Annotated in this window: 43 protein-coding genes and 6 tRNA genes (2 of these 49 only partly in view); 37 read left to right on the top strand and 12 right to left on the bottom strand. The window is 43.2% G+C overall.

Going from position 1 to position 57,671, the window contains the following annotated elements:
- The 13 genes from tssC (J4N37_RS24460) to J4N37_RS24520 form a co-directional block, all read left to right on the top strand.
- On the top strand, window positions 1–1,041 hold the 3' portion of the coding sequence (gene tssC / locus J4N37_RS24460) for a type VI secretion system contractile sheath large subunit (RefSeq protein ID WP_171357244.1). 453 nt of this gene lie to the left of the window's left edge; the window shows 1,041 of its 1,494 coding nt (coding positions 454–1,494); the start codon falls outside the window, past its left edge; its stop codon occupies window positions 1,039–1,041.
- Window positions 1,042–1,093: 52 nt separating this feature from the next.
- Window positions 1,094–2,599 (top strand): type VI secretion system contractile sheath large subunit, encoded by a 1,506-nt coding sequence (tssC, locus tag J4N37_RS24465; protein ID WP_252042665.1) that lies wholly within the window; start codon window positions 1,094–1,096, stop codon window positions 2,597–2,599.
- Between the two features lie 10 nt (window positions 2,600–2,609).
- Window positions 2,610–3,404 carry a type VI secretion system accessory protein TagJ gene (locus tag J4N37_RS24470; protein ID WP_071235938.1) on the top strand — a complete coding sequence of 265 codons (795 nt, stop codon included), beginning with the start codon at window positions 2,610–2,612 and terminating at the stop codon, window positions 3,402–3,404.
- Window positions 3,405–3,407: 3 nt separating this feature from the next.
- Complete coding sequence (gene tssE, locus J4N37_RS24475) at window positions 3,408–3,869, top strand: type VI secretion system baseplate subunit TssE (protein WP_010452256.1); 462 nt, start codon at window positions 3,408–3,410, stop codon at window positions 3,867–3,869.
- Window positions 3,866–5,689 (top strand): type VI secretion system baseplate subunit TssF, encoded by a 1,824-nt coding sequence (gene tssF, locus J4N37_RS24480; RefSeq protein WP_252042666.1) that lies wholly within the window; start codon window positions 3,866–3,868, stop codon window positions 5,687–5,689. The genes tssE and tssF overlap by 4 nt, the downstream gene beginning before the upstream one ends.
- Window positions 5,686–6,651, top strand: a complete 966-nt coding sequence (gene tssG, locus J4N37_RS24485) for a type VI secretion system baseplate subunit TssG (protein WP_252042667.1) — start codon at window positions 5,686–5,688, stop codon at window positions 6,649–6,651. Before tssF ends, tssG begins: the two co-directional genes overlap by 4 nt.
- Window positions 6,652–6,662: 11 nt before the next feature.
- Window positions 6,663–9,218, top strand: a complete 2,556-nt coding sequence (gene tssH / locus J4N37_RS24490) for a type VI secretion system ATPase TssH (RefSeq protein ID WP_252042668.1) — start codon at window positions 6,663–6,665, stop codon at window positions 9,216–9,218.
- 207 nt (window positions 9,219–9,425) lie between these two features.
- Window positions 9,426–9,905, top strand: coding sequence for an Hcp family type VI secretion system effector (locus J4N37_RS24495; protein WP_038886696.1), 480 nt, complete (start codon window positions 9,426–9,428; stop codon window positions 9,903–9,905).
- A 47-nt stretch (window positions 9,906–9,952) separates the two neighbouring features.
- Window positions 9,953–11,788: a type VI secretion system tip protein TssI/VgrG gene (gene tssI, locus J4N37_RS24500; RefSeq protein ID WP_045388924.1), complete on the top strand. Its 1,836-nt coding sequence runs from the start codon at window positions 9,953–9,955 to the stop codon at window positions 11,786–11,788.
- Window positions 11,789–11,797: 9 nt separating this feature from the next.
- Window positions 11,798–12,088: a PAAR domain-containing protein gene (locus tag J4N37_RS24505; RefSeq protein ID WP_010452246.1), complete on the top strand. Its 291-nt coding sequence runs from the start codon at window positions 11,798–11,800 to the stop codon at window positions 12,086–12,088.
- Between the two features lies 1 nt (window position 12,089).
- Complete coding sequence (locus J4N37_RS24510) at window positions 12,090–12,920, top strand: hypothetical protein (protein WP_252042669.1); 831 nt, start codon at window positions 12,090–12,092, stop codon at window positions 12,918–12,920.
- Window positions 12,921–13,045: 125 nt separating this feature from the next.
- A complete protein-coding gene (locus J4N37_RS24515; protein ID WP_252042671.1) occupies window positions 13,046–14,185 on the top strand; it encodes an exonuclease SbcCD subunit D in 1,140 nt (379 codons plus the stop codon).
- A 9-nt stretch (window positions 14,186–14,194) separates the two neighbouring features.
- A complete protein-coding gene (locus J4N37_RS24520) occupies window positions 14,195–17,251 on the top strand; it encodes an AAA family ATPase (protein WP_252042672.1) in 3,057 nt (1,018 codons plus the stop codon).
- A gap of 88 nt (window positions 17,252–17,339) precedes the next feature.
- On the opposite strand, the gene J4N37_RS24525 is transcribed toward J4N37_RS24520, so the two are convergent.
- A complete protein-coding gene (locus J4N37_RS24525; protein WP_252042673.1) occupies window positions 17,340–17,720 on the bottom strand; it encodes a cystatin domain-containing protein in 381 nt (126 codons plus the stop codon).
- 375 nt (window positions 17,721–18,095) lie between these two features.
- Between J4N37_RS24525 and J4N37_RS24530 the strand changes: the two genes are divergently transcribed.
- The 7 genes from J4N37_RS24530 to J4N37_RS24560 all read left to right on the top strand — a co-directional run bounded on the left by J4N37_RS24530 (window position 18,096) and on the right by J4N37_RS24560 (window position 23,143).
- Complete coding sequence (locus J4N37_RS24530) at window positions 18,096–19,781, top strand: immunoglobulin-like domain-containing protein (RefSeq protein ID WP_252042674.1); 1,686 nt, start codon at window positions 18,096–18,098, stop codon at window positions 19,779–19,781.
- Between the two features lie 184 nt (window positions 19,782–19,965).
- On the top strand, window positions 19,966–20,508 hold the full coding sequence (locus tag J4N37_RS24535) for a P-loop NTPase family protein (protein WP_252042676.1): 543 nt from the start codon (window positions 19,966–19,968) through the stop codon (window positions 20,506–20,508).
- Between the two features lie 117 nt (window positions 20,509–20,625).
- Complete coding sequence (locus tag J4N37_RS24540) at window positions 20,626–20,871, top strand: hypothetical protein (RefSeq protein WP_005444063.1); 246 nt, start codon at window positions 20,626–20,628, stop codon at window positions 20,869–20,871.
- Between the two features lie 70 nt (window positions 20,872–20,941).
- A complete protein-coding gene (locus J4N37_RS24545; RefSeq protein ID WP_017190816.1) occupies window positions 20,942–21,595 on the top strand; it encodes an aspartate/glutamate racemase family protein in 654 nt (217 codons plus the stop codon).
- On the top strand, window positions 21,582–22,010 hold the full coding sequence (locus tag J4N37_RS24550) for a hypothetical protein (protein WP_252042677.1): 429 nt from the start codon (window positions 21,582–21,584) through the stop codon (window positions 22,008–22,010). Before J4N37_RS24545 ends, J4N37_RS24550 begins: the two co-directional genes overlap by 14 nt.
- Window positions 22,011–22,037: 27 nt before the next feature.
- Window positions 22,038–22,565 carry a histidine phosphatase family protein gene (locus J4N37_RS24555; RefSeq protein WP_252042678.1) on the top strand — a complete coding sequence of 176 codons (528 nt, stop codon included), beginning with the start codon at window positions 22,038–22,040 and terminating at the stop codon, window positions 22,563–22,565.
- Between the two features lie 56 nt (window positions 22,566–22,621).
- Window positions 22,622–23,143, top strand: a complete 522-nt coding sequence (locus J4N37_RS24560; protein ID WP_252042680.1) for a lipocalin family protein — start codon at window positions 22,622–22,624, stop codon at window positions 23,141–23,143.
- Between the two features lie 17 nt (window positions 23,144–23,160).
- Here the strand turns inward: J4N37_RS24560 and J4N37_RS24565 are convergent, their stop codons facing one another.
- A complete protein-coding gene (locus J4N37_RS24565) occupies window positions 23,161–23,940 on the bottom strand; it encodes an AraC family transcriptional regulator (RefSeq protein ID WP_244663155.1) in 780 nt (259 codons plus the stop codon).
- Between the two features lie 128 nt (window positions 23,941–24,068).
- On the opposite strand from J4N37_RS24565, the gene J4N37_RS24570 reads away from it, so the two are divergent.
- Complete coding sequence (locus J4N37_RS24570; protein WP_252042681.1) at window positions 24,069–25,190, top strand: multidrug effflux MFS transporter; 1,122 nt, start codon at window positions 24,069–24,071, stop codon at window positions 25,188–25,190.
- Between the two features lie 112 nt (window positions 25,191–25,302).
- Here J4N37_RS24570 and J4N37_RS24575 read toward each other — a convergent pair whose 3' ends face one another.
- The 5 genes from J4N37_RS24575 to J4N37_RS24595 form a co-directional block, all read right to left on the bottom strand.
- A complete protein-coding gene (locus J4N37_RS24575) occupies window positions 25,303–26,298 on the bottom strand; it encodes a succinylglutamate desuccinylase/aspartoacylase family protein (RefSeq protein WP_252042682.1) in 996 nt (331 codons plus the stop codon).
- A 145-nt stretch (window positions 26,299–26,443) separates the two neighbouring features.
- Complete coding sequence (gene yfcC / locus J4N37_RS24580; protein ID WP_005443800.1) at window positions 26,444–27,976, bottom strand: putative basic amino acid antiporter YfcC; 1,533 nt, start codon at window positions 27,974–27,976, stop codon at window positions 26,444–26,446.
- Between the two features lie 218 nt (window positions 27,977–28,194).
- Window positions 28,195–28,521, bottom strand: coding sequence for a c-type cytochrome (locus J4N37_RS24585; RefSeq protein ID WP_017190809.1), 327 nt, complete (start codon window positions 28,519–28,521; stop codon window positions 28,195–28,197).
- A gap of 78 nt (window positions 28,522–28,599) precedes the next feature.
- Window positions 28,600–29,604, bottom strand: a complete 1,005-nt coding sequence (ltaE, locus tag J4N37_RS24590) for a low-specificity L-threonine aldolase (RefSeq protein ID WP_252042683.1) — start codon at window positions 29,602–29,604, stop codon at window positions 28,600–28,602.
- A gap of 24 nt (window positions 29,605–29,628) precedes the next feature.
- Window positions 29,629–30,144, bottom strand: a complete 516-nt coding sequence (locus tag J4N37_RS24595; protein ID WP_017818795.1) for an NUDIX hydrolase — start codon at window positions 30,142–30,144, stop codon at window positions 29,629–29,631.
- Between the two features lie 271 nt (window positions 30,145–30,415).
- Here J4N37_RS24595 and J4N37_RS24600 point away from each other — a divergent pair, with 271 nt between their 5' ends.
- From J4N37_RS24600 to J4N37_RS24630, 7 genes are all read left to right on the top strand, one after another.
- Window positions 30,416–32,077: an ATPase RavA domain-containing protein gene (locus J4N37_RS24600; RefSeq protein ID WP_009696114.1), complete on the top strand. Its 1,662-nt coding sequence runs from the start codon at window positions 30,416–30,418 to the stop codon at window positions 32,075–32,077.
- A 9-nt stretch (window positions 32,078–32,086) separates the two neighbouring features.
- The gene (viaA, locus tag J4N37_RS24605; RefSeq protein WP_005443815.1) at window positions 32,087–33,541 is read left to right on the top strand and encodes an ATPase RavA stimulator ViaA; all 1,455 of its coding nucleotides are present in this window, start codon (window positions 32,087–32,089) and stop codon (window positions 33,539–33,541) included.
- A gap of 234 nt (window positions 33,542–33,775) precedes the next feature.
- Window positions 33,776–33,849: transfer RNA gene (locus tag J4N37_RS24610), tRNA-Cys, on the top strand.
- 4 nt (window positions 33,850–33,853) lie between these two features.
- Window positions 33,854–33,929 (top strand) — tRNA-Gly (locus tag J4N37_RS24615).
- 210 nt (window positions 33,930–34,139) lie between these two features.
- Window positions 34,140–35,042: a LysR family transcriptional regulator gene (locus J4N37_RS24620; RefSeq protein ID WP_045388880.1), complete on the top strand. Its 903-nt coding sequence runs from the start codon at window positions 34,140–34,142 to the stop codon at window positions 35,040–35,042.
- A 446-nt stretch (window positions 35,043–35,488) separates the two neighbouring features.
- Complete coding sequence (dld, locus tag J4N37_RS24625) at window positions 35,489–37,195, top strand: D-lactate dehydrogenase (protein ID WP_045388877.1); 1,707 nt, start codon at window positions 35,489–35,491, stop codon at window positions 37,193–37,195.
- 982 nt (window positions 37,196–38,177) lie between these two features.
- Window positions 38,178–40,934 carry an NEW3 domain-containing protein gene (locus tag J4N37_RS24630; RefSeq protein WP_231571998.1) on the top strand — a complete coding sequence of 919 codons (2,757 nt, stop codon included), beginning with the start codon at window positions 38,178–38,180 and terminating at the stop codon, window positions 40,932–40,934.
- Window positions 40,935–41,015: 81 nt separating this feature from the next.
- Here the strand turns inward: J4N37_RS24630 and J4N37_RS24635 are convergent, their stop codons facing one another.
- Window positions 41,016–41,798, bottom strand: a complete 783-nt coding sequence (locus J4N37_RS24635; RefSeq protein ID WP_045388874.1) for a DsbA family protein — start codon at window positions 41,796–41,798, stop codon at window positions 41,016–41,018.
- 76 nt (window positions 41,799–41,874) lie between these two features.
- Window positions 41,875–44,238: a CLIPPER-2 domain-containing protein gene (locus tag J4N37_RS24640; protein WP_252042684.1), complete on the bottom strand. Its 2,364-nt coding sequence runs from the start codon at window positions 44,236–44,238 to the stop codon at window positions 41,875–41,877.
- A gap of 596 nt (window positions 44,239–44,834) precedes the next feature.
- Between J4N37_RS24640 and J4N37_RS24645 the strand changes: the two genes are divergently transcribed.
- The 4 genes from J4N37_RS24645 to J4N37_RS24660 all read left to right on the top strand — a co-directional run bounded on the left by J4N37_RS24645 (window position 44,835) and on the right by J4N37_RS24660 (window position 47,340).
- Window positions 44,835–44,921: transfer RNA gene (locus J4N37_RS24645), tRNA-Leu, on the top strand.
- Window positions 44,922–45,042: 121 nt separating this feature from the next.
- Window positions 45,043–45,116 (top strand) — tRNA-Cys (locus J4N37_RS24650).
- Window positions 45,117–45,433: 317 nt separating this feature from the next.
- Window positions 45,434–46,957: an alpha-amylase gene (amyS, locus tag J4N37_RS24655; RefSeq protein WP_252042685.1), complete on the top strand. Its 1,524-nt coding sequence runs from the start codon at window positions 45,434–45,436 to the stop codon at window positions 46,955–46,957.
- A 137-nt stretch (window positions 46,958–47,094) separates the two neighbouring features.
- A complete protein-coding gene (locus tag J4N37_RS24660) occupies window positions 47,095–47,340 on the top strand; it encodes a hypothetical protein (RefSeq protein WP_010451657.1) in 246 nt (81 codons plus the stop codon).
- 81 nt (window positions 47,341–47,421) lie between these two features.
- On the opposite strand, the gene J4N37_RS24665 is transcribed toward J4N37_RS24660, so the two are convergent.
- Window positions 47,422–48,210 (bottom strand): lipase family protein, encoded by a 789-nt coding sequence (locus J4N37_RS24665; RefSeq protein WP_252042687.1) that lies wholly within the window; start codon window positions 48,208–48,210, stop codon window positions 47,422–47,424.
- Between the two features lie 270 nt (window positions 48,211–48,480).
- Here J4N37_RS24665 and J4N37_RS24670 point away from each other — a divergent pair, with 270 nt between their 5' ends.
- Window positions 48,481–50,370, top strand: a complete 1,890-nt coding sequence (locus tag J4N37_RS24670; RefSeq protein ID WP_503048373.1) for a methyl-accepting chemotaxis protein — start codon at window positions 48,481–48,483, stop codon at window positions 50,368–50,370.
- 41 nt (window positions 50,371–50,411) lie between these two features.
- Here J4N37_RS24670 and J4N37_RS24675 read toward each other — a convergent pair whose 3' ends face one another.
- The gene (locus tag J4N37_RS24675; protein WP_252042688.1) at window positions 50,412–51,350 is read right to left on the bottom strand and encodes a CHAD domain-containing protein; all 939 of its coding nucleotides are present in this window, start codon (window positions 51,348–51,350) and stop codon (window positions 50,412–50,414) included.
- Window positions 51,351–52,197: 847 nt separating this feature from the next.
- On the opposite strand from J4N37_RS24675, the gene J4N37_RS24680 reads away from it, so the two are divergent.
- Window positions 52,198–54,039, top strand: coding sequence for an Ig-like domain-containing protein (locus tag J4N37_RS24680; protein WP_252042689.1), 1,842 nt, complete (start codon window positions 52,198–52,200; stop codon window positions 54,037–54,039).
- A 66-nt stretch (window positions 54,040–54,105) separates the two neighbouring features.
- Here J4N37_RS24680 and J4N37_RS24685 read toward each other — a convergent pair whose 3' ends face one another.
- On the bottom strand, window positions 54,106–55,359 hold the full coding sequence (locus J4N37_RS24685) for a hypothetical protein (RefSeq protein WP_252042690.1): 1,254 nt from the start codon (window positions 55,357–55,359) through the stop codon (window positions 54,106–54,108).
- Between the two features lie 498 nt (window positions 55,360–55,857).
- On the opposite strand from J4N37_RS24685, the gene J4N37_RS24690 reads away from it, so the two are divergent.
- The 3 genes from J4N37_RS24690 to J4N37_RS24700 all read left to right on the top strand — a co-directional run.
- A tRNA-Leu gene (locus J4N37_RS24690) sits at window positions 55,858–55,944 on the top strand.
- Between the two features lie 119 nt (window positions 55,945–56,063).
- Window positions 56,064–56,137: transfer RNA gene (locus J4N37_RS24695), tRNA-Cys, on the top strand.
- Window positions 56,138–56,391: 254 nt separating this feature from the next.
- Window positions 56,392–57,671 carry the 5' portion of a nucleotidyl transferase family protein gene (locus J4N37_RS24700; RefSeq protein ID WP_252042691.1) on the top strand. The gene runs 502 nt beyond the window's last position, so the window shows 1,280 of its 1,782 coding nt (coding positions 1–1,280); its start codon is at window positions 56,392–56,394; the stop codon falls past the right edge of the window.

Genomic DNA, 57,671 nt, shown 5'->3' on the forward strand with positions numbered 1-57,671 from the left:
CCATATGGCGCTCTAATCGGTGACTATGAGTTTACAAATCATCCGGAAGATATCGAAACACTTCGTCTAATGTCGAACGTCGCGGCTTCTGGCTTTTCTCCGTTCCTTTCCGCAGCATCACCTGCTTTATTTGGTTTCGATGAATGGACTGAGCTCTCTAAGCCTCGTGATCTTGAGAAAGTCTTCGAATCACTTGAATATACTCAGTGGCGTTCTTTTAGAGAAAGTGCGGATTCACGCTTTGTAAGTTTGACCATGCCAAAAGTACTTGCTCGATTACCATATGGCGAAGCGACATCACCCGTTGAAGAGTTTGGGTTTGAAGAGTTTGATGTAGATGCGGTTTCAGGCGTCGCCGTCAATGCGGACCACAATGATTACTGTTGGATGAACTCTTCATATGTGTTGGGTGCAAAATTGACAGATGCATTTTCAAAATACGGTTTCTGCACCGCGATTCGAGGCGCTGAAGGCGGTGGGCGTGTTGAAAATCTACCAACTCACTTCTTTATGAGTGACGATGGTGATCCGGACATGAAGTGTCCAACTGAAATTGGTATTACTGATAGGCGCGAAGCGGAGCTAGGTAAGCTTGGGTTTTTACCACTGTGTCACTACAAGAATACCAATTATGCTGTTTTCTTTGGCGCTCAAACCTGTCAAAAACCTGCTAAGTATGACTCACCAGATGCAACAGCAAATGCTGCTATCTCAGCTCGACTACCTTATATGATGGCAACTTCACGTTTTGCACATTACTTAAAAGTGATGGCGCGAGACAAGATAGGTAGTTTCATGGAAGCTGAAGATGTTGAATCATGGCTAAATCGATGGATCCTCAGTTATGTCAATGCGTCCGAAGGCGGTGGGCAGGAGATCCGTGCGAAATACCCTCTGGCGGATGCTCGTGTACAAGTGAAAGAGATTCCTGGAGCTCCAGGTTCATACAACGCGGTCGCTTGGTTAAAGCCATGGCTACAAATGGAAGAGCTAACGACCTCTTTACGTTTAGTCGCTAAAATTCCCCAATCAGGTGGATAACAGCCTAGTGCGCTACAAGCTCTGTTAATAATCGAAGAGTACTTATTAGGTCATGAATACGAAATCTGGATTGAATTTTGTTGAACCCACTCAGTTAAAACATGAGTTTATCGACAGTGGTCATGCAGAACTAGATAGCTATTGGTTTTCTAATTTTTTAGATTTATCTGATTCAATACTCTCGGCACGAATGTGGCTGGAAGGATCAAAGTCTGAGAATTTGGAAATGTTTCGTCACAGCCTAATGAGTACTATCAATCATATCGATGAGCTATTACAAAATCAGTTGAATGAAATTATTCATCATCCAACATTTCAAAAACTGGAGCGCACTTGGATTGGCACGCAATATCTTTGCGAGCAGATAGACAAGCAATCTGTAGATACGGTGAAGATAAAGGTAATGACTGCGACTTGGGAGGAGATTAGCAAAGATTCACTGAAAGCAATTGAGTTCGATCAATCTGCACTTTTCAAATTGATTTACCAAAATGAATACTCCATGCCGGGAGGTGAGCCTTTTGGTGTTGTGATCGGGGACTATGAGCTTGGAAACAATGCCAGTAAACTCGATAAAGATATCTCGGTGGTTCGTAAGATCTCTCAAAGTGCGGCTGCCGCGTTTAGCCCATTCATTTTCTCGGCTTCGCCAGAGATATTTGGTGTAGACAGGTTTTGTGATTTATCGTCGATAAAAGAGTTTTCATCTCAGTTTGATCAAATTGAATATTTAAAGTGGCGAGAACTTAGAAATTCTGATGACTCTAAGTTCATAGGGATGACAGCTCCCAATGTTTTGTTCCGTTTACCCTATCAGTCGGATGGTTCGAGAGGTGAGCATTTCGTCTTCGAAGAACGTGTAAAGCTTTCAGACAACGAGCTTTTATGGGGAAGTGGGGCGTATTGCTTTGCTGCAGTTGCGATCCGAGCATACCAAGAGCATGGCTGGTTTACTCATATTAGGGGAGTCAAGCAAGGGGACTATAGCCAGGGTCTGGTTGTTGCTCCAGCACGTTCGAAGCTGAAGTTAGACGCCAAAAACTACCGCGAGCGTTGTCCGTTAAATTTAAAGTTATCTGAAAAGAAAGAGCAAGCGCTTTCAGATTGTGGCTTTATTCCAATTTCTCCCGTAGCTGAAACCGATATGGTTGGGTTGATGTCCAATGTCTCCATTTATCAATCTACAAAATACCAAGACAAAACAGTTGAAGCGAACGACAAGTTAACTTCCATGCTCCAGTATACCTTGTGTGTATCACGAATTGCTCATTACATTAAAGTGATGGGGAGAGATAAAGTTGGTAGTTACCAAGATGCGAGTGCGATTGAGAGAGATTTTCAAAAGTGGTTGCATCAATACACAACAGCCTCTGATGAAGCATCAGATGAATTGAGGGCAAAGTACCCTTTAAATGAAGCTCAAATAAGAGTGCGTGAAAAACGAGATAGCCCGGGACACTACTATTCAACTGTCCATCTAAGACCGCATTTTCAGTTAGACCAAATGGTCTCAAGTATTAAATTAATAACAGAGTTATCACCAGAACGCTCTGCATAAGGAAAAAAAGATGCAATGGAAAGATCTATTAGCACAATCAGAACTAGACTCTGCTTTGAATGTGATCACCGATAATATTAAAGGTGAACCAAAAGATGCAAACCTTCGCAGCGTGTTTATCGAGTTATTGTGCATCAAGGGCGATTATGAGCGCGCAGATGAGCAGTTGATGCAGTCGATAAAGCTATTTCCAGAATACTTAGCTGGCGCTAGCCAACTAAGACATCTTGTGAAAGCCGCGCAGGCTCGTGCGGATTTTGCTTTCGGAGCCGCGTCGGCGCAAATCCTTGGAAAAAATGAGCAAATGACTAAGTCTCAGGTTGATTTAAACCTTGCTTTTACTAGCTCCAATTTTGAACAAGCCCTAGCACTATCTCGGAAGCTTGAATCAGACAGAACCATTGAACCATTTTTGGTCAATGGTACTGAAACATTAGATGTTAGAGATATTGATGACCGACTAGGTGGCTATCTAGAACTTTTCTCAAGTAAAGGGAATTACTTCCTAGTTCCCCTTAGTAGTGTTGTGTATTTAGAGTTGAAACCCGCCCAAACAATCCTAGAAAACATTTGGCGACCAATAGAATTTGATATTGAAGGATTAGGTGAAGGGGAAGCTCATATGCCTTTAACCTATATTGACTCTGAGAGTAATGCTCAGAAACTCGGACGGGAAACAGATTGGAAACCGTTTGGGGAAAAAGTTTTTCTTGGTCAGGGGCAAAAATGTTGGCTAGTCGGTGATGATTCGTTACCAATCTGCAATCTAACTACTCTGGAGCGTCAGGTTGAGGTACCACAGTAGAATATGGTCGGTGCATCAATAATCGATAAGCTAATAGATAGTGAGCCTTCATCTCGAATCGAAAAAGACTTTCCGATCACACAGCAATGTGTTCTTGATAACTTATTGAGGGATTTAGAAGCAATGCTTAACAGCCGTATTGGTTGGGCGGCATTACCTGATGATTTGTTGGAATTGCGTTATTCGATACTGAACTATGGTTTACCTGATTTTTCATCAATGCCATACAGTAGCCAAGATGGTCAAAAGCAGTTGTGTGACATTGTAAGCACTGCAATTAAAGAGTTCGAACCTCGTTTGAAAGAGGTATCTGTATCCATTGCAAATGAAAATAACTCAATTGACCGCTCTCTAAGTTTAAGAATTGGTGCGGTGTGCTTGATCGACAAAAGCATGCACAAAGTTACGTTTAATTCTGCAATTGAACCAGTCAGCCTAGGAATGAAACTGAGTAAAGCAAAATGAGCGAAGATTTTCTAAAGTATTATAATCGTGAACTGGCTTATTTACGCCATAAGGGACAGGAGTTTGGGGAACAGTACCCTAAAATTGCCTCTAGGCTACGAATTAGTGAAGAACGAGTAGATGACCCTCATGTTGAACGTTTACTCGAAGGCTGTGCTTTTTTAACCGCTAGAATCAGGCAGAATTTAGACAACAGTTATCCTCAGTTTACTGAAGCCTTAGCTGGGCAGCTATTTCCGGATTTTCATGCTCCAATTCCATCAATGTCGATCATAAAAATGCGTTGCTCTGACTCTACCACAGATCATTTTGAAGTACCGGTAGGGGAAAAGGTAGTAATAGGAGCCCCTGGTTTTAAAGAATGCGAGTTTAGAACGTGTTATCTCACTAAGATGTACCCAGTTGAAGTGGTGAATAGCTCGTTCGAAAACGCACCTGTAAAGCCGGTAGGATCGAGATGGGAATCGAAAGCGCAATCTATGCTAAAGGTCTGTCTTTCATCAAATGATGAGGAAAGTTCATTAGCCGATTTAGGTGTTGAATCTCTAAAGTTCTATCTAAATGGCCAACCTCAACTATCTTTGCGACTTTATCAGATGGTATTTCAACACTTGATTGGGATTTCATTCGTTATTAATGGCAAGGAAGTTCATTCCGTTTCGAAAAGATGTATTAAAGAGGTTGGATTCTCCGATTCAGATCGAGTTGTACCATATAGTAAAAGAAGCTTTTCAGGATCGCGTTTGCTTGTTGAGTACTTACATTTTCCTCAAAAATTTATGTTTTTTGAGCTAGATAAACTCCAATCCGACTTGATTGGTAGCACTCATGAGTTGGAGATCAATTTCTATTTTGATGTAAGTGACGATTGGCTACCTAAACAAGTGGGTGAGGATAGCCTCATGCTTGGTTGTACACCAATCATCAATTTGTTCCAAAGTACGATGGAGCCCCATCGATTAACACCTTCGGATTATGACTATCATTTGGTTCCTCAATACCAAGATGCAGAGAGCACAGAAGTTGTTTCTATCTCTGATGTGACCTTAAGAAACTGGAATAAAGCATATAAAAACCTCCCTAGTTATTACTCTGGTGAGCATACCCATTACCTAGGAAGCGGTGAAATATACTGGCTGATGAGGAGAGAAGATAAGAACTGGGCAGGGGGATATGATGAACCTGGGCGAGAAACCTATTTGTCTTTCGTTGACAAAAAGCATCAAATCTTCGCTCCCGAAAGTAGAGAAAATTGGTTGATGTATGTCCAAGCTAAATGTTGCAATCGAAACCTTCCTCAAAAGTTGCCATTTGGTGGTGGGCTTCCCGAAGTGGCCTTACCCGACGTAAATGACAATTTCTCTAGTGTGAAGTGCCTCACTTCTTTATCTGCAACCATTAGACCAGAAATGGATGAAAGCACCCGTTGGCAGTTAACCAAGCTTTTGACTCTGAATCATTTTTCTGGCGAAGATGGGTTATCTACATTAAAGCAGACACTAAACCTCTTCGCTTTCAATGGTACAGCAGAAACAAAGGCGCTGGTTGATTCATTAGTTCATCTTGAATATGAGCAGACCACGGGACGTATAAGCGCTGGAGGCAAAGTGGGCTTTGCGCATGGAATCAGAATTACGCTGATGATTTCCGACCAAATCCTACCGCCAGAGCAGATTTTTCTATTAGGAAGTGTGTTGTCTATTTACTTTTCTCAATACGCTGAAGTCAACATTTTTACCCAGCTAGAGGTAAAACTTAAGTCGACCGGTAAGCGCTTTCATTTATGGCCAGCGATGACAGGAGAGAAGCCACTCCTATGAATGCAGAACCGTTCTTGGACGAAATAACTAAGCATCCCTTGTTTGAGGCTCTTCACCTTCTCGAGTTTGAAGTCTTAAAGCGTGAGGCTCAAATAGGGACCGATGCTCTTCCAAAAAATGAACGCATTAATCTGAAAGTCAATGCAAAACTAGGGTATGAGAACAACCAAGTTTGTCGTGTTGAACAGGGAGGCAACGACCGTTTAGAAGTCAAAACAAACTTGATTGGGCTGATAGGAGAGCAGGGCGTTCTACCGCAACACTATAGTGAGCTTGCACTAGCGAGGCTGCGAGAGAGCGATTCTGCAATGGTCGACTTTTACGACATTTTTAACCATCGCCTGCTCTCTTTGTATTATCGAAGTTGGCAGTTAAGTCAGGTAACGGTCCAAGTACGAGCTCACTCTAGAATGGAAAGGTCACCTTATGCAGACTGCTTGAATTCAATCTCCGGCGATAATAGTCATTTAGCGCAACACTTTGGCGGTTATCATTCTTCACCAGTTAAAAGTAAATATGCGTTGAAGAGCATTATCGAATCCTTAGCAAGTTGCGACGCAAAGGTGCATGAATTTACAGGGCAATGGCTGTATCTGAAGCCGAAAGAGCAGACTCGCTTAACATCTAAGTCAAATCCAGAGGGGCAGTTTTCTCAATTAGGAAATGGCGCGTCAATTGGAAAACGAGCATGGGATATTAATGCTAGTGCAACAATAGAACTACTTCCAGAAACGTCAGAACAAGTAAGCGAGCTCCTTCCATTTCATGCTCGGCTAAAAACAGTTAAGCGTGCTGCATCAGCATTCATAGGCGAACACAAACAGCTTCACTGGAAGCTAACAACACAACATAGCATGCTTCCTAAAGCGCGTCTGTCTAAGCAACAAGGGCAGCTAGGTTTTGGCTCTGTTTTAAAAAAACATGATCGTACAGGAGATCGTGAAATAACAATTAATATTTAAAGGGAAATAAAATGGCTTCGTTATCATTATCAGCGTTAGTTGAGCGGTTGTCACCTCATGCTAAAGAAACATTGGAACAAGCAGCGGCATTGGCAAGCTCGCGGACTCACCATAGTATTGAATTATCCCATTGGCTTACAGCAATAATTCAGCACCCAGAAGATCTGTATTTAGATGTGTTCGACAAGTTAGATTTAGATAAGCAAACGGTACTGAATGAATTACTCACTCAGTTGGAAAAATATAAGACAGGATGTGAAACAGTCCCTGGTTTATCTGCACATACAGTGACCGTTATGCAAAATGCATTTATGGCTGCAACTATTGAGTTCAAGCAAGATAAGCTGACTTGTATTCATGTGCTATACGCATATTTGTCTGATGATACGCTGATTAATATGTTGAGTGCGGTGAGCCCTGAATTAAGTCAAATCGATCCAAATAAGTTGTTAAATCTTGGAGAGCATACCGAAAGCAAAACACATGTGAGCCAAACCGCTGGTGGAGCTTTAGAGCAGTTTACCATTGACCTGACTGAGCAAGCACGACTGGGACTTATTGACCCTGTGATAGGTCGAGATGATGAAATCAGGTTAATGATAGATATTCTTCTAAGGCGTAGGCAGAACAATCCCATTTTAACTGGTGAGGCTGGTGTAGGTAAAACTGCAGTGGTCGAAGGTTTAGCGCAGAGAATAGTCGATAAAGATGTTCCCCCTGCTTTGCAAAATGTATCGGTCAAGTCTCTTGACCTAGCCCTTTTGCAAGCTGGTGCGGGTATGAAAGGGGAGTTTGAAAATCGTTTAAAAAATCTAATTAAGGAAGTTAATCAATCAGTTGATCCTGTCATTCTGTTTATTGATGAGGCTCATGGACTTATTGGTAGCGGTGGACAAGCTGGTCAAGGTGATGCAGCCAATATACTCAAACCCGCTTTAGCTCGAGGGGAACTCCGAACGATTGCTGCAACAACTTGGGCAGAATACAAGAAATACTTTGAAAAAGATGCAGCCTTAACTCGGAGATTTCAAGTTGTCAAAGTTGACGAACCATCCACTGAGTTAGCGATTGATATGTTACGAGGTTTACTGACGGTTATGGCAGACCATCATGACGTATATATTACTAGCCAGGCTTTGGCCTCTGCTGTTCAACTTTCTGCTAGGTACATTAATGGTCGCCAACTCCCGGACAAGGCAGTCTCTGTTCTTGATACGGCTTGTTCTAGGGTTGCGTTGAGTCAGTCATCAACGCCAGGATTGCTCGATTCTAAACGCAAGAAATTAACCTTGAAAGAAGAAGAACTCACCCAGTTATCTAAGGAAGCTTTATTTGGTTCAGATCTCGGGCATAACGTTGGCCAAGTCGGTAACGAAATTGAGGTGTTAAAGGGAGAAATAATAGCGCTAGAAGAACGTTGGCGTGAAGAAGTTGAGTGGGTCTCTCAAGCAAAAGCATTACGTCTAAAGATAGCCGAAGATGGTTTAGATGAAGATAGACGAGAGCTAGTGGAAATAGAAGAAAAACTGTCTCTTAGTGCAGACCCGCTTGTATTCTCGCATGTGAATGAAACCTTAGTTGCGGAAGTTATATCAGACTGGACTGGTATTCCACTTGGTAAACTTCAAAATGATGAAATTGAAGCGGTATTGAACCTGAAAGACAGTTTGTGTGAAAGAGTCGTTGGGCAAGATCATGCTTTAGAGGTTATGGCAGAAGTAATAAAGACTGCCCGAGCTCAACTTATGGATGAGACTAAACCTAATGGTGTCTTTTTACTAGTCGGGCCAAGTGGTGTAGGCAAAACAGAGTCTGCACTAGCTATCGCGGAGAAGGTCTATGGGAGTGAAGATAGTGTCACGACAATCAACATGTCTGAATTTAAAGAAGAGCACAAAGTTTCCTTACTATTGGGTGCTCCACCTGGGTATGTCGGCTATGGTGAGGGAGGAGTTCTTACTGAAGCCGTAAGGAGAAAACCATATAGTGTAATTTTGCTTGATGAGATGGAAAAAGCTCATCCTGGAGTACAAGATATTTTTTATCAAATCTTTGATAAGGGAATCATTAAAGATGGCGAAGGACGTGATATTGATTTTAAGAACACGATTATAATCATGACTGCTAATACAGGTTCTGATACGACTACCACTTTGTTTAGTGATCCAGAACTTGCGCCAGATCCTCAATCACTAAAAGAAGCGCTACGTGAAGACTTACTTAAGGATTTCAAACCAGCGTTTTTAGGGCGAGTCAATATTTTACCATACGTACCACTTAGAAAATCAGTATTGATTAATATTAGTCAGCTAAAGATTAATAAGATAAAAGCGCGTGTTTTGGATCATTATGGTGCAACTCTTACAGTTACAGATGATTACATCTTACATCTAGTAGAAAGTAGCAATGAATCTGAAAGTGGTGCGAGGGCCATTCAAACTATGATGGAAAACCTTCTTCTTCCTCGAATTTCTAATGAAATATTGTCGTCAGTTCTCAGTAATAAGAAAATTAAAGATATTTTTGTGGATTATACCAATGATGATTTAATTGTCTCAGTTTCTTAACATCTGTTTCATTGGGAAAGTAAACTGAGAAGAGAATCGAATTAAATTAAATTTAAGTAATTCAGTGCTTAAAAATATAACAAAATAAAGTTATAAAAGTTTGTATTTAAAACTAACCTTTTGATACATGAATCAATAATCATTTCACTTAGCTGATATGATTTTAATATAGTTAAATGTCAATTATTAATGCTATAGGAGATTAGCATGCAGTCTAATACGTATCTTAAATACGCAGATATTAAAGGTGAGGCAACCGCTGAGCAATACAAGGATTTAATCACACTGCTATCTGTTGACTGGAGTGTGGGTCGTGAGATTTCGTCATACACTGGTACAGCAATGGATCGTGAAGCCAGCGCGACTCGTTTGTATGACCTTACTATCACTAAACTTCAAGATCGTGCTTCACCAGATTTGTTTAAAGAAGCAACGATCGGTAAAGGTAAACCTGCTGTTTTCCACATCACGAAGCAGGGTGAGAAAGTAGAAGAAATCATGAAGATCGAACTTACAGATGCAATGATTTCAAACTACTCAGTATCAATTCAAGATGACCGTCCAATGGAAACAATCACTATTTCCTACACAGAAATGATGATGACAGTGACACCGACGGATGATAAGAACAACACTTCTGCGCCACTTGTATATGGCTATAGTGGTGTTAAAGGTCAACAAATGTAATTTGGCTGCGGGGGCAAATGCCCCCGCTATTTTTAAAGAAGTATGTAATGAAAAAAGCAACACAAGATAATAACTTTATAAGCATCTCTACTCCTTTTGGCAAAGATGCCGTTATTTTGAATTCCTTTGAATACAGAGAAAAGGCTTCAGAGCTTTTCTCATTGCGTGCCAATGCCTACTTTAATGGTCAAAAAGGTGAACTAAATAGTATTATTGGCCATGAGGTTGTCATCACACTAGAGAATAATGAAGATGTTTCTTCTCAACCAAGATATTTTCATGGTGTTGTTTCAAGAGCAAAACTAACTGGAACAAGAATAAGTAAAGAAAATGATGGCGAGAACTATAAGAACATAGAGATTTTTATTGAACCTAAATTTAGATTTTGTCAATACCGTGTTAATTGCAGAGTTTTCCAAAACAAAGACTTGAAAGAAATTATTTCTGAAGTTTTGTCGGAGCATGGAGTTTTGTTCAGCTTCAAGTTAAATAAAAGTTACCCCAAATATACTTATAGAGTTCAATACGAAGAGTCTGACTTAAGCTTTGTAAAGAGAATATTGGCTGAAGAGGGTCTATCATTCTGCTTTGTGCATTCGAAATCTTCTCATACTATTGAAATATTTGATGATGTAAGCTACTACAAGCCAGGGGTGGAATTTATGGTAGACCATGACAGTGGTACTGCCAGCGCAAGTCACATATCTGCCTGGAGTGAAAGCCAAGCTATTGCTACGAAAGCAAGCCATAAAACGGGTTTTAACATGTTAAAGCCAGCGGCTTTCCCGAAAAACAGTGTAAATGGGGCTTCGGCGTTATTTACCATTCCCTCCAGTGAGCACTTTGAATATATGGGAGAGTCCGAGACTGCCGACCATTATGCTTCTAGGAATATGCATGCAATTGAGTCAATTCAACAAAACATATACTTGTGTGGTGGAGAAGCGACATGTCGAACCTTTACAGTTGGTAAGTGCTTTAAATTCAAAAAACATGAAGATAAATCTCGAATAGGCAAAGAGTACGTTTTAGAGTCTGTTGTCTTATCAGCTTCTGTTTTCAACCAGACTGGCCAAGGCGGTACCGCCTCTCAAGGGGTAAGGGTTGCATTTACTTGCGTTGATTCGACAACGATTTTGCGTCCGGCAGTAAACTATGTGAAACCGGAAATAAAAGGGCTACAAACCGCAATTGTGACTGGTAATAAAGATGGTGAGATATACATTGATAAACATGGTCGAATTAAGGTCCAGTTTCACTGGGATAGGAAAGGCAAGTACGATGTAAACAGCTCTTGTTGGATTAGGGTCGCTCAGAATATCGCTGGCAATGGTTGGGGAGCAGTTTTTCACCCTAGGGTTGGTCAAGAAGTAATAGTTGAATTTGTTAATGGTGACCCCGATCAACCAATAGTTACTGGGGCTCTATACAACGGTAGTCAGTTACCTCCTTATTCGTTACCAGAGCAGAGTTCACAAAGCGGTTATAAATCGCGTTCTATCCAGAAAGGCGCTAGCAACTTCAATGAGTTACGCTTTGATGATAAACCAGGTGAGGAACATATTTACCTTCACGCCGAAAAACTCTTTCAAATGCTTGTTGAAGATAATGCTGAAATCTCAATAGAAAACTGTCGAACCGAGCAGGTTACTAATGATTCGATGCAAACTATAGGTAAGAACCTGTCAGTTGAAGTAGGCGAGAACTATTCCGGAGATATCGGGAAGTCACTTGCCTTAAAAGCGGGTAAGAGCATTGAAATTAAAGTCGGAGGGGCATCAATAGAGATGTCTAGCTCTGGAGAAATTAACATCAAAGGGAGCAAGATATCTATTAATGGATCTGCGATTGCTCTAAAAGCGGGTCAAATCTCTCTTAACTAAGGAGGAGTCATGGGTAAGCCTTCGGCAGTGATTGGTAGTTTTCATGTCTGTCCTAAAAAAACAGGAAAGATCCCTCATGTTGGTGGGCCTGTAGTGATGGGATCCCCCAATGTTAAAATTGGGGGGATTCCCGCCGCAAGACAAGGAGACAAGCTAGTATGCGTTGGACCGCCAGACAGTATTTCCGCAGGTTCATCTAGTGTAAAAATCAACGGAAAAGCAGCAGCTCGCGCTGGTGATGCAACCTCCCATGGAGGACGAATTGTCATAGGAAACCCAACTGTACTCATTGGTGGTTAAATTGGCGTTAGGTTTTGAAACACAGGTGATATGTTTAAATGGCCACGAATTCTCTAGCATTAAACCGCTCTTCGACTTTGCTGATACCAACATCTCAATGTCTATGAATCCGCTGGAGTATCATTTTGATAGTAGACCGAGCGAAACTATCAGTTCCTATTCGCAACAGCTTAAGAATTTCTTTATTAAAGGAACTTTGATTGTTCTTTTACCCGCCGATACTAAAAAGCATGAAGTTCAATCCACGATGCAAATGCTAAGAGCGACAGTTGAATTTGAAAGTGATACTAAATTTCAAATATATCCATACGGAAATGCATCTTTCTTGCTAGCGCTTTCTCATATTGAAAGAGCAACAAAGCAAAACGATTGCTGGATCTTGGCTATACAGCCAGCTACCAATCAGGCATCAACAAAGCTTAACAACGGTGCGCTCATCTTAGCTAGAGCGTTCCCTTGTGATACAGGACTTGAGTGTTTGCCTGCTAGAGTTGACCTCGCAAACTCCACCAATCAAAGCGCGATTGATAAGGTAGTGTCGCAGCTATCATTCAGAAGTAGTTCCTTGTTTACCTCGCTCTCCTTATCTCTCGATGCTAATGAGCCACTTTGGTTAAATTCAATAAAGTATCTGGCTCCTTGGATAACGGAAGCAACGAACTACGAATTTCTAGATGCTAAATTGGGCTCTCTTGGTGTATGTGGTGGTTTGTTGAAAGCAATAAATGCATTCGAGAAACAAATTAGGGAGCCCGAAAAGGGCTTTCATCAATTACAGCTAGATATCGAGCCTAGAGGGTACGTAGTTGGTACAACATATACGTGGGTTTGAGTGTTGAAAAACGTATAGCTTTATTCGCTGTGTTACTTGATAAACCACATGAAAAGCTTACGAACTCACGATATCCTAGGGGGATAATAAGATAGCGCCATGTAGATGGCAGAAAGTGAATTCGAATGAAGTTTATCCATACCTCAGATTGGCACCTTGGCCGACAGTTTCATAACGTCTCTTTGCTTGACGATCAGCAAGCGGTTCTCGACCAGTTAATCCAATACATTGAAGACAACCCTGTTGATGCGGTGGTTGTTGCTGGTGATATTTATGATCGTTCTGTCCCACCAACCATTGCGATTGAACTACTTAACAAAGTGGTGAAGCGAATCTGTGGTGAGCTAAATACGCCGATGATTCTGATTTCTGGCAACCATGATGGTGCTGAGCGCCTAGGTTTTGGCTCAGAACAGATGAAAAATGCAGGTCTTCACATTATCAGTAACTTTGAAGACATGCTTACCCCTGTTGTTATTGAAACCGCAAGCGCAGGGCAAGTGGCTTTTTATGGCATGCCTTATAACGACCCTGAGCAAGTCCGTTTTGCCTACCAAGAACCCGTTTCGACCCACGATCAAGCGCACAAGTTACTTGCCGAGAAAATCACTGAGCAGTTCCAACCAGAGCAACGTAACGTGTTAGTCAGTCACTGCTTTGTCGATGGTGCCATTGAGTCTGAATCTGAGCGTCCACTTTCGATTGGCGGTTCCGACCGTGTCAGTCACGAGCATTTTCTCAACTTTGACTATGTAGCGTTGGGGCATTTGCACCAGCCACAGAAAAAAGGCGAAGAGTACATTCGTTATTCTGGTTCACTGATGAAATACAGTTTTGGTGAACAAAACCAGAAGAAAGGTTTCACGCTGGTGGAAATTGACCAAAACGGTTTTGTCACGGCAGAGCATATTGACCTTGCCGCACCTCATGAGATGCGAATCGTTGAAGGCGAACTTGAACAAGTAATAGAGCAGGGCAAAACCGATCCGAAAAACGAAGACTACCTGTTGGTACGTTTGATGGATAAGCACGCGATCTTAAACCCAATGGAAAAGCTACGTACTGTTTACCCGAATGTTTTGCACCTAGAAAAACCGGGCATGTTAATAGGTGTCGAGCAGGAAATGGCGCAAGCGAAATTGGCGAGAAGTGAGATAGACATGTTTCGAGACTTCTTTTCGGAAGCTCAAGACGGCCAATTATCGCAAGAACAAGATCAAGCGATCAGTGACATCATCAAACAACTTTCTCAGCAAGCTCAGTAAGGACCAAACATGAAACCCATTAAACTGACAATGCAGGCTTTTGGTCCGTTTGCTCAAACAGAAACGATTGAATTCGACAAGCTGGGAACTAACCCTCTGTTTCTTATCAACGGTCCTACTGGTTCGGGTAAAACCTCGATTCTCGATGCGATTTGTTTTGCGCTTTATGGTGAAACGACGGGTAACGAGCGTCAAGGCATTCAAATGCGTTGCGATATGGCAGCGCCAACGCTATTGACTGAAGTGACACTAGAGTTCTCTTTGCACGGCAAGTCTTATCGAGTGATTCGCTCACCAGAACAAGAAGCACCAAAGGCGCGTGGTGAGGGCATGACAGTGCGTAAGCATACCGCAGCTTTGTATGAGATTACGGACGAAGAAAAGCTCATCACTAGCAAAACAACGCAAGTAAAGACAGAAGTGACCAATATTATTGGCTTGAACGAAACTCAGTTCCGCCAAGTGATGGTGTTGCCACAAGGTAAGTTTCGAGAGTTGTTACTTGCGACATCCAAAGAGCGGGAAGAGATTTTTGGTCAGTTATTCCAAACGGATATCTACAAGAAGATTGAATACGCACTGAAAGACAAAGCGAGTGCCATTAGCAAAGCCAAAGACGAGTTTGATAACCAAATTCGAGGCGCACTGCAGGTAGCTGGTGTTTCTTCCGAAGTGGAGTTAACAGAGCAGCGTGAAGCGTTATCTTCTCAATTTGAATCTGTACAAAAGCAAGAGCAAGAATCACTGGCTCAATTAAATGCGGTAAAAACGGAACTGCAAAAAGCAGAGGCGCTGAGTAATGAGTTCAAAAAGCGCGAGCACGCCGAAATTGCTTTGAAGCAACATTTGGAAAAGAGCGATGCTGTCTCATCACGTCAATTGCAGTTAGACAATGCGAAGAAGGCAAGCAAGGTTGAGTTGCCTTATGTCACGTTACAAAATGCCTCAAAGCAAACGCAAGAACTTGAGCAAAAGGTGGCTAAGTTATCTCAAGATCTTACTGTGGCAAATGACGCGGTAAAATCCAAAGAAGGCGCACTGCAAACCGCGAAAGAACAAGCTGCACAATTGCCAAAACTGACAGAACAGCAATACCAACTTGAAGGCATGAAAGGAAAGTTGGTTGAAAAGTCAGAGCTAGAGAAAGCCATTAATGCAGGTTTGACGCAAAAATCCGAGTTTGAGGTAACGCTTAATAAATATATCGCTCTGAAAGAGAAGTTAACGCTAGAGGCGCAACAAGGTCAGAAGTCATTGGATCAAGCTCGAGTTGATGTTGCTAGTATTGGCAGTGTAGAAGCTGAGATAAAACAGCAACAACGTTTGATGCAAGACCTACAGAAGCTAACTGGCTTAAACCAAGAGCTAGCGAAATTGGATGCATTGACTCCTAGCAAACAAGCTTCGGTTGACCAAGCAAAAGCGCGATACGTAGAACTTCAACGCTCAGCAGATACACTTGAATTGAGCTGGAACAATGCTCAAGCCGCAGTATTGGCTCAGCGCTTACAAGCCGGTGGAATGTGTCCGGTGTGCGGTAGTGTAGAACACCCTCAACCCGCTCAATTTGTTGGTGAAGAGGTAACAAAAGAGCAAGTTCAGCGCGCTCGAAACGCGGAGCGAGAAGGGCAAGTTGTACTTAACCAATTGAACAATCAGTTGGAGCAGCACAATATCGCAGTCGGGCAATACAAGCAGCAGATTGAGCAACTATCCGTTGAACTTGGCCAAAACGCATCAATGGATTTAAGCGCGTTACAAGCGTCCATGCAGCAGCTCAATGAACGTTTACAGCAATTGTCATCGATTAACTTGGTTCAGCTGGAACAAAGCGTCAATGAGTTAAACCAGCGTTGTGTTACTGGGGAAGGTAAGATCAATGATCTACAAAACCAGATGGCAGCGAATGAATCGACGATAAAAGTGAACCAAGAGCAACTGGCTAAACTGTCTGCTTCGTTAGATGCCAAGTACTCATCTCTTGAAGTTCTTGAGCAAGACATTGTTGCGATTCAAAAACAGATTACGGAGTTGAATACCGCATTCGAGTCTGCACAAAACCATTTACAACAAGCCGTGCTGGCGAAGACCAATATTGAAAGCCAACTGACAACCAATCAACAGTGGTTGAATGAGGCACTAGAGCGTTTGAACACAGCCAAAACTGATTGGGCGCAAGCGTTGCAGACGAGCGCATTCGAGGATGAAGCACAATTCCTAGCAAGTAAAGTTGATGAAGCCGAGATGCAGATTTGGCAGAAAGAAATTGATGCGTTCAAACAGACTCAAATCAAGCTAGAACAAACCTTGGCAGACTTGAGCTCCACGTTGAAAGACCTGGCGTTACCTGATTTAGAAGGGTTTAACGTTAAATTAAACAGTGTCCAGCAAAGTTACGTTGAAGCGCGCAATCAGCTTGATAGCACGCGCTCTTTGTTTGAACGTCTAGAGAAAGTCCGTAATGACATCGCGACGCTACATGACAAGAACACTAAGTTAGAAGACGAATACAAAGTGTTTGGTACCTTGTATGACGTTGCAAGCGGTAAAACGGGTAGCCGTATCAGTTTGCACCGATTTGTCCTTGGTGTGTTATTAGACGACGTGTTGATTCAAGCGTCACAGCGTTTAAGCTTGATGAGCAAAGGCCGTTATATCTTGGCTCGTAAAACTGAAGGCTTCAAAGGTGCGGCAGGGCGAGGCTTGGATTTGGTAGTAGAGGACAGCTACACAGGTAAAACGCGCGATGTTGCGACGTTATCAGGTGGTGAATCTTTCATGGCAGCGTTGGCATTAGCGCTCGGTCTATCTGATGTTGTGCAGTCTTACAGTGGTGGTATTCGCTTGGATACGCTGTTTATTGATGAAGGTTTTGGCAGCTTAGATCCGGAATCTTTGGATCTTGCGATTCAAACCTTGGTCGACTTACAACAAACGGGTCGCATGATTGGCGTGATTTCTCACGTTTCCGAGCTGAAAGAGCAAATGGCGCAACGCATTGATGTCGAACCGTCGCGACTTGGTTCTACAGTTTCTGTGAAGTCTCAGATGGCATTTGATTCTTAATCAGTACTGGAAAATATGAATAAACAAAAAGCCCCACTAAATTACGGTGTAAAATAGCGGGGCTTTTTGGTTCTCAGTTTCGAAGCATTTATTGTTCGCAGAAGCGACCTTCTTTCGGTGATTGCGTAATCGCATATTCACCATCAAGGTTGCGATAAACAACTGTGTTCCATACTGATCCGTCATTCAATTCAAACTCTATCGCGTAGTTCACACCACTCACAATTTGTGCATGAACGGACAAGATCTGTTTAAACGAAGCGAGAGTTTCCATTTTGTTTAGGACAAAGGCCATTGCCTTTTGAGCGTCTGGGGTAGCATCGAATTCGTTCCACCCACTTGGCATATTTCCTTGTGTATTACATACATCTGCCGAGGTTGTTGACTGTGTCGCTTCATCTTGAGTTTTTTGCTGACATCCGACAAGCAAAACCAAGATTGCGCAAGCTGACACTGTTTTTAATTTCATAAAAATAACCTCTATTTATGTAAGCCCGCATTATATAAGTTGGCGTTCCAGCCCAATGTCTACGTTGTGCAAACTTTTTATATGAACAGGGTTAAATCCTGATTAAATCGTTGCGAGCGAGCTCCAAAAAATAGGTTTTGGTTAACTTTTTGCCTAATTTTGCTAGTAAGTCACGCTTAAGAGCGAACGCTAATTTCCTATTCGTTTCGCGTCGTGAATTAAGATCACAATTATAAAATAGACTTGGAAAACATAACTTTGCACGTGTATCTGTTTTCGCAATACAGCCATATAATCCAATGAAAATTCATTAGGCACTAATATAAAGTGCTGAATGATTGTTGTGATGAAGCAAAATGGATGAGAGGTAACACGATGAAGCAAAAAGCGCTATATCTAGCAGTAGCATTGGGTTTGAGTGGTCTTTCAAACGTAGCATCCGCTAATGAAATGGTGAATCCAGATGGCGGTGTTGTAGTCGGTTATTGGCATAACTGGTGCGATGGGGCTGGTTACAAGGGCGGTAATGCGCCGTGTGTGACGCTGGATGAAGTTGACCCAATGTACAATGTGGTTAACGTCTCCTTCATGAAGGTGTTCAATACCAGCGAAGGTCGCATTCCAACCTTTAAGCTCGATCCAAATATTGGTGTTTCAGAACAACAATTTATTGATCAAATTAGCGCACTAAACCAACAAGGACGCGCCGTTCTTATTGCGCTTGGTGGTGCAGATGCGCACGTCGAGCTGAAAACTGGCGATGAGCAAGCATTCGCACAAGAGATCATCCGCCTTACTGATAAGTTCGGCTTTGATGGTCTGGATATCGATTTAGAGCAATCTGCAGTAACCGCGTCAGACAACCAAACAGTAATCCCAGCTGCACTTCGCCTTGTAAAAGAACACTATCAACAGCAGGGCAAAAACTTCCTAATTACGATGGCGCCTGAGTTTCCATACTTAACAGAAGGTGGCAAATACGTTCCTTATATTACTGGATTAGAAGGGTACTACGATTGGATCAACCCTCAATTTTACAACCAAGGTGGTGATGGTATTTGGGTTGAAGGTGTGGGTTGGATTGCACAAAACAATGATGCGCTAAAACAAGAATTCATTTACTACATTTCAGACTCTCTATCGAACGGTACACGTGGTTTCCATAAAATTCCGCATGACAAATTGGTGTTTGGTATTCCATCTAACATTGATGCAGCAGCAACGGGCTTTGTACAAGATCCTCAAGATCTTTACGACGCGTTTGACCAACTTAAAGCGCAAGGGCAGGCACTTCGTGGCGTAATGACATGGTCAGTTAACTGGGATATGGGCACCAACAAGAATGGTCAGGCGTACGGTGAAAAATTTGTGAAGGATTACGGTCCGTTTATCCACGGTCAGACTCCACCACCGCCAAGTGAAGGCGAACCGGTGTTTAGCGGCATCAACGATGTTCGAGTGCATCACGGTAGTGCATTTGATCCGTATGCAGGTGTTACCGCATCTGATAAAGAAGATGGAGACCTAACTAACAGCATTACTGTCGAAGGTTCAGTTGATGTGAACACTGTTGGCACTTATGTTTTGGTTTACAGTGTAAAAGACAGCGACAACAATGAAACCAAGCAAAGCAGAACGGTTGTTGTTTACAGTCTTGTGCCTGAGTTTGAAGGTGTCGCGGATACAACTATCCAGCTTGGTGATGCATTTGACCCAATGGCAGGTGTAAAAGCCACGGATGCAGAAGACGGTGATTTGACTGATCAAGTTCGTGTAGAGGGCCGTGTAGATGTGAACGTTCTAGGCGCCTACAACTTGGTTTACCGCGTAACGGACAGTGCTAATCAAACTACGACAGCTCAACGCTCTGTGATTGTTTCTGATGGCAGCAGTTACCCTCCGTATGAATCTGGAAAAGCGTATGAAGCAGGTGACATTGTCACAGGTTCAGATGGCAACTTGTATCAATGTAAACCATGGCCATACACGGGGTGGTGTTCAAATCCTTCTTATGCGCCAGGTGAAACCGTTTATTGGTCAGACGCATGGGATAAGTTGTAATTAGTTCATTTGCAAGCCTCCTTCACTGGAGGCTTTTTTATGCGCGTAACTTCACATCTTATTGAACCTACACTAGAACTTTAAAGCGTAATCATTAATATCCCGCCTCCGCATTTTCCAGACTTACCTATAGTTGGAATGCGTCGCTCTTTGTCAATTTGGTACGGTCACCTAGGAGGATTTAATGAAAAGGATCAATGTAGTAGGCAGCAGTGCAAGCGGTAAATCGACGTTTTCAAAGCAACTCGCAATGAAATTAGGTGTCACGTACATAGAAATGGACAGGTTGTTCTGGCTTCCCGATTGGAAAGAACTCGATGATGAGACGTTCTTCGATAAAGTCGTTGACGTAACTCAACAAGACGCTTGGGTACTCGACGGGAACTACAGCCGAACACAACCGTACAAATGGCAAAGGGTCGATACCATCATCTGGCTCGATTATTCACGTTCTATCACCACTTATCGCTCCGTAACTCGTGCTATCAAAAGGGCATGGACTAAAGAAGAGTTCTGGGAAGGAACTGGCAATAGAGAAAGCTTTAGAAAAGCGTTTTTGAGTAAGGATTCGATTATTTGGTGGTCGGTTAAGAATTACCGAAAGAATCGGAAGCGTTATCTAAAACTGAAAGAGGACTTAAAAGGTTCACCGATCAAGTTCATCCACATCACTTCACCAAAAATGGCACAAGATTTTCTTGGTTCTCAAGATTTTATAAATAGATAAGTAACTTATTTAAAGGACTTTTTGGCAACGGCTCGCAGCTGTGTAAATCCTGACATTTCGCCTCCGTTAGATGATGAATACTAACCAAGTTCCCGTCGTATTCATTGTGGAGGTATTATGATCGGTTACGAGGAAATGGCGATATCCGGCTACTTAGGTTGGTTACTCGCTGTTTTGTTGGTTTACCCCTTTGCCTATGTTGGTATTCATATCGGAGTATTCGATATAAAAATCCGTACCAAAGTCAGCCGTTATTTCAATCGCTTTATATTAGCTTTGATTGCATTTTTACTGATTATGCATATGCAAACTGAAGTGGTTTACGGCAAGTACTTTCTTGGTCTTTGGGAAGCACAACAGTAACTCTGATCGCATTAATTCCCATCGCCTTGTGCTAAGTTGTCGAAATTGAACTAAAAATCGACAACTTAGCATGAAGCCATACGACCTATATTTTCTTCATACTTCACCCGTACACATTCCACCTTTCTCCAAACTGATGACAGAGCTCGCGCCTGATTTAAAAGTCGCACACTTTGCCGATGCCGACTTGTTGGAGTGTTTGGTTGCTGGAGAGGACGAATCTGAGGTGGAGCAATCAGTACAAGGCAAAGTACGAGAGCTTTCTGAACAAGCAAACTTGGTGGTTTGTACTTGCTCCTCAATTGGTCGCTTTGCTGAGTCGCTTACAGAGCAGGGCGTTAACGTTCAGCGTATCGACCGCGCGATGGGTGACCAAGCTGTAACTCATGAGCGAGTGTTGTTACTCGCGGCATTATCGACAACCATTGAACCTAGCTTGGCGTTACTTGAGACGAGTGAGGGCAATTGTATCAGTCAGTTAGATACGTTTGTGGTTGAAGGTGCTTGGGAACGCTTTCTCGACCAAGATAACCAAGGCTATTACGACAAGATAAAAGCGGTAATAGAGCAAAAGGCTCGTGATTATGACGTAATCGTACTGGCACAAGCTTCGATGTCAGGTGCTGCATCATTAGTTGATGTCGACATTCCAGTATTAAGCAGCCCACGTTTAGGCGTAAAAAGGGCAATTGAAACCTTAAGGATATTCCATGCAAATAACTAGTTGGATTCAGCTTTGCTTGCGCGAGCTTGAAGGGACGCCCATAAAAGAACATTCCGATATCGAAGCATCTTTTGCTGAGTCGGAACGTTTCTCAAAATGGAAGGCAAGCAAAAGAGAAATACGCCTCGAAGAAGTCAGTGATCGTTGCTGGATCAAGAGCTGCACGGGTGGCTACATCACAGAGGTACATTTGCATGCAGATGGTTCACTTGATGAATACACCTTGTTTGGACGCCTTCATACCAAAGGGCATTGGGAGCTAGACGCTGGCGTACTTCATATCACGATCTACAAAGGTGAAAACACTTATGAACTTTCTGTTGTGGGAAACCGTGAACCTTCCATCCACTCGGCGATTGAATACAAAAATGGAGAAGTGCACTCCTATCTAAAACTGACTCCAATTTCTCAATAGCAATTTAACAAGGACGAGCACCACAATATGGACATTGTATTTGTAAGGCATGGCGTGCCAGATTTTACGTTAGCGGATGAGCGGCAGATGACTCAGCTTGAGAAGGACTATGCGCCGCTTTGTCGAGAGCATTTGCCCGTGCTGCAAGAAAAGCTCAATCATCCAGTCTTCAATGATGCTGAAATCATCATCAGCTCTCCTTACACAAGAGCCCTTCAAACTGCAGAAATCCTCAATCGTCACCGCGGTTTGCCTTTGATTGTTGAGCATGACTTGAGAGAGTGGCGTGCTGACAAAGAAGGCGGCTACATTACCTTGAATGAGAGAGACCGACGCTGGCACGAATACCGAGAGTTGTTAAAAGCGGGTATTCCAATGACCGATAATCGTTACGAACATGTTGATGAGCTACAAGCACGGGCTGAATTGGTGCTGGATCGTTACCGCCAATATCGAAAGGTTGTTGTCGTGAGCCACTTTAATGTGTTTGAAGCACTACAAGGTTTCCAAGACGTAGGACTGTCCTGTGGAGAATTTCGATACATTAATTTCTGATCGAATTTTTATCTTCTATAGTAAAATCAGACACTAAATTAATTTCAGGTTGCTGTATGAAATCTCTTAAAACACTTTTACTTTTGTCTCTTGCAACGTTGTTTGGCTGTACGTCTAAACCGGACGGCGTGGAGCCGGTCAATAACTTTGAACTTCAACCATATCTAGGCAAGTGGTATGAAATTGCCCGTCTTGATCACTCCTTTGAGCGCGGTCTATCTAATGTGACGGCTGAATACGAGCTTCGTGAGGATGGTGGCGTAACGGTTATCAACCGAGGTTATTCAGAAGAAGATAAAGAATGGACGCAAGCTGACGGCAAAGCGTATTTCGTTGATGGTGAAAACACAGGGCATTTAAAAGTGTCGTTCTTCGGTCCGTTTTATTCGTCTTACATCGTATTTGAGCTAGGTGAGAACTACGACTACGCGTTTATCTCTGGTTTCAATCACGACTACCTATGGCTACTGTCACGCACACCAACTGTCGATAAAGCAACGGTCGAGCGTTTCAAACAAGTAGCAAAAGATAAAGGCTTTGCGTTGGACGAGCTAATTCTCGTAGACCAAACCAAATAACGCGCGAAATGATCGTCTTATAACAACGATCTGTGCTTCATAAAACTCAGTGGTGTCTGTCCGGTTTGTTTCTTAAAGAACGCAATAAATGCGCTGTCTGATGAGAACTCTAAACAATGGGCAACATCACTGACTTGTCTTTCTTCACATAAGAGCTCAATAGCCTTAAGTAGCCGCCATTGTTGACGCCAATCTTGATAAGACATGCCAGTCTCAGCCTTAAATAGGCGAGTGATAGTTTTGCTGCTCGCGCCAACGGTTTGTGACAGTTGGTTTAACTCAGGAGCTATAAAATCACCCTTGGTCATTGCCTTGCGAAACCCTGTTAAACGCCTATCAGAAGGCAAGGGTAAAGAGAACTCAAACTGCTTCGCTTGGTAAAACTCTTCCCAAAACAAAGCGCTCGTAGCCTGAGTTTTCGTTTCTTCAATATCCCATTCCCACAATGCCATTTTGTCGATCAGTGCTTTTAAAAGATCGTTCACCTCAATCATCACTATTTCATCAGGGCAGTTGTATTCACTGCAATCAAAATAGAGTGAACGGTAAGCCACAACGTTGGTCATGACGGCTCTGTGAGAAGTATGTGGCGGAATCCACACCGCTTTAGTTGGTGGTAAGGTACAAATAGAGTTATCGAGTGCGAACGTCATGCAGCCTTGTGGCGCATAAAGCAATTGTCCTTTCTTGTGTTCGTGCATACCGGAATCATGTTTGCCGACATCCGCTGCAATGCCAACCACACTCGCGGCAATCGCGTCCGCATCAAATCGAGTATTATCTTCAATAATTGCCATTTGTCCGAATCTTGATGTTTTTGGTTTTAATGTTGTTAATGGGTAAAGCATAACGCCTTCTATACTGCACGCCAAGTTAAGTTCGTTACCCACTTAAACATCTGTAGGAGTGGGACAGAGAGGTAAAAATGAAAACGAAACCTTCTATTGGATTGATGGTGGTGATGCTGATGTTTCCGCAAATTGTGGAGACCATATACAGCCCAGCGCTAGGTAATATTGCTCAGTCATTTGCTGTGACGTATTCGCAAGCAGCGCAAACCCTATCTATCTATTTTTCTGCATTTGCTATTGGCGTGGTGGTTTGGGGAATCTTGGCAGATAAGTGGGGCAGACGCCCGACCATGCTGGCAGGGTTGTTGGTTTACGGCGCATCTGCTTTGGTCGCTATGCAAACAGAAAGCTTTGACGTGATGATGATAGCTCGCGCGTTCAGTGCTTTTGGTATTGCGGTTGGGTCGGTCGTGACACAAACCATGCTAAGAGACAGCTTTTCAGGCGATGAGCTAAGCAAAGTATTTAGCGTTATGGGTTTGGGTATTTCCATTAGCCCAGTGATTGGCATGTTGCTCGGTGGTCAGTTAACAGCACTCGGTGGCTATCAGGTTGTGTTCTTTACGTTGTTTATTTTGGCGCTTGTTTTGCTGTGCTACAACGCGGTTAATCTACCTGAAACACAAACTCAAAAGCAGCCGCTAAACATCTGTTCATTACTTGGACGAATGTTGAAAGATGCTCAAATCTGGCAATCTGCGTTGTTGGTTGCGCTCTACAACATTGCTTTATTCGCATACTACCAATTGGGCGCATTCACTTTTGAGCAGCTCGGACTGACTTCTGAGCAGTTCGGATACAGCGGTGTGATATTGGGCGTTGGTACCTTAATTGGCAGTTTGATGAACAAGTCATTGCTAGCAAAAGGTCGCTCACAAACGCATTTGCTTTGGATTGCATCAGCATTTTTGATCATCGGAGGCTTCGGTGTGTTTATGCTGCAAACATCGATTTGGTTCTTGGCCCCAATGTTGTTCATTGTGATGGCATTTGGTATCGCGATTCCAAATGTTCTGAGCACCGCTTTAGTTGATTACAAGCAACAAGCGGGCAGTGCAGGGGCATTGCTAGGATTAATGTACTACTTGATGATTGGTTCAGGTCTAGGCTTAGCTGGAATGATTCAAAACCTTGGATTTGTTCTAATGTCGTGTGCTGCATTGGTTTTATTGGTGACATTGTCACGTAGAGCTTAACTGAAGCATGTTGAAAATACCAACAAAGAAAAGCCCTGCAAGTTATGCAGGGCTTTGTGTTATTGGTTTGAGCCTAACAATCTGAAATTACAAGCTATTAAATTCAAAGGTGTTACTTAATCAGTCGAACAACCAAAGAACCTGGCGCTCGGATCGATTCAATGTTGTGGCTCAGTACCGTGCCTTCTGTTGGCGCTGTGTAACGCTGAATCTCATCACCAAAGCTGTCGTATTGAATCGCAACCAATTGACCTTGTTCTACCTTATCCATCATCTTCACTTGTGGTAGTACAAAACCACCTAATTCAGCGCGAATGCTGATGATGTCTTTACCTTCTAGGCAAGGCGTGATTTCTGCAACTTCACCAGTTACTACGTCATGGCGAGCAAGGATATTGAAGATGCCAGTCACGGTACGGTCGATCAGCTCTTGTTCTGTGTAACGACCCATGCCCACCTCGATGGTGATGCTTGGAATGCCGCTGTTGTTCCAGACGGTTTCAAGTACACCTGCGTCACCCGGATCGTTAAGAATCGCATCTGGGTTAATGAGGCGAGCCATTTCCAGAGATTGCTCAATACGGAAATCGGCAAAAACGTACAGCGGGTAAGCAGCACCAGTGGTTTGAGTGTGTAAATCAATCGCCAGTTCTGCGTTTGGCTTAAGAAGGTTATTCCACAAAGCAAATAGGAAGCGGTTTGCTTCGTTGCCGTTTGCATCGCCAGGGAAGAAACGGTTTAAGTTTGAAGGAGATGCATCTGGATCCGCAGAGAAGAAGTCGCGGCTGTGGTTCAGCATACCCGTTAGGTTGATGGTCGGAACGACAGTTACAGTACCTGCGATGTCTTTACCAATCAGTTCACGAGCGGTCTTTTGAGCAGCTAAAACACCGTTGTATTCATCACCATGAACACCTGCTGTGATCATGATTTTCTTACCCGGTTTTTCGCCTTTGAAAACCAACACAGGCAAATGTTGCCATTGAGATAGGGCGTTGGTTGCGATACGGAACCAAAATTTGTGCTCGCCTGCAGGCAAGTCTTTTACGTCAAGAGATTGAATGACTTGATGACCTTGAATTACGTCATCCAGAAATTGTGTTGCCATTAAAGTTGTCACTCCAAAACATCTTACTTCGATGCTTGTTTGCCATACGGCTTGAATTAAAAAAGGCGAGAACTTGTCTCGCCTTATTCTTTATACCCAAACTCCGCTTTCGCGTTTAAGTTGTTTGGGGATATTGGTAATCAGTTTACGCAAAACCCATCACGTGAGCTGCGACGACGACAATGCTCGATAGGGTAAAGAGTAATAGCATAAAGCGCCAGCAGAATTTCGCCCAGTCACCCCAGTCGATACGACATACACCCAGTGTTGCCATTAGCGACGCTGAAGTAGGAACGATAACGTTAGTGAAACCATCACCAAGTTGGAATGCTAGAACGGCTACCTGACGTGTAACGCCAGCGATGTCTGCAAGAGGAGACAATAGAGGCATTGTCAGCGCTGCTTGACCAGAACCTGAAGTCACGAAGAAGTTGAAAATAGATTGGAAAACATACATCAACCAAGCAGCGGCAACGTCAGGAAGACCGCTGATCACGCCACCAGCGCTATTCAGGATCGAGTTCAGTACGCTCGCTTCATCAGTAGTACCGCCACCTAGGATAAGCAATACACCTTTCGCACAACCAACCAATAGAGCAGGGGCAAGCATGATTGCTGCACCTTCTTTAAATGCGTCAGCCGCACAGTTTAGCGTCATGCCGTTCAGACGGAAGATCGTACCGATAATCGCAACGACAAAGCCCATAGTGAAGAATTGAGATGCGATTTCTGGAATGTACCATGCGTTAGCCACTACGCCCCAAACAACCCATACTGTAGTTGCGATAACCGTAAGGATAACTAGGGTGTCACCTAGGTTCCAACGAGAATCGTGATCACCTAGTTCTTGCTGACGGAAGTATTTGTCAGTGCGACGGCTGTAAGAAAGCTCAGGGTTTGCTTTGATACGCGCTGCGTAGATCATAGTGAAAGCAATACCGATAAGTGTAAAGCCAGCCCACAGACCCATACGTACAGTCATACCAGACAGAACCGGAATACCAGCAATACCTTGCGCGATCGCTACCGAGAATGGGTTCATCCAAGACGTTGCAAAACCAATCTGAGTCGCAACGTAGGTCACCATTACTGTAGTGATGCCATCGTAGCCAAGACGAACCATTAGTGGTGCGATAATAATCGCAAATGCAACGGCTTCTTCACCCATACCAAATACTGCGCCGCCCAAAGAGAACAGCAAAAACAGAACTGGAATGAATAGCGCTTCGTTACCTTTGGTCTTATCGATAAGGCGAAGGATACCGTTGTCGATTGTGCCTGTGCGCATTACCACACCAAATGCACCACCGATAACAAGCATGAACATAATAACGCCAATCGCGCTGCCCCATTTAGAGCCTGAAACCAGACCTTCGAATGGGAAGTTCATTAGACCAATGCCGCCGCCTGAAGCGAACAGTCCAACCTTGTTGTAAACCAATTCACCGTTTTCGTCGGTTGCATAAGAGAAAGAAGATGGATCGATAACAGTACGAGTTTTTTCTGCACCGTCGACCATGTAGGTCACTTGTTGGCTATCGAAATGACCAGCAGGGATTAAGTAGGTAAGAATCGCAGCAAGAATACCAACAATGAAGATCAAAATGAGGGTATCAGGCATCTGCCATGATTTAGGGGTTGCCGCCGATTCCGATGGCTGAGCGTGTGTGTGAGACATAACCTATTTCACGTCGAATTATAGAAAGCATGAAATATCGATAAGATAGAATAAAAAGTCAATATTAACTAAGTTGATGAACTATAAATTCATCAATAATTTGATCTGAAGAGGGTTGAGTTGCTTGTCAATGATTTAATGGTTAATTGTTTTGGTTAGATGTTGTGCGAATGAAAACGGAGTTAGGACTTGTGGTGATTCACAAGTCCCATAATTATTCACTTTTCTGCATGAGGTGTTTGTTCTGAATAAAACGCGGCAACATCGCGCAAATCTTCATCATTCAGCATGCGTAATTGGGCTGCCATCATTTCTGCCAAAGGACCTAAGCGAAGCCCATCTTGATAGGCTTTCATAGAATCATACAGGTACTGAGCATTCTGACCGGCTAGGTTAGGGTAAGCGTCGTTTGTCGTCATGCCGTTCGAACCATGACAGTAAACACAGCTTGGCGATTTAAGTTTGCCTTTATCAACGTCACCAAAAGGTTTCGCCACTACAGAGGAAGAGAGAAGAAGAGACGTTAGAAGCACGTATCTAAGCATTGAATGCACTCATTGTAGTTCTTGAAAGCGCATAGAATAAAGCTTCCCCTTAGGGGAAGCTCAATGATCAAAATCAAGTTAAAGCAGAGATTTAAGGCTAGATAGGAAGGTGTCGATGTCTTGTGCCGAAATATCTTTGTGCGTCACAAAGCGGATTGGGTTTCCTGGCGTAATTGTTATGCCTTGCTCCTTCATCTTTTCTGCGACACCAGCGATATCCACTTGTGGATCAAGCTTGGCAAAGACGATGTTGGTTTGAACAAACTCTGGATTAACAGAGAAACCAGGCAATTCCGCTAAACCTTCCGCCAAGGTTTTTGCATTGATGTGGTCTTGTTTTAGCTGTTCTACTTGCTCGGTAAGGGCTAGTTTACCAGCTGCAGCAAGAATACCCGCTTGGCGCATACCACCGCCGACCATCTTTCTTAGGCGGCGTGCTTTTGCGATGTACTCTTTGCTACCAAGCAGTAGCGAACCAACAGGAGCTGCCAATCCTTTCGACAGACAGATAGTCATTGAATCAAAGTACTGACCAATCTCTTTCACTGGAACATCAAGCGCAACAGCTGCGTTGAATACGCGGGCGCCATCTAGGTGCATCTGCAAGTTATGTTTGTTTACAAACTCACGAGCCTCTGCAAGGTAAGAAAGAGGAATCACTTTACCGTTGATGGTGTTCTCTAAGCTAAGTAGGCGAGTACGTGCAAAGTGCGCATCATCTGGCTTGATAGCGGCTTCTAGCTTATCGAATGGCAAAGTACCGTCTGGGTTGTTCTCAATCGGTTGAGGTTGAATAGACCCCAGTACCGCCGCGCCGCCAGCTTCGTACTTGTAGTTATGCGCTTGCTGACCACATAGGTATTCATCACCACGCTCACAATGCGCCATTAAGCCAAGTAAGTTTGCTTGTGTGCCAGAGGTTGTGAACATTGCCGCTTCAAAGCCCGCAAGCTCAGCAGCAAATTGCTCTAACTCGTTAACGGTTGGGTCATCACCGTACACATCATCGCCGACAGGAGCGGTAAACATTGCTTCACGCATTGCTTGGGTAGGTTGCGTAACGGTATCTGATCGAAAGTCCATAATTCTCTCCTCGGTCGAAAAGACCTAAATATAACCGCAAAGACGAGCTTTGCTTAGGCAAGCGATAGTTTTGGCATCCGTAATAATGCCTTGAATAATTTGTTGTTCGAGTTCTTCTCGTGACAATGTCACTACTTCAATGACTTCGTCGTCGTCACACTCGTATCGATTGGTTTTGTTCAGTTGTTCGGCAACAAACAAGTACTGGATTTCATCACAGAAACCAGCAAGAGGGGTAACTTGACCAAGCGATGTGAACTTTTCGGCGCTGTATCCTGTTTCTTCTTCCAACTCTCTTTGAGCACAGTGCAATGGATCTTCATCGCCTTCACGTGTGCCAGCAGGCAATTCAAGCAGCCATTTGTTAAGAGAGGGACGGAATTGATTAACAAGAACGATGTTGCCATCTGAAGTAATAGGTAAGATAACGGCAGCACCGGGGTGTTGGATAGTGGTATGTGTAATCATCCGACCAGTTGGTAGTTTAACTTCCTCTTCGACCAGAGAAATCTGCTTCCATTTATGAATTGTATTGCTCATGCAGTTGTGGACCCTAGCTGTAACCGCGCATTGACGTGTTTTGCACATTAACCACAAACCACCGGAAACAAAAGAAGAAAATGGTTTCATACTCTTGCGAAACCAGCACATTCAGTGAGTTATGTCTCATAAATGAAAACTATGGTTGCTCGCGCACGCGCGCGAAGAGCATCTGGTATAAACGAGGTTCACTAAAAAATACACTTGTAACAAAGTTATAACAAATGTATAAAATTATATATACAGCCTCAGTTCAACAGCCGGAGCTTCTATGATTCAACCATCTTTCGCATCTAATGCAGAAAAGGCGCTTCTTTCAGAGCGTATCAACAAGCTAGCGAAAGCGTTAACTGATGGCGTTTACGAACGCGAACACACCATCAAACTTTGTCTTCTTGCCGCTCTTGCCGGCGAAAGCGTCTTCCTTCTTGGGCCTCCAGGGATCGCAAAAAGCTTAATCGCAAAACGACTTATCCAAGCTTTTGATAATAGCAGTTATTTTGAATACCTCATGACACGCTTCTCAACACCTGAAGAAGTGTTTGGTCCATTGAGCATTCAAGAGCTAAAAGACAACGGTCGTTATGTCCGTCTTACTCAAGGTTACTTACCAACGGCGCAAGTCGTTTTCCTTGATGAGATTTGGAAGGCGGGTCCTGCGATTCTGAACACGCTATTGACTGTTGTGAACGAAAAGACATTTAAAAACGGCAGCGATATCGAACGTGTACCGATGCGTCTTTTGGTTTCTGCATCAAACGAGCTGCCAGATGAAGACAGCGGCTTAGACGCACTTTACGACCGTATGTTGGTGCGCGTGTTTGTAAACCGCATTCAGGACAAACAAAACTTCAAATCTATGCTGACAGTGGGTACGTCTCAAGAAGCGCAAGTTCCAGAGGGCTTGGCGATCACAGACGAAGAATACCACCGCTGGCAGCAGCAACTAGACAAACTTACTCTGACCGACAACGCATTCGAAAAACTATTCCAACTAAAAACGATGTTGGAAACCAAAGTTGAGTCTGAGTTTGGCGACGCATCATTAACAGACATGTACGTGTCTGACCGCCGTTGGAAGAAAGCGGTCAAGCTGCTTAAAGCAAGTGCGTTCTTTAATGGGCGTGACGAGATCAATCCACTTGACCTTCTGCTACTTCAAGATTGTTTATGGAACAGCCCTGAGTCACGCGATGTCGTTCGCGGTGTGATTCAAGAGTTCGCTCTTAAGCATGCCTTCGACCAGCAAGAAGCAGAGCAAGAGATCGAATACTGTCGTGAATCTTTGGTTGATGTACAGCATGAGCTTGAAGACAAATATCGCATGACACTAAACGCTGAAGCGGCAACCGGTCTGCTTCGCAAAGAAACCATGAGCTTCGATACATCCAAAGCGAAAACTTACAAAGTAGGCGCGGCGGTGAATCTGGTTAAGCTGGTTATTCTGCAAAGCAACATGTCGGTTTCTGAATCAGAGAAGGGCGACAGTCGCTGGGTATACGTACCAAAAGACGAGCTTGACCGAGTGATCAAAGAAGGTCATGGCGATGTGTATGGTTACGTGAACCAAAACACCAATATGTGTCGTCTGCGTTTTGATGTCGATGCAGCCAACAACCTAGTGATCCGTGACATTGCTAACCGAGGCGTGTTGGTGAGCTTGGTTACCCAACAAGGTTTAGACGTTGAGCTTTACCAAAAATGGTTGGCAGAAAGCGAAAAAGCAGTCAGCCAATTGAGCGAAGCTGAACATCATATGCGTAAGGTTAAAGCCAACTTCCATGGTGCATTACCACACAGTTTCGTGGATCCAGAGTTACCACGTCTAATGGAGTCGAGTCTGCAACAGGTGAGCCAGAGACTTGAGTCTATCCAAGGTGAAAGCGAGAAGATCATTCAACGCTTCAAAAACTTACATCAGTTTTTCTCTTAAGGAGACGACATGTTAGGTGCAGACGGACTCAACTTAGCGCTCATGGTGGCAGATTCAGGCATCATTGACAGTGCGGTTAATGATTTAATGGCGCGTTCACAAGTCATGATGATGGCAGAAAACCGAGGCATGAAATCCTCAGTAAAAAACCATCTGCTTAAATGGCGTGGCAACGTGAAAAAGCGCATGACGAAAGTCTGTGAGACAGAACGTTTTCAACAGGAACTCGCGCTCTACCAAGAAGTGATTTATTGGGATGAGAACGAGTTCTTTGAACGCATTGATGATGTGATCAAGAAGCTTGAATGGCACTCAGCGTTTTACATGCAAGCGCGTCGCATGATGGAGAAGAACAAGGGCGTGAATAACCCGATGTTCCCTCATTACTTCTGTGACCAGTGGTATCAAAGCCTTGCAGAAGCAATCAAACAAGCACAAGTCTCTGAGCTTGAAGAGAACAAAGAAAAAGTCCTTAACGACCTTTATCAGCGTATGGAAACCATGCGTAACATGGATAAAGTGACGGAGTCTGGTGACGAAGAAAGCGTAGGGCGTTTATGGGATATGGCGTCAGCTAAGTTAAGTAAAACTGACCTAACCGTGATGAAGCGCCACGCAGAGTTCCTTAAAAAGCACAAAGGCTTACAAGAAATCGCAGAACAGCTTGGTCGCATGGCGGGACAAGTGAATGATCCTGACCTTAATCGCGCGCCAGCAGAAGAGCTGCAAATGGTTGAGGAAAAGAGTGACGAAGCGACAGACGATATCGTCGGTATTCATGAAAGTGACGATCTCAACAAACTGCTACCGAACGAAACCATGTTTTTGGCGTACCCAGAGCTGGAAGTTGTGTTCTATAAGCATTTGGTTGATAAACGTTTGATGAACTACCGCACGCAAGGTAAGTCTCGCACACTGCGTAAGGTAAAAGCGCACAAACCAGATCATAAAGCGGTGGACGTTGAAAAAGGACCGTTTATCGTTTGTGTTGATGCGTCAGGCTCGATGAGTGGCTTCCCAGAGCAATGTGCTAAAGCTATGGCTTATGCACTGATGCAAATCGCTTTGGCGGAGCAACGTGATTGTTATGTGATCATCTTCTCCACGGAGCACATTACTTACGAGTTAACTCGTCAGGATGGCTTACGTGAAGCTGCCGACTTTTTAACTTACAGCTTCCATGGTGGCACGGATTTGGAGCCAACGTTGATTAAATCCATCGATTTGATGAACAGCGACAAATACAAAAACGCCGACATGGTTGTGATTTCAGACTTCATTGCGCCAAAACAGCAAGATGAGTTGCTCGCAAAAGTCGATGCGTTAAAAGCGAAGAAGAACCGATTCCATGCCATTAGTTTGTCGAAGTACGGCAACCCAGCGTTAATGTCGATGTTTGATCACACTTGGTCTTACCATCCAAACGTAGTAGGACGCTTGTTTAAACGCGTTGCCAACGGTTAATCGCGTGAATAGAGATACAAAAGCGGCACCGATTGCCGCTTTTCTTTTGTCTATCTGTTTTGATTTGTCTTAACCAAAGTGAGTAAATCTGGACGGTGTAGGTCGAATTAACATCGGATTGGTTTAAAACAAAGCAAACAAACAGAAATTTTGGATTTTTGTTTGACTATATTTCCTGAATCCGTAAAGTAGCAACCAACGCAACGGGGCAGAGCCTTTAAGCGTAAACAATTTGGCGCCTTGGCAGAGTGGCTATGCAGCGGATTGCAAATCCGTGGACCTCGGTTCGATTCCGGGAGGCGCCTCCATTTTGCGACACTAGCTCAGTTGGTAGAGCGCAACCTTGCCAAGGTTGAGGTCACGAGTTCGAACCTCGTGTGTCGCTCCAAATTATGGATATGGCAATAGCGGTATCCAGATGCGAAGAGCATCAACATCAAACCAGCGAAAGCTGGTTTTTTTGTATCTGTTGTGTGGTTCCTCCTCTATTTCTATCAGCCCAAGATCGGATGTAAGCACACAAGTGTGACTTTCCGATCTGCATTTGGCTTCAAAGCGGCTTACAATATGTTCTTCAACAAGGAAGCAATGAAGACACATGAGAAATACCGACGATTACATCATTTTCTATCATTTAGTTGAACAGGGTTCGTTCAGCGCAGCTGCAAGACAAATGGATCTTACTAAGTCGGTCGTCAGTAAGCGTATTGCCAAGTTGGAGCAGGAGATTGGCGTTCAGCTTCTGTATCGCACAACGCGCACGCTCAAGCTCACAGAAGCAGGGCAATCCTTCTTCGAACATGCACGTAGTGTCTATCAAGCTGTCGTTACCGCAGAAGAGTCGATTGTTGGCTTAGGTAAGAGTTTATCTGGCAATATCAAGATTACGGTGCCTACCATCTCTGGTGAGCTCATCCTTCCTACGGTTATTTCTGAGTTCAACCAAGCGTACCCAGATATCAATATTGATATGGAGCTGGACAACCGGTTTGCAGATATCGTCAATGAGGGTTTTGACCTTGCAATTCGTACAGGGGTTTTGCCTGATTCAAGCCTTATAGCGCGTAAGCTTGTTGATGCAAACTGGATTGTCTGTGCATCGCCTAAGTACGTCGCCAAACATGGCAAACCCAAAACGCCGAACGAGCTCACCAAGCACAACTGTTTGGTTTACGCCTATCAAGAGACGGGGGCGCGTGAGTGGGCTTTCAAACGTGATAATGAAGCTTATCAGGTTAAGGTGGATGGAAATCTATGTACCAACAACTCGTCTGCGTTACGTAATGTCGCTTTGCTAGGGCAAGGCATTATTTATGTACCTCGTGTGCTGGTTTATGAAGACTTGCAGCAAGGTAAGCTCATTCAGTTGTTTAAAGACGAAACTGCCAAGTGCTTAGGCATCTATGCGGTGTATCCATATACACGTCAGCAGCCAGAAAAGATCAAGATCTTTATAGAACACCTTTATCAGTGCTTTCAAAATCGTAGCCATCAATTCTAGCTGGCCACTTTACTCAAAAGGCTTGAACCACCCTTTGGATAGGGCTCATCGCTGAATCCAAAACTCTACCATCCGCCTATTTTCTGTATTGATCTACAATGTCACAGCTATATAACGCTGCCATAACGTATCGGTACTCACATGTTGTGCTTTTGGTTTGACTCAGCATTCTGTCAAGGTAAGGAATATAAAGCCTTGCCAGCCTTTTTGATTTTCTTGTTCTTCGATATTGTGCACATTTGTTAACAATGTACTTTGCTATTGTTTCTTTTTGGAAACGATAAGTTTCTTTGTTGAATTTGTGGTTTTGGAAAGTGTAACTGAATGAAATTATGAATTATTATTGTGGTTTGCTTTACTTGGGCGTAGTTATCTGACTTTAGTGGAATGGACGTTCAGATTCGGACTACTTATATTGGTTGGGCATAATAACTAGAGATACGGATATGAAACAGAAGCAGCTCATCGACGCATTTATCACCATTGTCGGGGAAGAAAACGTCCTTACCGATGAAATCAAAACCAAGTATTACCGCAGCGGTTTTCGCTCGGGAAGCGGTACGGCATTGGCGGTGGTTTTCCCTAATACTCTACTAGAGCAGTGGAAGGTGATTCAACAATGTGTGGAGAACAATTGCATCATCATCATGCAGGCGGCTAAGACCGGCCTTACTGAAGGCTCTGCGCCAAGTGGTAGTGATTATGACCGCGATGTCGTAGTGATTAATATTACCAAGATGAAGCAAATCTATCTGTTAGACGGTGGCAAGCAAGCGGTTTGCCTTCCGGGAGCAAGTTTACATTCGCTAGAAAAAGAGCTGCGAGCAGTAAATCGAGCACCACATTCTGTGATTGGTTCTTCTTCTCTTGGCGCTACTGTGGTGGGCGGCATTGCAAACAACTCTGGCGGGGCTCTGGTTAAACGTGGTCCTGCATACACTGAGTTAGCCATATTCGCTCAGGTCGATAAAGACGGTAAGCTCAATCTTGTTAACCACCTTGGTATTGAAGGATTAGGCTCGACACCTGAAGAGATCTTGCAGAACATCCAAGATGGTAACTTCGATCCAGATAAAGTGATTCATGATGAGCGCATGGCATCGGACAAAGAGTACGACGAACGTGTCCGCGACGTTAGCTCTGATATCCCATCGCGCTTTAATGCCGACGAACGTCGTCTGTACGAGGCGAGTGGTTGTGCGGGTAAACTGGGCGTGTTCGCTGTTCGAGTCGACAGCTATCCAATCCCAGAGAAAGAGCAGGTGTTCTATTTAGGTACTAATGATCCAGATAAGCTCACCAAGCTCAGAAAAGATTTCCTTACGCAGTTTGAAAACTTGCCAGAAATGGGCGAGTACCTTCACCGTGACATCTTCAACATGGCGGAGAAATACGGTAAAGATGTCTTCCTATCTATCGATTTATTAGGCACGGATAATCTACCTAAGATGTTCTCGCTCAAAGCTAAGGTTGAAAACTTCTTAGAGCGTGTACCTTTAGTCAGCAAATACCTGCCAGATACTATTCTCTACTACGCAAGCAAGTTATTCCCACAGCACCTTCCTAAGCGCATGTTGGAATACCGTGATAAGTACGAACACCATCTTGTACTCAAAATGAGCGATGGCGGCATTGCAGAAGCGCAGAAATATCTCAAAGAGGTTTGGGCGGCTGAGCACGATAGTGATTTCTTCGAATGTACGCCAGAAGAGGGCAAGAAAGCGTATCTACATCGCTTTGCAGCAGCAGGTGCAGCAATTCGTTACGAAACCATTCACCGTGACGAAGTTGAAGATATTGTTGCTCTAGATATCGCGTTGCGACGCAACGATGAGGATTGGTTAGAGACGCTACCAGAAGAGGTGACTAAGAATCTGGTTAAGTCTCTCTATTATGGCCACTTTATGTGCTATGTCTTCCATCAAGACTATATATTTAAGAAAGGCACTGACACTAAGTTGATGAAGAAGCTGATGTTGGAGCACTTAAACAGTCGTGGTGCGAAATACCCAGCCGAGCACAACGTAGGGCATCTATATGAAGCAGAAAACTCGTTGCAAAAGTTCTACCACCAACTTGATCCGACCAATACCTTTAACCCGGGTATAGGTAAAATGGACCGCTACAAGCGCAACTGTAACTGCTGTGCTTAGAAGGTAAGAGTTTTGATTCCAAGAGCCGCAGACATACGCGGCTCTTTTTATTTGTTCCTTTACAACCCAACAGAGGACGTCTGTTTAGAGGTAGATCACATGAAATCCAGTCTATCGAATTAATAAGACAGTATTGTGTTGCTTTCTATCATTATGATTTAAAAATGCATTTTAAAAACTATCAGGTTGAGTTATGAATTGTTTGGTTTTTAATCGTTCTGTTTGGTAATATTTCCTTCGCTAGATATTTAAAGGAAGTAATAATTATGAAATTGAATTAATAAATATAAGGATTTTATATCCGCATCGTTGCATTAGTTACTTACAGCGTCCTCCAACATTAAAGTTCAGTTTAAATATAACTCAGCTCAACCTTGGGTCACTTGCGCTTTAAATTAAATACCAAATAAAGCTCTATTTTTTTTGCATGTGCTTAGATACGCCATGAGAAGTTATAGTAGCGTACGTCACTCTAGCTAGATTTACATTCTGTAAAAATAGGTGAGGGTTTTATTTCTCATTGGTTTTAGCAATGTCGTACTTGGCCGGACTGCTTTCTGTAGTGGAGATGCAAGCAAATCAGTAACCCGTTTTGACTTGAATCATAAGTCATAAGACGTTGTTGTTTTCTATCCATAATAAGATATAAATCTAAAATATAATTATGTTTAATTTTAATAATTACTTACCAGTTAATGGTGTTAATTTAAATAAAAGATTCGTTCTAAAACTTGCTGTTGTATCCCTTACTATATTTTCGTCAAACACCTTGGCGGAATATATAAGTGATGTAAAGAACCAAAATACTCATCAACACCACCATACACATTCTGATGTACATGAATCAAAAAAGAAATTTTCTGCTGATAAGAAAAATCTAAAACGAAAAATACAGCAGAATAAATCAGACCTATTGGTAGCGATAGATAATTACCAAAATAGCGATGGCGAAGCCAAATTACGTTATTTTTCAGAAGCATTAATGTTGCTCAAGTCGAGACAGGTAACTATTACCCAGTTGGCTGATATCGACCCGGTCCTTGCAGCAAAAGTCGCTTTTAACAACAAGCAGCGCAAGCTTATTCCATCAGAGCTTGAAGGCTTTGTTGAGCAAGAGCAGCAGTTAGAAGGCGCTTTGGAAGTGTTTTATGAAGATGACGATAAAATGCACTCCAGTCGGCTTCGTTATATCTTGAATTCTGGTAACACACGTACCGAAATCAAATTTCCCAATCATGCGTTCGCGAAGCGCTTAAAGGATGGCGTCAAAGTACGCGCTAACGGCCTCAGCATCAAGCAAGCGGGTAAGAAATTAGATGTATTAGCATTGAATGAGGAGCCATCTAATTTATTGGTTTTGGCCGATGGTAGTAACACGATTTCTACAGAAGGGATTGACTCGACACAAGTGACCGCGAGCTCTTTTGGTGAGCAGCGTACTTTGGTGATGTTATTGAACTTTCTGGATAACACGCAGACACCATGGTCAGTCGAAGAAGTGCGAGAGTTAGTATTTGGGCAGGTTAATGACTTTTATAAAGAAAACTCTGATAACCAAGTATGGCTAACGGGAGACGTGGTTGGTTACTATACCTTGCCCATGAATGCTACGTGCGATACTTGGGCAATTCACACTACCGCTGAAGATGTGGCTTTAGACAATGGCGTGAGTTTTGGTGATTATGCGCGAATTTTATATGTGTTCCCTGAAAACTCATCATGCGGATGGACTGGAAAAGGAACGGTTGGCGGCAATCCATCAAAAGCTTATGTGAATGGCTCTTTAACTCTGCGCACTGTTGGGCATGAACTTGGACACAACTTTGGCTTACATCATGCCAAAGATCTCGATTGTGGCTCTGACATTATTGGTGATCGATGTGCATCGGCAGAATATGGTGATGCGCTTGATATCATGGGTATGTCAGGCATTACTGGCCATTTTAATGCCTTTAGCAAGGAGCTCTTAGGCTGGATTAGTACAAACTCAGGAAACGTCGTTTCTGTTGAGACTGACGGCAGCTATTTACTTGAACCTGTTGAAACACCGCATAGTGGTGGTGCAAAAGGATTGAAAATTAGACGTGGCACAGATGAAGTAACAGGTAAACCATTGTGGTATTACCTTGAGTATCGCCAAGCGATTGGGTTTGATAGCTTTGTTGAAGGCAAATCGGGCATTACGGATGGGGTAATTTTTCACCTAGCGACAGAAGATGACCCACAAAGTAACTTGATGCTAGATATGATTCCAAATAGTGGTCTGAGAGATCTTGATGAATCCGCTCTGCTTGTCGGCCAAACGTATACTGATGTTCAAGCAGGCATTACCATTACAGCAGAGTGGGCAAATGCCAATGCAGCTAGCGTACATGTGACCTTTGATAATGAACAGTGTGTGCAAGCAAGCCCTTCAATTGATCTTGCATCCAGTCAAGTGGTGAGTGGCGTTGCTGGTTCTTCTGCCTCTTATAAGTTGAACGTGACGAACAACGATACGAATGCCTGCTCGTTAATGTCATTTAATGTGAGTGCGAATGTGCCATCTGGTTGGTCATCGACGCGTGAATCTTTGACACTGGCTTCGGGTGAGACTAAAGCGATAGAAATTCACGTAACGTCGAGTGATTCTGCGCAAGAAGGCAGTTATGACATGGTGCTGAAGGCGGAAAACAGCACTGATTCAGCATTGGCAACCAGTATCCCAGCGGTTTATCAAATTGAACCAAGTGTTCTGACGTGTGAGATGGCCAATCCAACGTTAACGCTAGTTGCAAACTCCGCGGCGGAGTTCGAGCCGGGAGAGACTGTTCACTACACTGCAACCATTACCAACAATGATAACCAAGCGTGTGAGTCAGCGAATTTTCAAATCAGTGCGAATGTGCCTGAAGGGTGGGTTACGACTAGTAGCGTTGCTTCACTTACGTCGGGTGAAACGACATCTATTAGCTTAAGTGTTACTTCTGACGTTTCGGCTGAAGCAGGAAGCTACGGTATTGATGCGATAGCAACCAACATGCTAGTCGCTAGTTATAATGCACGAGCGAGCAGTGTTTATAAAGTAGCTGACTTGGCGCCTGTATGTGAGCTAAACCCTGCATTGATGACGTTTTCTTCTTCGATTCAAGAGGGTAACGCCGGTGACACCTTGGTGTATTCCGCGACGTTGACGAGCCAAAATGGCTCTGAATGCGACCCTGTGTCGTACACTGTATCTGCAGATGTACCAAGCGGATGGAATAGTTCGACTCACCAACTTTCACTTGAGTCTGGACAGAAGGCGAGTGTTGAGTTGATGGTTACTTCTGCAGAGAATGCAACCGAGGGTGAGTATTCGATTCAAGTTCATGCGCTATCAACGGAAAGCGGTGAAGGCGCGGCTAATGGCGTTGTCGAATATCGCATCCTAGCGATCGCAAACTTATCTCCCATCGCTAACGATGACTCAGTCGTGTTGACGGCAAAAGAGGTGACCGAGATTGATGTACTTGCGAATGACAGTGATCCTGATGGAGACATACTGCAAGTCGTTGGCTTTACGCAAGGCTCGAAGGGATCAGTCAGTTTAAACAGTTCTGGGCGCTTAGTTTATTTACCGGCGAAGAAGTTTAAAGGGAGTGATAGCTTTAGCTACACCATATCTGATGGTCAAAATACAGCGACTGCAATAGTTTCCATTCAGCTAAGTAGCACGAGTGGGGGCGGTGGTAATAAGGGCAAAGGAAACAGTAAATAGAATCTGTTGATCTGCGCGATAGAGGAGGCAATAGCGAAAGTTATTGCCTCTTTTGGTTTATCTTAGCGCTAAGTTAAACGTCTATTTAGGTACTTTAAGAAGATCGTCAAACAGTGCGGAGAACACGCGATAATCTTGCGCTCCGACAACCAGTTGTGCGCCTACTAATTGACCATTTTCAATACGTCCGACAACAAAGCTTGGTGTACCACGGATACCAAGAGTGGATGCAAGAGCAATGTCGCTTTCAACATTTTTCGCCATTTGAGGGTCTTCAAGACACGCAGAGAATTTTTCGATATCCAGCTTTAAATCACTCGCGGTTTTTTGGTACAAAGCAGTATTTAAGTTGCGCATATTTGAAAATAGAGCGTGTCTCATTGGCCAATACTCACCTTGCTTAAAGCTACAATTGGCAGCAATTGCGGCACCTTTAGCTTGTGGATGGAATCCAAGTGGAAAGTCTCTTGTTAAATACTTAACCTTCCCTGAGTCGATGTAATTCTCTTTGATCTTTGCGAAGGTGTTGTCGGTGAAGCGTTTGCAGTAAGGGCATTGATAGTCAGAAAACTCGATGATCGCGATTGTCGCGTTGTCATCACCCATAGACGGAATGGTTCCATTGCCATCAAAGTCTTTTTGATCGGGTAACGTTCTGAATTTTGGTTTAGCCGCTTTGGCTGCATTTTCTTTAGCTAACTCAATGTCTGATTGAATACTTTCAACCTGCGCTTTCAAGTCTTTTACTTCTTGCCTCAATGCGGCTAACTCAGATTCAACACTTTCATCATTTGTTGGTTGGCATCCGACGACCAGAGGAATAGAAAGCAATAAAGTGTAAATTTGGTTTCTATACTTCGACATAGTGCTCCCCTTTGTATGGATTGAGTAAAAGGGGCAATGGTATTGCCCCTTTTGGAGTTGAGATAGAGTGTGAAATCTATTCAATAGTGTTTACTTCGATAGAAATAAAGTTGGTTAGATCATCACCTTCATCATCGGTTACGGTTGCTACGATTCCGTCTAGAGCACCTTGAGCTAGGAACGTTACAGGGTCGGTATTTTCAAGGCCTGGTCTTAGTTCAACGGTAAATGCACAGTTGTAAACGTTGTTACCAGAACCGCTGTACTCGAGTACTTGGCCAATGTTACAAGCAGGGTAGAACACACCGTCATAGGTGCCACCAAGTGTATTGAGAATGGTGAAGCCGCCTGAGCTTGCACCGTCAACAACATCGACGCCCAATAGAGTGAGTGAGGTCAATGTTACATTGTCGACTTCGGACGCATTGGTTAGCTCAACCACAACTAGGCCACTAACTGCAAACGCGAGGTCAGTATCTGGCGCGAGTGGATCGAAAGTAACGGTTGCATCATCCATCGCCATCACATTTAAGCCGTCCTCATCGGTACCATTAATGGTCGCGACGTTAACGTGACTGTCACCAGCATTACCTTGAACTTGTAGTGTGATCGTACAGCTCGCAGATTCGCCTGGTTCCAGTGAGAATCCAAGCAATGGGGTAGGAGCGATGTCACCGCCATTTTTCGTATCGACCATACAGTCATCCGTGAGAACGCCAAATGGGTTATCAGTCAGGCTGGAGAAGACCACGGTGTCGGATGTTGAAACACCATCAATAGTGTCTTTCACAGTGAATAAGAATGTGTAGTCAACATCTCGGAACAAGGTTGGGTTGTCACCCGTTTCAAACACTGATGTTGGATTGGCTGTTTTTTCTAGCGTGATCATAGAAGGTACATCCAATACCAAAATAGTGTGAGAATCCATGTCTGTCGCGGTGTCATTCTCGCTATCTCTCGCAGTTGCTGTCACAGTATTTGTGAAACTATCACCAGCATCGCCAGCAACATAGACACTTAAGGTACAGCTGTATGTTGCGCCAAATGCTATCGTAACAGGGTTATCAAGACAGTCACTCTCAGCCCCAAGAGCGCTCAGATCACCATAGATGGTGTCGACTAAGCTCACGAGTTCGATGGGAGAGTCAAATGTGCCAGAGTCGTTAGTCACGTCGAACGTAAATGTGACATTCTCTCCTGGCTCAAGTACTTCTTCTTTATCGGCTGATTTAACTACCGTAATTGCAGGTGGGACGTTAGTGATTTGTACCTGTCTCTCTACGCTACAATGTTCGCCTAGTGCTACTTGGCCTACACCTGCAGGGCAGGTCTCGCCATTAACAACAGGGTCACCGTTCTTATCCAGTAGCGTCACCTTGACCACATCTTTGTATAATTCTGGTGTCGGTATATCTGGGAGGTCAGTATCGACGACATAAACGCTGAATTGACAGCTGTAGGTTGCACTTGGACCTACCTCATACAAAGGTGTACCCATTGGACAGTTCGTTGATGTTAGATAAACACCATCAGACGCTCCAGGAGCAGTGGTTCCGCCCCAAAGGTCAAAGCTCACGTCATAAGTACCATCACCATCGATATCGATTTCATCGCTTATTGCACTAATGAATAGTGACGTTTGTGCATTAGGGTTAGTAAAGCTCACATCGAAGGTAAATTCACCACCTGGCTCTGGGCGTGAACTCGGTGTACCTTCAGATTTGATGATATCTGGTGGTGACGGTTTAATGAACACGTCAATATTAAAGGTGTCACAGTTACACTTCGATTTGGTGTTTGGAATCTGACCCGCATACGGATCTTCATCGATAGTACAGTTATCACGCTCCTGATTATCCCACGCCGCACAGTAGGTAAAGTCCGCACGGTTGTCACCATCGTCATCGGTACAAAGCATCGTGATGGTTTCATCAACCAGTGTATATTCATCTGGTCCCAACGCTTTAGTGATATCCCCACAGGCGTCCCCATCGATTTGAGCATCTGCAGTTTCGCCGCTACCTCCTGGTACAGGGAGGATCATACTACAGTTTCTAAATTCACCTTGAACAACCTGAGGACTTGCTTCAGTTAAAGGAAGATAAAAAGTGGTGTCATATCGTTCGTTGGCGTTAGTTCGTACGGTAACATCGGCTTGAAATGAAAAAGTTTCTCCGAGGCTACATTCTGCATTTGGATCCGTTGGAATGACTCTAGTAATTTCAACATCATTAGCGGTACAGTTTAAAGCATCTCGTGGTAACGAGTTTCCCGGCTCTTGCAAATATGCATCCGCCATACAGAGTTTTTCCGTTGGCGAGAGGTTATATGCCTCTGCTTGAGCTGGTGAATGAGTCGTTACACCATACAATGCTGCCGAGCCAACAAGGATGATACTCATCACCCTGTTGAGTCTGCTATGTATTAATCGTTCCATCATTGACCTTCTTTTTCTTCGAAAGTTTGAACAAGAGGGCTACATCAACGCGGATTACACCATTGTGTTTTGCTATAACTTGCGGCTTATCAGCGGCTTAATAACAGAGCCCTCATTCCTTGACCAAACAACCCGCTAGGTGACGCTAGTAAAGCTCACCTGAGAGGCTGCATATTGGTTGCACTTTTAAGGGCAAGAAATGAACCAAACCTTAAGTGATTGAAATTTATAACCAAATTAATAGCTTGTATCCAAAAAACTGTTAAGAGGTGTACACATTGTTCACCGATATGATGTGATTTTAAAAGAGAAGGAAAAAACTGATATTTATCTGTTACATAGCAGCGTTAAACACAGTGATCTTGTGGAGGAGAGGTTAACACGTAGGTTTACACAGTAAAGTACTGCGATTGAGTGATCTTAACGGTTGATATTTATGCGTTTAGAGCGTAAGTTGCCCGATAAGAGTGATTAATGTTCATTTGATTGATAAATATAAGATTTATTGTTGACCTAAAAATTTATTCCGTTAAAGTACGCCTCGTTCTCACGGCGAAGGTCGTTAGAGCAGGTGGTGTTGCCATCGCATTGATTGCGTTGCCCTGGTGGTGGAATTGGTAGACACAAGGGATTTAAAATCCCTCGACGTTCGCGTTGTGCCGGTTCAAGTCCGGCCCGGGGCACCATCCGCAAATTGAGTGCGTGGATTTAATAACCCGCCGTCGAGTTGACCGGCCGATTGTCGGACCATCAATTCCGGCTCGGGGCACCATCTCTCATTATTTTGAGAACAATAAAATTCGGTAAGGCGCCTTGGCAGAGTGGCTATGCAGCGGATTGCAAATCCGTGGACCTCGGTTCGATTCCGGGAGGCGCCTCCATTATTTCGAAAGCTCGTCACTATGACGGGCTTTCTTCGTTTTAGCGCAATGGAATTGACGCGCTTTAACACCTCTTTCTGCTGTTTACTTATTGTCTCCTCCCTTATTATTTGATCGGGATTCAACATTTGCACTCAATTAGTTATTGATTTTGTAAATGTTACACGTCTCAATAATTGTAGAGGGTGATTGGTGATAATTTCTCCACGAATGTAGTCCGAACTTTTTGTTGTACAACAGACGGTTAGTAGGATTTCTACTACCTGTCTTGCTGCTCTTTAAGTCCGGGCTTCGTCCTAAAACGTGAGAGAAAAATAATGAAAAAATTCAACCTTAATCCCACACTTTTACCTTTAACTTTGCTGCTCAGTTCGCCGGTAATGGCGGCTCAAAATGGAACTATGATGCAGTATTTCCATTGGTATGTACCCAATGACGGAGCTCTGTGGACGCAAGTAGAAAACAATGCGCCAGCACTAGCTGACAACGGCTTTACCGCGTTATGGCTACCACCTGCGTATAAAGGTGCTGGTGGCAGCAACGATGTAGGGTATGGTGTTTACGACATGTATGACTTAGGGGAGTTTGATCAACAAAGATCGGTTCGAACCAAGTACGGTACTAAAGATCAATATCTAGATGCCATCAAAGCTGCACATAAAAACAATATCCAAATTTATGGTGACGTGGTGTTTAACCACCGTGGTGGTGCAGATGGCAAGTCCTGGGTAGATACAAAACGTGTAGACTGGAACAGCCGTAATATCGAACTGGGTGATAAATGGATCGAAGCTTGGGTCGAGTTTACTTTTCCTGGTCGTAACGACAAATATTCAGACTTCCATTGGACTTGGTACCACTTTGATGGTGTCGATTGGGATGATGCAGGCCAAGAAAAGGCGATCTTCAAATTTAAAGGGGATGGTAAAGCATGGGATTGGGAAGTCAGCTCTGAAAAGGGCAACTATGACTACCTAATGTACGCAGATTTAGATATGGATCACCCAGAGGTTAAGCAAGAGCTTAAAGATTGGGGTGAATGGTACCTAAACATGACTGGTGTTGATGGCTTCCGAATGGACGCAGTCAAACACATCAAATACCAATACCTGCAAGAGTGGATCGAGTACTTACGTTGGAAAACGGGTAAAGAGCTATTTACGGTCGGTGAATACTGGAACTACGACGTCAACAATCTACACAATTTTATTACCAAGACTTCTGGTAGCATGTCACTGTTTGATGCTCCGTTACATATGAACTTCTATAACGCTTCACGCTCTGGTGGCAACTTCGATATGCGCCGAATCATGGATGGTACCTTAATGAAGGACAATCCGGTGAAAGCGGTAACATTGGTTGAGAACCACGATACACAACCTCTACAAGCATTAGAGTCTCCAGTCGATTGGTGGTTCAAACCGCTCGCTTATGCGTTCATCTTATTACGTGAAGAAGGTTACCCATCCGTTTTCTACGCCGATTACTATGGCGCGCAATACAGTGACAAAGGGCACGACATCAATATGGCTAAGGTGCCTTACATTGAAGAGCTAGTTAAAGCTCGTAAAGATTACGCCTATGGTAAACAACACTCTTACCTAGATCATTGGGATGTGATTGGTTGGACGCGCGAAGGAGACGCAGAACATCCGAACTCAATGGCTGTCATTATGAGTGATGGCCCTGGTGGAACGAAATGGATGTACACGGGCTCACCAAGTACTCGCTATGTTGATAAGCTTGGAATTCGTACGGAAGAAGTTTGGACTGACGCAAATGGTTGGGCTGAGTTCCCGGTAAACGGTGGCTCGGTTTCTGTGTGGGTGAGCGTTAAATAACGCTTGAGACTGAATTACAGTTGTGACCAATTTCGAAAATAGTTCGCATTTAATCAATGTCTTGTTTGATATTCATAAAACAAATGCGTAACTTTATACCTGAGCATTATCGATAGGCAGATTAAGGAAAGGAATCTATGGCTGACGTTTTGATTGTTGCGATTGTATTTGGTGCAATATTTGGTGGTGGTATCGTTAAGCTGATTCTCAATCATCGTAAAGAAGTAAGAGCGCTTGAGATTTCCGAGCGCAACCAGATGAGTCAAGAAGAGCGAGATGGTTTGAACAAGCAAGTTGCTGAGCTCAAACAGCGTGTTGAAGTATTAGAGCGCATCGTTACCGACAACAAGTACCAACTTGATAAAGAAATTGCTTCCTTGTAATTCTTACTAAGACAAAAAGAGCCAGCTCAATGCTGGCTCTTTTCGTTTCTGCTCCTCGTGCCAATGAAGTGTCATACTGGACTACCGCTCATCAAAAAAGTCTTTGTTACGAATATACTTGCTCATTAGGTGATAGGAGAAAGGGCGAATCAACCAACTCACCAACGAGCGCCCTAAACGTATTAATGTTGGTGTGTTCTCGTAAATTCTCCCGTTATAGAGCCAAAGCAATTTACCCACATGCCAATAGAGGAACGGTATTGGTGGCATAAAAGTAACAATATCGATGTCGCAGCAGATCCGATAGGTTTTGTGCCCCAAACGATAGTGATTTTTGAACATCCAATCGCCAATAGCGGGCTGTCCAAATGTCACCACTCGTTTAATGCTTTTTGGATACTTACGTTCGATGTAATCGGCAAACACACTTCCAATAGCCCCTCCTGAAGAGTGCCCAGTAATGGTTATTCGCTTGCCTTGCAGTATTAGTGGCACAACCGTGGCTTCTAGTCGCTCAATGACGCTTAAACCGAGACGGTCTTCATTTCGTGACGGTTGGCTTTCTTGAAACAACAAATGGTAAAAACCTGCATGAATGCGATAGGGAAGTCCCAAGCGTTTGCAACTACGAGTCCACATGGCAAAGTTCAATAACCAATCAGTAATGCTGTGCGAACCTTTTATTACTACAACTACTTCTGTGCTCTTTTTACTCCACAAAACTCGGATCATGGTTTTGCCAAACTGGTTTTTAATGATTCGCTGTCCATTAGGGTCAAACCCATAGCGGGTCTGCTTAAACACTCTAGGGTAAGCGAGATTGCACAGTACAGCGTAGCGTTCGTATTGGTATCGTTTTAGAGGTTTCACTTAAGACTTCTTTGTTTGTGTCAATGACAAACTCTAAGACTGAAATATTAAAAAGATATGACTGTGAGTAAATTTTAACCACTTTAAGGTGTTGGCTAATGCATGATTAAACAGGTTGGTATGCTCATAAGCGATTGTAATTGAACGCAAATCACAAACCAGTGAACTATATGTAATTGATTGAATTGATATGGGGTTTATATCGCTGAAAATCAGTTGCATAGATGAGAGGATTATCTTTTGTCAGTGGTTTTATAAGAGGTTCTATTTATGCAATTAAGTCTAAAGAGAAAAATGGTTTTCTCTGTGGTTTTGGCAATTGCAATCACATCTGCGATTCTTCTTTTCATCGGTTATAAGACTTTTCAAGGAAACAGTTGGCAAGCGATAGAAAGTGAAAGTCGCAATATCTTGCAAGCGAATGCGAAAGGTATTGGCGATTGGTTCTATGACAAAAAGCAGGCTGTCCATGGCTTGAAGCAGCAGATCCAACTTGATCCATCATTGGACATTGTTCCTCATTTACGCCAGACCCTAGTCTCTGGCGGATTTGGCCTTAGTTATTACGGAAACAAGCAAGGGGAGATGTTTCGCCATGACCCATCATTAAATAAAGCGGGATACGATCCAAGAGCTCGTGGTTGGTACAAACAAACATTGGCGGAGAACAAAGCAATCACAACTAAGCCATATGTTAGTGTCACCATGCAAACCTTGGTCGTAACGCTTACTGACCCTGTTATGGAAGGTGGTCAAATCATTGGTGTTGCAGCGTCCAATTTAGCGTTGGATAAGCTTATTCAGGACGTATTGGCGATTGAAGTCCCAGGTGATGGTCACGCTATTCTGATAGATCGTCAAGGTACGGTCGTAGCCCACAAAAACAAAGACTTTATTTTGAAACAAGTCTCTGAGATTGCACCTGAGCTAAATATTGATAGCCTAAATCAAGCGTCACAAAATCTTGGTACAATCTTCACTACCGTTGATGGTAAAGACAAAGTTGTGATGGCAGAGCCAATCAAAAATACGGATTGGTTACTCGTGATTGAAATGGACAAAAGCGTGTTAGAGCAACCTTTGTTTGACATGCTGAGTAGCCAAATTACAACAGGGCTGATTGTACTAATCGTCATGGCGATTGCGACATCTTGGTTCGTTGCGCGTCAGTTAGTAGAGCTTGGTCGTGTAAGTGAGGCTCTGGCTGATATTGCTGAAGGCGAGGGAGATTTAACTCGTCGATTGGAGGTCACTAGCCAAGATGAAGTTGGTCAATTAGCTGAGAAGTTTAACGTATTTGTGGATCGCTTACGTCAAATGATGAAAAACGTCAGCGAGGTTTCGACGGCGATGACACAAGGCGCCGATCGTGCCAACGTAAGTGCAACGAAGCGTAATGAAAGCGTAAGTAGGCAGCAAGATGAGATCACAATGGTCGCCACGGCGGTGACAGAAATGGCGACGGCCACGGCTGAAATTGCATCCAATGCGGATAATACGGCGAAGAGTGCAAGCCATTCAGTAGAGTTGAGTGATCAGGGCTTCAAACAAATGGAGAAAAGCCAAGCATCAATCAACGAACTGGCGAATGAACTGACTAGTGCGGTCTCAATTATTAGCGAGCTTGAAGAGCACGGTAATCAGATTGCAACCATTCTGGCGACAATCCGAGAAATTGCTGAGCAAACCAATTTACTGGCATTAAATGCTGCTATCGAAGCCGCTCGCGCGGGTGAGCAGGGACGAGGCTTTGCTGTGGTGGCAGATGAAGTTCGTGTGTTGTCTCAACGTACACATGCTTCAACAGAAGAGATTGAAGATAAGATCAAACGTTTGCAACAAGCGACAGACGGAGCTGTTAAGGTGATGACACAAAGTCATGATATGGCGAAAACCAGTGTTCACGATGTTGATTTAGCTGGTGAGAGTTTGTCACAAATCCGTGATGCTATTCAGATGATCAGCGATATGGCGACGCAGATAGCGTCTGCGGCAGAAGAACAATCGTTGGTGACTGCGGAAATTAACGCCAATACCGAGTCAGTTCGTGAAGTAAGCGAAGTGATGGCAAGTGATGCGACAGAGGCCGTTGGACAAGCGCAACAACTAAACCATTTAGCTAATAACTTAAAGTCAGAGCTATCGCGTTTTAAGTTGTAATTTCAGTTGTTCACGATAAGCCGAGATCGGTTGATCTCGGCTTATTTGTTTTTATAAACGGACAAGAAGTCGACTGATTCCACCCGTTTTCTAAACTGTTTTAGTACATCCAAAGCGCTCGCTCTTTGTTGAGAGCGAAGCACTTTTTTTTGTGTTATCAAGGAACGTATCGTTTGTTTGCCTTTTTTGCCGAGATCATATTTGGATTTGAGGCTAGATAGAAACGCAATTTGGGTTACGCTGTCGTTAAAGTCGCCCAAGCGATTCTGCATAAGCTTCAATTGATGAATGTTCTGGTTGTGTGCTTTCTTTGGATACAGGTTGGTGAAAAAGTCTAGTAAGTAACGCAGCTTTTTACATTCTATGCGTAGTTTATGAATGTCGTCGTCAGAGCTTTGTGTTCCAAGTTTGCGGCTTAACTGATAGATTTTGCCCGCATGTAGCGAAATCTTCTGATTGGCATATTCTAAAGTCCCCATTTCTGTTTCAAGACTTTCATGCACGCTTGCTCTTTGCAGGCTATTTTCAATGATTACACATGTTTTCCTATAGCAATCTGTCTCGAGCCAATCTGAGACTCGTTTTTGCTCTACCTCCCTAGAATGCTGTATATGATCGAATATAGATGTTAGTGCGCCTTGATACTTGAGTTGTTTGTCTAAGTAAGACGATTTTTCGGCAACAAAGACATCTAAATCACGTAAGTAATTGGTTTGCTTCATCATTATTCTGAGGTTGTAGGCTAATAAGCGACGTTCAAAAGCAGGCAGTACATCTTTTAACAGTTGGCTAAGAGAGCGGATTCGACGCAATGTTACCCTGTATTGATGATTAAACTCTACATTCTCACCAGCTTTAACCCCTTGCTCTAGCTGACGGGCGTAACTGAATTCATGAGAGAAAAAGCGGGGTAGGATAAAAGTTAAATCCGATTCTGTGTGCAAAATCAATTCAAAAGCTGGTTTTTGACTAACGCTCATGTTCAGTTCTCCCTGTGTATACTCGGGCATCTCGAGGTTACTTGGGTATAGGTGTAATTAATTTTAGAATATTGCTCTCACTATCCCCATTGCTGCTGATAAAAATTTAAGTTTTAAACGCTAACATAATGTTTTTATGGGCTTACATTTAGGTAATATTAAATCTGTGCCATAATAATCTTGTTTATATTATTTCAATTTCATAACAAGTAAAGTAAAGTGAATTTATTTTTCGGCATCGGCATGATTTGCAAAGCGTTATTTAAAAACTATCAAAATTGATAACTAGGTTGGTTGAAATTTAATCTATTAGTTTGCTAGTATCGCATTCACAACGAATTACAGTCATTCTAATAAATGGATATAAAGTGGTGGAATAAGTCAGTTTTTCTAGGCGATTCGAACTAGAAACCTACCTTTGTGATTACAGGCGTATTCCCAAGTCGAGCGGGGCTTGGTGTGTATCAGTGCATCCCGTAGTATCGGAATGTCCGGTCTTTTTGCGTGTTGAATACCTTAAATCACCCAAGCACAGTCTATTTTGGGGCTAATGAAACCTCGCGTCTGTTACGCGATGAATTCTGTACTCGTATATTTATTTGACGACTTAAATTTATCGTGGGTGGACGAAATCTAATAGATGTAATTATATAAACTCTACAACAATCATTATTCTAATTAGAATGGTGTTCTAAATTATATTGACGTTAAAAATCAAAGCGTCATTTTTAATTGTGATTATTGATCTTCATTACTTTCTTTTCTTGAAAGGAGATGAATGCTGTCGGTAATTTAAAGTTGCATTCTGTCTTTATATATTTAAAAGGCTAAATTTGAGGTTAATAAATTGAATTTATTCAACTTTACCAATGTCTTAAGTTTTGTTTCAGGCTTAGCGCTGAGAGCAAAAGGAAAAGTTGCAGTTTCTGTTGCTGCACTAATTAGTATCTCTACATTTTCGGCGTTCGCAGGTGATATGCTGCCTACGAAAGGTGAACAAAAAACATTGGTTCTACTGGTTAACTTCCAAGAAAACCCAAACGAGCAACCTATTAGCATCGCTCAAGCCGAGAGTCTTGTATTCGGTGAAATAAACAATTTCTACCGTGAAGCATCTTTTGAACAAACTTGGTTATCTGGTGAGGTGGCAGGTTGGTTCACTTTACCGCTTTCAAATCAGGTTTGTGACTTTACAGCTGTGCAAAATGCTGCTGATGATAAAGCGGTGGCGGCTGGCGTTCCTTTGGCGAACTACGACCGCATTATTTACCTCATGACAAAAACAGCATGTGGTGTCGCTGGCTCTGCAACCCTACAAGGTATACCTTCAAGAGCTCACATTAACGGAGATTTTTCCGCAACCAACATTACGCATGAGCTTGGACACAACTTTGGCTTGCATCACTCTCGCGCTTTAGATTGTGGTGATGAAACCTTGGGTAGCCAATGTGAAATTCGTGAATATGGTGACACCTATGATGTCATGGGTGGCCCTGATATCGGGTACTTCAACACATTCCAACGAGAGCAGTTAGGATGGTTAGATGGTGAGCATTCAAGCAAGACAGTTGAAGTAACACAAGACGGTAACTATTCAATCGCAAATTATGAGGTGCAAAGTGATCAGCCGATTACACTAAAAGTGCCTCGTGGTTTAGATTCAACGACAGGAATGATGCGTTGGTTCTACATTGAATATCGCCAGTCTGTAGGTTTTGATGATTTTCTTGATGATCGCTCGTACTCTTTCTACCGTGGTGATGTGACGGATGGCATCATTATCCGCAGTGCGACTGATGGTGATGCACGTAGCAGCAACCTTCTTCATTTTAAAACAGATTCTGAGTACAAGGCTGTATTTGGTCGAAATGATTGGTTTGATCCAGCAATGCCTGTAGGTGGAACATACACTGACCCGGATTCAGGTGTCACCATGACTTTGAATAGTGCTGCAAATGGCATGGCTGAAGTGAACATTCATTTCGGAAATCCAGGCAATGGTGGTGATGACAAGGTTTGTACTACCCATATGCCAATACTCAAAGCAACAGCAACAACAGACAGTTCTGTTTATGCTGGAGAAAGTGTGCAGTATCAAGTCGCTGTCACTAACCAAGATAGTGCAGATTGTGCGAATACGACGTTTTCCGTGAACGCGACTGTACCAAGTGGGTGGCAAGCTACAAATGGACAATTAACCTTAGCTCCGGGGGAGTCTGGCCAATTGCAATTGACTGTGACTTCAGCGAGTAACGCAGCTACAAAAGACTATTCGATCGGCATGACCGCTTTGCATAGCCAAGACTCTAGTGCTAGTGCGACAGGAACAGTGACTTACACTGTGATTGAAGAGGTTGGAACAATTCCCGAGTTAAGCGCCGTTAACGATAGCGTTGTGCTAACACAAAAGCAGCCAGTAACCATTGATGTACTTGGCAACGATGTGATTGATGAGGAAACGAAGGCTTCTATTGTTTCATACACTAGCCCAAGTAAGGGTCGAGTTGAATTATTGTCTGATGGAACCTTCCGTTACACGCCAGAAAAGCGATTTAAAAATACGGACAGCTTCAGCTACACCATAAGCGACGGTCAAAGTAGCTCCACCGCATGGGTTAGTATCACTTTGCAAGAGTCATCAGATGGTGGTGGCAACGGATCTAAGCCAGGTAAAGGCAACAATAAGTAACTCAGTTAAAATGCCCGGCATATGATATGTCGGGCATTTATTCTTTTGGCTTACCAGCCTCAGTCTTTATTCAGGACATTGAACAGGTTCTGGGCAAGTTGGGCATAGAGTACATTCAGCATAGGCAGTCATTGCTTGTACTGTTGCACCAAAGACGGTTTCACCAATAGCATCCACCGTGTCAGCAAATGGCGGAACATCTCCACCCGCAAGAGGCAGTCCATCAGCTTCTCCCGGTACGGGTTCATAGTTGCCTGAGAAGTCTTCACAGTCTCCCGGTGCCAGTGTACCGATAAGGATAGGATCAGAGTCTTTGTTATCAATTACAACAACGTCATTTATGGTAATTTCCGATGTATTACAAACACTACCATTGTAATTGACTTCTAGACCGTACTCATGAATACCTGTGTTTGCAAAGCGGTTCACGACAATTACGTTACACTCTTTTTGAAGTGTTAACGCGCCAGGAATGTTTTGATTTGGACATTCCCAATCGGCATTGTCTGAAACTGCAACCTCTCCACCACCAGCAAGTGCTGCCGTTACTTCAGCGTAGTTGGTTATACCATTCTGAGCGACTCTAAAGGTGCCGTTAAATGTTTGATAGTCGCCAACGGCAAGCGTCGCAAGTTCAAACATATGAACACCGTTATCAAGGTCTTCTTCAACGGCAGTGGTGTCGGTTGCTTTAATATCGTAAAGAGGCAACTGACCAGTATTTTCGACTTTCAGCTCGTAGTCATATTGTAAGGAGTCGCCGTTAACAATGTTGTTAAACGTACAGACTTTAGTGATTTTGATTTCAGGTTTACCAGGGGTGTAACAAAACGAGATGTGGCTTAAACCATAATAATTATCACCTCGACGCACAGGGGAATGCAATCCGGTATCGCTATTAACTAAAATGCCATCTGAGAAATACTCATACAAGTTACCGGTTGGGCCACCTTTCACAAAGATGCCTTGAATGATGACTGGACTTGAACCTTGATCCCAAGAAAACGTTTTGGCCCCTTCTTGTACCGATATTGCAACTTCTAGTTCACCGTCAGAATAGACACCATCTGCAACAGGTTCTATTTTGAATTCTTCGAGGTCTGGTATTCCATAGAAGTCAGCACAGGTAGGATTACCGTTGTATTGAACTGGTTGAACGCCTTGACCTGAAGGAGGACCGGCTTCGGCTCGGACGTTATGCGATGCTAAAAACGCACAACAGACCAAAAGCGAAGTGAGTAACTTGATCAGTTTTGTGTTCAGAGAACTGGTACAACTGAAGTCCATATTGTACCAGCGCGTATTGTTTGTTTCTTTCATAAAACCTCCGGCGGGTATAGAGCGAGCTATACAACCGCATCGTTGTTCTTTCAGAAATAAGTTCGATACTGCACCGGAGTCATAGCATAGAGTGTTCCATGTATAAGTGGTTGTTTTTGTGGGGCTAATTATTTGGGGTGTGTTTGCCTTTGCACAGTTTGTCTACCCAAGGCTGAAGGGATCTATTTGACAGGAGTACTAAGTACTTGAATAAAAACAATTAAATCGAGGGCTTGTGCGGGTGTTCACTGAGTGAACAAAGTGTAACTGACTCTGGACAGAGCGTGTGTTACGGCTTCACACAGTACCAAACAGAAGTAGATGGATAAATGTTATACCGATTGTATGAATAGCGATCATGCTGGGTTGCTTTTTAAGCATATGAATAAAAAAGATAAAATAAACGGTTGACCTAAAAATTCATTGCGTTAAAGTACGCCTCGTTCTCGCGGCAAAGGTCGTTAGAGCAGATGGTGTTACCATCGCATTGATTGCGTTGCCCTGGTGGTGGAATTGGTAGACACAAGGGATTTAAAATCCCTCGACGTTCGCGTTGTGCCGGTTCAAGTCCGGCCCGGGGCACCATCAGCTATTTTAGTGTTTGGATTGAAAATCCTTCCGTCTAGTTGACCGGCCGAGTGTCGGACCATCAATTCCGGTCGGGGCACCATTCCTCATTATATGAGAACAATAAAATTCGGTAAGGCGCCTTGGCAGAGTGGCTATGCAGCGGATTGCAAATCCGTGGACCTCGGTTCGATTCCGGGAGGCGCCTCCATTCGAATATATAGAATTATTAAGCCTCGTCAGTGATGACGGGGCTTTTTTCGTCTAAGCGACTTAAAAGTATATTGCAGTACTGAGCCTCATAGCACATAGGTTAGCAGAGTAGTCTTTACCTACTGAATGGTGAAACTATACATAGATGTATTGGTTTGTAGTGTCATTATTACAAAACGATACATTAATTTTGTTGCATATAATGTATAATGCTGTTTTGACATACATTATCTGTAATTATTAGTAGTAAAAATGAACATCATTGACTTTTCAGCGAGACTGAGAATCTTAAAATATCGATCCTTAGATTTAATCACTTCAAAAAACACCATCCGACGAAATACTAAGCTAGCGAGTTTGTATAGCAGATTAGGAGACTATACAAACTCAGTTAAGCATGCTGAAGCAGTGTATAAGTCAGGTTCAAGAGCTGATTACTACTACATTTTAAAAAATTTACACATCTTAAGTAATGCCACTCGGCCTGTCGATATCGCTGATGACCCAACCCCGATTCCTGATGATATAGTCTCCCTAATTGGTGCATTAGACTCTAACATTTGTGATTTTGATAAAATAAAATTCATTCAGGATTATGTGTTAAGTAAAGGAGCGATTCCTTGCCTTATTGGTATTTCAGGAAAGGGTAAACGGCTAAAAAACAAAACTATAGAAGAAAAAGAGCTAATATCCAATCCTGATCTATATACTAAAGGTAGATATAAGTGGGGGGAAAGTGATAGAGTCCCTAGCTACATTAAATACGTGTATAGAAATTACAATGATATAAAAATATCCGATCTATTTAACTCATTTTCCCCCGTCGTAAAATCGACCAAAGTTGTATTGCGAGATTTTGAAAACCCATGCGTTTCAGTGCAAGGCGGTAGTAGAGTGACGACTTCTCAGCCAAGATCTTTCAATCGCCGTGTATTGGTGTTTGGTACTTCAACGACATTTTCTATTGGCTCTAGAGATGAAGATTCGATAACCAGTATAATTCAAAGAGAACTGAATAAAAGTTATAGCGATATCAAGGTTGAGAACTATGGAGTTCAGGGAATGCGGTTGATTCTTGCAATTAATAACTTAGTGCAAACAGACATAAAAGAAAACGATATTGTTGTGTTTTTTGACTATGACGAGTTTAATAGGGCTAAAAATGAATATATTTTTAATATTGATCTAAATAAATTAGATAGAGGTCGAGATTTTTTTATTGATTTGACAAAACACCAATGTCATTTTTCTCCAAGTGGAAACTCAATACTAGCTAAGTCTATTGTCAATGAAATTATACCGAGTATGATAAACCGAGATGTAGCTAATTATCGAGAGCCTTGTCATAAGATGCTTCAAGTTCTAGATAACTTAAAATACTGCTTATATAGACACACAGCTCAGTCGTTAGAGTCATGCGAAATGAAGAGTTATCTTTCATTATTAGAAAAGCATGTACCAAAAGAAGGCACAAAGGTAGGTAGTGTTGCGGTCAATTGTAACCCGATAACGCTAGGACATTTACACCTATT

It is taken from the genome of Vibrio sp. SCSIO 43153 (assembly GCF_023716625.1).
GTDB lineage: Bacteria > Pseudomonadota > Gammaproteobacteria > Enterobacterales > Vibrionaceae > Vibrio > Vibrio rotiferianus.

Bases quoted from the DNA above. Each gene is read 5' to 3' on its own strand.
- J4N37_RS24570 (WP_252042681.1), top strand. From the start codon at position 24,069: ATGAAAACGAAACCTTCTATTGGATTGATGGTGGTGATGCTGATGTTT.
- J4N37_RS24550 (WP_252042677.1), top strand. From the start codon at position 21,582: ATGCAAATAACTAGTTGGATTCAGCTTTGCTTGCGCGAGCTTGAAGGG.
- J4N37_RS24560 (WP_252042680.1), top strand. From the start codon at position 22,622: ATGAAATCTCTTAAAACACTTTTACTTTTGTCTCTTGCAACGTTGTTT.
- J4N37_RS24540 (WP_005444063.1), top strand. From the start codon at position 20,626: ATGATCGGTTACGAGGAAATGGCGATATCCGGCTACTTAGGTTGGTTA.
- ltaE (WP_252042683.1), bottom strand. From the start codon at position 29,604: ATGGACTTTCGATCAGATACCGTTACGCAACCTACCCAAGCAATGCGT.
- J4N37_RS24640 (WP_252042684.1), bottom strand. From the start codon at position 44,238: ATGATGGAACGATTAATACATAGCAGACTCAACAGGGTGATGAGTATC.
- J4N37_RS24520 (WP_252042672.1), top strand. From the start codon at position 14,195: ATGAAACCCATTAAACTGACAATGCAGGCTTTTGGTCCGTTTGCTCAA.
- tssF (WP_252042666.1), top strand. From the start codon at position 3,866: ATGAGCGAAGATTTTCTAAAGTATTATAATCGTGAACTGGCTTATTTA.
- J4N37_RS24660 (WP_010451657.1), top strand. From the start codon at position 47,095: ATGGCTGACGTTTTGATTGTTGCGATTGTATTTGGTGCAATATTTGGT.
- J4N37_RS24670 (WP_503048373.1), top strand. From the start codon at position 48,481: ATGCAATTAAGTCTAAAGAGAAAAATGGTTTTCTCTGTGGTTTTGGCA.
- tssE (WP_010452256.1), top strand. From the start codon at position 3,408: ATGGTCGGTGCATCAATAATCGATAAGCTAATAGATAGTGAGCCTTCA.
- J4N37_RS24585 (WP_017190809.1), bottom strand. From the start codon at position 28,521: ATGCTTAGATACGTGCTTCTAACGTCTCTTCTTCTCTCTTCCTCTGTA.
- J4N37_RS24515 (WP_252042671.1), top strand. From the start codon at position 13,046: ATGAAGTTTATCCATACCTCAGATTGGCACCTTGGCCGACAGTTTCAT.
- viaA (WP_005443815.1), top strand. From the start codon at position 32,087: ATGTTAGGTGCAGACGGACTCAACTTAGCGCTCATGGTGGCAGATTCA.
- J4N37_RS24635 (WP_045388874.1), bottom strand. From the start codon at position 41,798: ATGTCGAAGTATAGAAACCAAATTTACACTTTATTGCTTTCTATTCCT.
- tssI (WP_045388924.1), top strand. From the start codon at position 9,953: ATGAAAAAAGCAACACAAGATAATAACTTTATAAGCATCTCTACTCCT.
- J4N37_RS24595 (WP_017818795.1), bottom strand. From the start codon at position 30,144: ATGAGCAATACAATTCATAAATGGAAGCAGATTTCTCTGGTCGAAGAG.
- J4N37_RS24535 (WP_252042676.1), top strand. From the start codon at position 19,966: ATGAAAAGGATCAATGTAGTAGGCAGCAGTGCAAGCGGTAAATCGACG.
- J4N37_RS24525 (WP_252042673.1), bottom strand. From the start codon at position 17,720: ATGAAATTAAAAACAGTGTCAGCTTGCGCAATCTTGGTTTTGCTTGTC.
- tssH (WP_252042668.1), top strand. From the start codon at position 6,663: ATGGCTTCGTTATCATTATCAGCGTTAGTTGAGCGGTTGTCACCTCAT.
- J4N37_RS24685 (WP_252042690.1), bottom strand. From the start codon at position 55,359: ATGAAAGAAACAAACAATACGCGCTGGTACAATATGGACTTCAGTTGT.
- J4N37_RS24470 (WP_071235938.1), top strand. From the start codon at position 2,610: ATGCAATGGAAAGATCTATTAGCACAATCAGAACTAGACTCTGCTTTG.
- J4N37_RS24545 (WP_017190816.1), top strand. From the start codon at position 20,942: ATGAAGCCATACGACCTATATTTTCTTCATACTTCACCCGTACACATT.
- yfcC (WP_005443800.1), bottom strand. From the start codon at position 27,976: ATGTCTCACACACACGCTCAGCCATCGGAATCGGCGGCAACCCCTAAA.
- J4N37_RS24495 (WP_038886696.1), top strand. From the start codon at position 9,426: ATGCAGTCTAATACGTATCTTAAATACGCAGATATTAAAGGTGAGGCA.
- J4N37_RS24555 (WP_252042678.1), top strand. From the start codon at position 22,038: ATGGACATTGTATTTGTAAGGCATGGCGTGCCAGATTTTACGTTAGCG.
- tssG (WP_252042667.1), top strand. From the start codon at position 5,686: ATGAATGCAGAACCGTTCTTGGACGAAATAACTAAGCATCCCTTGTTT.
- tssC (WP_252042665.1), top strand. From the start codon at position 1,094: ATGAATACGAAATCTGGATTGAATTTTGTTGAACCCACTCAGTTAAAA.
- J4N37_RS24565 (WP_244663155.1), bottom strand. From the start codon at position 23,940: ATGGCAATTATTGAAGATAATACTCGATTTGATGCGGACGCGATTGCC.
- J4N37_RS24530 (WP_252042674.1), top strand. From the start codon at position 18,096: ATGAAGCAAAAAGCGCTATATCTAGCAGTAGCATTGGGTTTGAGTGGT.
- J4N37_RS24675 (WP_252042688.1), bottom strand. From the start codon at position 51,350: ATGAGCGTTAGTCAAAAACCAGCTTTTGAATTGATTTTGCACACAGAA.
- J4N37_RS24630 (WP_231571998.1), top strand. From the start codon at position 38,178: ATGTTGCTCAAGTCGAGACAGGTAACTATTACCCAGTTGGCTGATATC.
- dld (WP_045388877.1), top strand. From the start codon at position 35,489: ATGAAACAGAAGCAGCTCATCGACGCATTTATCACCATTGTCGGGGAA.
- J4N37_RS24505 (WP_010452246.1), top strand. From the start codon at position 11,798: ATGGGTAAGCCTTCGGCAGTGATTGGTAGTTTTCATGTCTGTCCTAAA.
- J4N37_RS24600 (WP_009696114.1), top strand. From the start codon at position 30,416: ATGATTCAACCATCTTTCGCATCTAATGCAGAAAAGGCGCTTCTTTCA.
- amyS (WP_252042685.1), top strand. From the start codon at position 45,434: ATGAAAAAATTCAACCTTAATCCCACACTTTTACCTTTAACTTTGCTG.
- J4N37_RS24575 (WP_252042682.1), bottom strand. From the start codon at position 26,298: ATGGCAACACAATTTCTGGATGACGTAATTCAAGGTCATCAAGTCATT.
- J4N37_RS24620 (WP_045388880.1), top strand. From the start codon at position 34,140: ATGAGAAATACCGACGATTACATCATTTTCTATCATTTAGTTGAACAG.